The organism is Streptomyces sp. NPDC060205 (assembly GCF_042728395.1).
In the GTDB taxonomy this organism is placed as follows: Bacteria; Actinomycetota; Actinomycetes; order Streptomycetales; family Streptomycetaceae; genus Streptomyces.
This window is the reverse complement of record NZ_JBHWZP010000001.1, coordinates 1-57279: the sequence shown is the minus strand read 5'-3', so window position 1 is coordinate 57279 and position 57279 is coordinate 1. Positions and strand designations below refer to the sequence as shown.

The following is a 57279-nucleotide window of genomic DNA, read 5'->3' as shown; positions in this document are numbered from 1 at the left end:
CCGGCTTCAGCCCCGACCCCAGCATCTGCCGGGTCGGCGACGACCACTACCTGGCGACGTCCAGTTTCGAGTACGTACCCGGCGTGCCCCTGTGGCACAGCCGGGACCTGGTGCACTGGCGGCTGATCGGGCATGCGCTGGACCGGCCGTCGCAGCTGGCGCTGCCCGACACGGCCCCCGCCTCCACGGGCGTGTACGCGCCCACGCTGCGCCACCACGACGGACTGTTCTGGCTGATCACGACCGTGGTCGCCGGGGCGGGCACCATCCTGGTGACCGCCGAGGACCCGGCGGGACCCTGGTCGGATCCGGTACCGGTCGGGATTCCGGGCATCGACCCGGACCTGGCCTGGGAGGAGGACGGAACCTGCTGGTGCGTCTTCTCGGACGGCGGGATCCGAGGGGTCCGCATCGACCCGAAGTCCGGCGAACTGCTGGGCGATCCGGTGCCGATGTGGTCGGGCAGCGGACTGCAGTATCCGGAGGGGCCGCACCTCTACCGGATCGACGACTGGTGGTACCTGCTTCTGTCGGAGGGCGGCACCGAGCGCGGTCACGCCCTGTCGGTGGCCAGGTCGCGCACACTGCCGGGTCCTTTCGAAGCGCATCCGGCCAACCCCGTCCTGTCCCATCGCAGTACGAACCATCCGGTGCAGAACACCGGCCACGGCGATCTCGTACAGGCGCAGGACGGCACCTGGTGGATGGTGCTGCTGGGCACCAGGCCCCGGGGTGACACGCCGATGTACCACGGTATGGGCCGGGAGACGTTCCTGGCGCCGGTGCGGTGGGAGGACGGCTGGCCACTGCCCGGACCACTGGAACCGCGTGCGCAGGCTCCGGCGCTCACCCCGCACCCCTGGCCGCGGGAGGCGGACCGCGACGACTTCGACTCCCCCGCGCTCGCGCCGTGCTGGGTGTCTCTTCGACACAGCGACCCCGAGGCCGTGCGGCTCGACGAGCGGCCGGGCCACCTGGTCCTGCACGCCCGCGCGGACAGTCTCGACACACCGGGCGCGCTCTTCGTCGGACGGCGGCAGCGCGACCCCGACTGCACCGCGCGGACGCTCATCGAGGTCTCGGACGGCGGCCGGGGCGGGCTCGCGGTGCGCCTGGACGAGGCACACCACTACGCGGTGGAGGTCGCCGACGGCACGGTCCGCGCGGTCGCCAGGATCGGCCCACTAAGCCGGTCGATCGCCGAACGGGCCGTACCCGCGGGCCCGTTGAGGCTGCGCATCGACATCACCACCTCCGACGTCCTGCCGCCCACGGTCACCTCCCGCGACCCGGCCGCGCCTCCCCCGCCCGGTCTGCGCGCCGGCGGCCCCGACACACTCCGCCTGGGCTATGAGACGGACGGCGGCGGCTTCGAGATCCTCGCCGAACTCGACGGCCGCTACCTGACCACCGAGGTCGCCGGGGGCTTCACCGGCCGGGTCCTCGGCATGTACGCCACCGGGGGCAGCGCGGCCTTCGACTGGTTCGAGCTGCGGTCGGCCTGACCGGGGTCGTCAGGGATCGCGGAGAGCCCCGCTCGCGGTCACCTCAGCGGGCCGCCGGGGCCCTCCTCGCTGCGCCGGTTGGCGAGGTCGATCTCCGCCATGTGTTCCTCGGCCCAGGCGCGGACCATGGCCAGCGGCCCTTCCAGCGAGAGGCCCAGCGGGGTCAGCCGGTAGTGCACCCGGGGCGGCACCGTCGGTTCCACCCGGCGGTCGACCAGGCCGTCCCGGGCCATGTTCTGCAGGGTGACCGACAGCATCTTCTGTGAGACGCCGGCCATCCTGCGCTGCAGTTCGGCGAAGCGCACCTCGTCCGGCGACGCCTCCGCCAGCACCTTGACGGCCATCGACGTCCACTTGGTGCCGATCCGGTCGAGCAGCCGGCGGGTCGGGCACTGCGGCGAGAACAGGTCTCCCCGGCCTGGCTCACGACCCGGCTCGGACGAGGACGACGGGGACGACGGGGACGACGGGGACGACGAGGGCGTAGGGGTCACCTCGGGCTCACCACCTGTGGAAGGAGTGCGGTCTTGGCCCTCCCACGGTACTTACCTATCGTTTTGTTGTCACCATTGGTAACCACCCGAGGGGTCCATGTGCCCGCCACATCCAGCCGTACGTCCAGCCCGTCCAGCCCTTCCAGCCCGTCCGGTGATGCCCGGTCCGCTCATGACGGGCCCGCCGTGGAGCTCCGGCGGATCAGGGCCAACGGCGTCGACCTCAACGTGGCCCTGGCCGGCGAGGGCCCGGCCGTCCTGCTGCTCCACGGCTTCCCGCACACCTGGCAACTGTGGACCGACGTCCTGCCCGCACTGGTCGGCCGCCACCGGGTGATCGCACCGGACCTCCGGGGCTTCGGAGCGAGCGCACGCGAGGAGAGCGGGTACGACGCCGGCACGCTCGCGACCGACGCCGAAGCCGTCCTCGACGCCCTCGGGGTCACTTCGGCGGCGGTGGTCGGTATCGACGCGGGCACCCCGCCGGCCTTCCTGCTCGCCATGCGCCGCCCCGGTCTCGTCCGGCAACTCGTGCTCATGGAGTCCCTGTTGGGCACACTGCCGGGCGCCGAGAAGTTCCTCGCCCACGGAGCACCATGGTGGTTCGGCTTCCACGCGGCGCCCGGCCTCGCGGAATCCGTGCTCACCGGGCACGAGGGCGAGTACATCGACTGGTTCCTCGACGCCGGCACGCTCGGACAGGGCGTACGCCCCGCTCTCCGGGACGCCTTCGTGGCCGCGTACACCGGTACCGAGGCCCTGCGCTGCGCCTTCTCGTACTACCGCGCACTGCCCACGAGCGCCCGGCAGGTACGGGAAGCCGTCCGTGCGGCGCGGCTGACCGTCCCCACGCTGGCCATCGGCGCCCGGCCGGTGGGCAGGGCGCTGGAACAGCAGCTACGGCCTGTGGCGGATCATCTCGTCGGCCATGTCATCGAGGACTGCGGCCACATCATTCCGCTGCATCGCCCCGACGAACTTCTCGGGCTGCTGAGGCCCTTCCTGGCGGCGGGAGATGAGGGCAAGCAGGAATAACCACTCCTTGCCACTCTCAACGTATAGCGCACCGGGGGGCTTGCGGCAAGGCCCCCGTCCTGCTGCAGAATCTCGCACTCAAGGCGAGTAACCGCAGAAAAGGGTGATTCACGAAGTGCGTGCGTTTTTGCCGGTCGACGGTCCGCGCGGCGATGCCGAACCGGGAGGAGCCGATGACATGGACTCTTTGATCACGAGCGCGTTCGACCTTCCCGACCACCTCTCCCCCAAGGCCGATCCGCTGCTGATCGGCGGCGACGAGAGGCACTTCGCGGCCATCGCGGAGAGCCTCGACCAGGCGATCGCCGAACTGTCCGGCCGGCTGGACGCCGAGCGCAGAGCACCCGGCGGCATCGGCCGGGAGGCGATGGAGCGCGACGCGGAGATCCACCGGCTGACCGCCCGGCTGCGAGCCCTGCGCCGCTTCGGCCTGGACCTGTGCCTCGGGCACATCGTCGGCGCGGACGACCCCGAGCCCCTGTACATCGGACGGCTCGGCCTCACCGACGGCGACGGACGACGGCTCCTGATCGACTGGCGCTCCCCCGCGGCGGAGCCGTTCTTCGCGGCGACCCACGCCAACCCGCTGGGGCTCGCGAGCCGTCGCAGGTACCGCTGGACCCGCGGCCGGATCAGCGACTACTGGGACGAGGTGTTAACCGCCGACGGAGTCGAAGGGCATGCCGCGCTCGACGACCACTCGGCCTTCGTCGCCAGTCTGGGCAGCACCCGCTCCAGCCGGATGCGGGACGTGCTGACCACCATCCAGGCCGACCAGGACGCGATCATCCGCGCCGGATCCCGGGGCGCGCTCGTCGTCGACGGCGGTCCGGGCACCGGCAAGACGGTCGTTGCCCTGCACAGGTCCGCCTACCTCCTCTACTCCGACCCCCGTCTCGGTCACCGCCGGGGCGGAGTGCTGTTCGTCGGCCCGCACCAGCCGTATCTGGCGTACGTGGCCGATGTCCTGCCCAGCCTCGGGGAGGAGGGTGTGCAGACCTGCACGCTGCGGGACCTCGTCGCCGAGGGGGCCGGAGCGCCGGACGAGACCGACGCGGAGGTGGCCGCGCTGAAGTCGTCCGCGCACATGGTCGGCGCGGTCGAGACGGCTGTCAGGTTCTACGAGGAGCCGCCCGCCAAGGGGATGACCGTCTCGACGCCCTGGGCCGATGTCCGGCTGAGCGCCGAGGACTGGGCGGAAGCCTTCGAGACGCCGGGCCCAGGCGTCCCGCACAACGAGGCACGCGATCAGATCTGGGAGGCCCTGCTCACGATCCTGCTGGACAAGCACGACGACGACATCCCGCTCGATCTGTTCCGCAGGGCGCTGCTGCACGACGAGGAGCTGACCGGGGCCCTCGACCGCGCCTGGCCGCTGCTCGAAGCGGCCGATGTCGTCGGGGACCTGTGGTCGGTGCCCGCCTATCTGCGGATGTGTGCTCCCTGGCTCGGCCCCGACGACGTACGCAGGCTGCAGCGCGCGGAGCCGCAGGCGTGGACGGTGTCCGATCTGCCGATCCTGGACGCGGCGCGGCAGCGGCTCGGCGACCCGGAGTCGGCGCGGCGCAGGCGGCGCCACGAGGCCACCCTCGCCGCCCAGCGCGAGCGCATGGGGCAGGTCGTCGACAATCTGATTGCGGCAGCGGCCGACTCGGGCGCGGACGGTGACGACGGCGAGGGCCTGGTGACGATGCTGCGCGGCGAGGACGCCAAGGTCAGCATGGTCGACGAGTCCGAACTGCCCGCCGCCGCACCGGATCTGCTCGCCGGTCCGTTCGCGCACGTCGTCGTCGACGAGGCCCAGGAGCTGACCGACGCGCAGTGGCAGATGCTGCTGCTGCGCTGCCCGTCCCGGAGCTTCACCATCGTCGGGGACCGCGCGCAGGCCAGGCACGGGTTCACCGAGTCGTGGCGGGAGCGGCTGGAGCGGATCGGGCTCGACCGGATCGAGGTGGCCTCGCTCAGCGTCAACTACCGGACCCCGCAGGAGGTCATGGCAGAGGCCGAGCCGGTCATCAGGGCCGCGCTCCCGGACGCCAACGTGCCGACCTCCATCCGCAGCAACGGCGTTCCCGTCGTCCATGGCTCGGTCGCGGAGCGGGACGCGATCCTCGGCACCTGGCTCGCCGCGCACACGGACGGGATCGCGTGCGTGATCGGCGATCCGACGTTCCGGTCCACGCCTCGCGTCCGGTCGCTGACGCCGGAACTGTCCAAGGGGCTCGAATTCGACCTGGTCGTCCTCGTCGACCCGCAGACGTACGGGACGGGTGTCGCGGGAGCGGTCGACCGCTATGTCGCGATGACCCGGGCGACCCGGCAACTGGTCGTCCTCACCGGCGGCTGAGCCCGGCGGGGTCCGCGCGACCGCCGGGTGGCGCTCCCTGCCTGGTGATCGCGAGGACCCGCCGTCCGTCGCCTACGTTTGTCCGTGTACGCCGCATACGCTTGTCCGTCGCCATGTTCCGGCATACCGTGCCGCGGTGAAGCTCTTCTCGCTCGCCTGGACCGCGCTGCGCACGGCGGTCGCCGAGGTCCCGGACGAGGACTTCGAGCAGCCGTCCGGCTGTACGGGGTGGCTCGTCCGGGATCTGGTGTGCCACCTGGTCATCGACGCCCAGGACATCCTGATCACCCTGGTCACCCCCGCCGACACCGAACCGACCGTGGACGCGGTCACTTACTGGCAGCTCGGCGGGACCCCGGCCGGCGAGGATCCCCTGGACGCGCTGATCCCCCGGCTGGCCGCCGCGTACGGGGAACCGGAGCTGCTGAAGTTCCACTTCGACGACGTCGGTTCCGCCGCGGGCCGCGCCGCCGGACTCGCCGATCCCACCGCCCGCGTCGGTACCCGCGACGAGGTGCTGACCGTCGGCGACTACCTGTCCGTGTACGTCCTCGAAGCGACCCTGCACCACCTCGACCTGATCTCCCGGCTGACCTCGACCACCCAGCCGCCCGCCGAGACCCTGGCGGCGGCTCGCGCGTCCCTGGAGCAGATCGCCGGGGCTGCGTTCCCGGCCTCGTTCTCCGACAAGGCCGCGCTGCTGATCGGCACGGGACGGCGGACACCGACCGACGTGGAGAAGACCGCGCTGGGCGCCCTCGCCGAGCGGCTGCCGCTGGTGCTGGGCTGAGCCGGCGTCCGGTCCGGGGCGGGTACGAAGCCGGCCGGTCGGTCGGCGCCCGCCGTGACAGACCCCTGACCTTGGACCAGACCCCTGACCTGGGACCAGGCTCCTGACCTGGGCCGTTCGCCGCGCGGCCGCATCGCACCCCCGCCGGTGCGCCCCCGGCGGTGCCCTTCTAGGGTGCCGCCATGGACTCGCAGCGCTACCTCTCAGAACTGTTCTCCCTGGACGGCCGGGTCGCCCTGGTGACCGGCGGCAGCTCCGGCATCGGGCGGGGCATCGCGGAAGCGCTGGCGCGCGCCGGGGCGAGTGTGGTCGTCGTGGCGCGCAAGGAAGCGGAACTGGCCGCAACGGTCCGGGAGTTGGAGGCACTCGGTTGCCGTGCGGCCCGGGTGAGCGCTGATCTCGGTACGCGTGACGGGGTGCGCGAGGCCGCCGAGCAGGCGGTCGAGGCCTTCGGCGAGCCCGACATCCTCGTCAACTGCGCGGGGATCAACCTCCGGCCGCCGATGAGTGAGCTGAGCGACGAGGTCTGGGACACCACCATGGCCCTGAACCTGGACGCGCCCTTCCTGCTGGGCCGCCGCTTCGGCCCGGGCATGGCCGAGCGGGGCTTCGGGCGGATCATCCACGTCACCTCGCAGCAGGCACACCGCGCCTTCGTCCAGAGCGGTGCCTACGGCGTCTCGAAGGGGGCGCTGGAGTCCCTGGCCCGCTCCCAGGCGGAGGCCTGGTCGCCGTACGGGGTCACCGTCAACACACTGGTGCCGGGCTTCGTGATGACGCCGCTGAACCGGCGTCTGTCGTCCGACCCGGAGAAGGTGGCGGCCCTGGCGGCGCGCACGATGGTCGGACGCAACGGCCTCGCGGAGGACTTCGCGGGCGCGGCGGTCTTCCTGGCGAGCGCCGCCTCCGCGTACGTCACCGGTCAGTCGGTCTTCGTCGACGGCGGCTTCTCCGTGCACTGAAAAGTTTTCCACGACCGGGCCGGGACCCGTAGGGTGGCCGGTGCAGCTGGTTCGCCCCGTCCGCCAGGCGGGTGCGTCGCAAGAGGGAACCCGGTGGGAATCCGGGACTGCCCCGCAGCGGTGAGTGGGAACGACCGCCGTCACACGCACTGGGCCCGGCCGGGTCTGGGAAGCGACGGCCAGTAGGTGTCCTCCGGACGGAGGGCGTGCCCGCGAGTCCGAAGACCTGCCAACTGCCCGTGCGCGAACCATTCGTGCGCGGAGATCCCGGTGACCTCGTGGGCGGGTCGGCGTACTTGACCGAGCGGACGACCGCGCTCTGCGCGCGAGTCGGAGTCCGTCCGGTCCGTCACCCCTTCGCGCTCGCGTCCCGTCCCGGGATCCCAGGGAGATATCTCGCGAAGGAGATTTCCGTGACAGCGCAGTCCGCAGCCGCGGCGGCACGGGCCACCGTGTACGGCTACCCCCGCCAGGGACAGAACCGGGAACTGAAGAAGGCCGTCGAGGGCTACTGGAAGGGCCGGGTCGACGCCGACACCCTCCGGGCCACCGCAGCCGAGCTGCGCCGGGCCAACTGGCGGCAGCTGGCGGAGGCCGGCATCCATGAGGTTCCCACCGGTGACTTCTCGTACTACGACCACGTCCTGGACGCCGGTGTCATGGTCGGTGCGATCCCCGCACGCCACCGCGCGGCCGTCGAGGCCGACGCGCTCGACGGCTACTTCGCCATGGCGCGCGGCACCCAGGACGTGGCGCCGCTGGAGATGACCAAGTGGTTCGACACGAACTACCACTATCTGGTGCCCGAGTTGGGCCCGGACACCGTCTTCACGGCCGACTCCGGCAAGCAGGTCGCGGAGTTGAAGGAAGCCCTCGCGCTCGGGCTCACCGCACGTCCCGTCCTCGTCGGACCCGTCACCTATCTCCTGCTCGCCAAGCCCGCGCCGGGTGTCGCCGCCGACTTCGACCCGCTCACCCTCATCGACCGGCTGCTGCCCGTGTACGCCGAGATCGTCGCCGATCTGCGCGCCGCGGGGGCGGAGTGGGTCCAGCTCGACGAGCCCGCTCTGGTGCAGGACCGCACACCGGCCGAGCTGACCGCGGCCACCCGCGCCTACCGGGATCTCGGCGCTCTGACCGACCGTCCGAAGCTGCTGGTGGCGTCCTACTTCGACCGCCTCGGCGACGCCCTGCCGGTGCTGGCCAAGGCACCGGTGGAAGGTCTGGCACTGGACTTCACCGAGGCCGCCGCGGCCAACCTGGACGCGCTCGCCGCCGTGGGCGGACTGCCCGGCAAGCGTCTGATCGCCGGAGTGGTCAACGGCCGCAACATCTGGGTCAACGATCTGGAGGCATCCCTCGCCACCCTCGGCACCCTGCTCGGCCTGGCCGACCGCGTCGACGTGGCCGCCTCCTGCTCCCTCCTCCACGTCCCCCTCGACGCCACCGCCGAACGCGACATCGAGCCGCAGATCCGCCGCTGGCTCGCCTTCGCCCGGCAGAAGACCGGCGAGATCGTCACTCTCGCCAAGGGGCTCGCGGGCGGCACCGGCGCGATCGCCGCCGAACTCGCCGCCAACCGGGCCGACCTGGCCTCCCGCGCCGGGTCCGCGATCACCCGCGACCCCGCCGTACGGGCCCGGGCCGCCGCCGTCACGGACGCCGACGCCCGCCGCTCGCGGCCGTACACCGAACGGGCCGCGGCCCAGCGCGCCCATCTCGGCCTGCCGCTGCTGCCGACCACCACCATCGGCTCGTTCCCCCAGACGACGGAACTGCGCACGGCACGGGCCGACCTGCGCGCCGGGCGGATCGACAGCGCCGGGTACGAGGAGCGCATCAGGGCCGAGATCGGCGAGGTGATCTCGTTCCAGGAGAAGACCGGCCTCGATGTGCTCGTGCACGGCGAGCCCGAACGCAACGACATGGTCCAGTACTTCGCCGAACAGCTCACCGGCTACCTGGCCACCCAGCACGGCTGGGTCCAGTCCTACGGCACACGGTACGTCCGGCCGCCGATCCTGGCCGGAGACATCTCCCGCCCCGAACCCATGACGGTGCGCTGGACGACGTACGCCCAGTCGCTCACCGCCAAGCCGGTCAAGGGCATGCTGACCGGGCCCGTCACCATGCTCGCCTGGTCCTTCGTCCGTGACGACCAGCCGCTCGGCGACACCGCCCGCCAGGTCGCGCTCGCCCTGCGCGACGAGGTGAACGACCTTGAGGCGGCCGGGACCTCGGTCATCCAGGTCGACGAACCCGCCCTGCGCGAGACGCTGCCGCTGCGCGCCGCGGACCGTCCGGCGTATCTGGCGTGGGCCACCGAGGCGTTCCGCCTCAGCACCGCGGGCGTACGCCCGGACACCCAGATCCACACGCACATGTGCTACGCCGAGTTCGGTGACATCGTGCAGGCCATCGACGACCTCGACGCCGATGTCATCAGCCTGGAAGCGGCACGATCCCATATGCAGGTCGCCCGGGAACTGGCCGGACACGGCTATCCGCGCGAGGCCGGACCCGGCGTGTACGACATCCACTCACCCCGGGTGCCGAGCACGGACGAGGCAGCGGCCCTGCTGCGCAAGGGACTTGAGGCCATCCCCGCCGAGCGCCTCTGGGTCAACCCCGACTGCGGCCTGAAGACCCGCGGCTGGTCCGAGACCCGCGCGTCCCTGGAGAACCTGGTCGCCGCGGCCCGCACGGTCCGCACGGAGCTGTCCGCGTCCTGATCCACGCGGCGGACCGGGAGCACGGGCGCGGACCCCCGGCTCCCGGCCCGCCCTGACCTGGGCTATTCGGCTGTCGCCAAAATGCCGGGCTCGAACAAACCTGGAGCTGCTAGACCTGAACGTGCCGGCGCTCGCCCCGCCACGGCAGGGCGACACGGTCGGCGGACAGCAGTCCGCGCCGGTCACGGGGCGCGGACCTCACGGGGGGGGGGTGAGTCATGGACGTGGTCAGTACCGCGGAGGTGCCGCCACAGGAGAGGTTCGGCTTCTGGCGCGAGGTGAGTTCGAAGCTCTGGGTGCCCTATGAGGCACACTGCGAGCGGCGGGTGGCGGGAGCGTTCCGGGCACAGGTGGGCATCAGTCAACTCGGCTCGGTGCAGGCGACGTTGATGACCACGCTGGCGCACTCGGTGCATCGCACGCCGAAGCTCATTCGCCAGGCGGATCCCGAGGTGTTCAAGCTGGGCTGCATCGTGCGCGGCGGCGGCAGGATCACCCAGGACGGCCGGTGCACGGATTTCGGTGTCGGGGACCTGATCCTGTTCGACCCCTCCCGCCCCTACCTCGCCGGGTTCGCGCCGGACGTCCCGGGAAGCCAACAGCTGCTGCTCCTGCGCTTCCCGCGCTCCCTGCTTCCGCTGCCCCACCGGGACGTGCGGCGGCTGAGCGCGGTGCGCATCCCGGGCGGGACGGGTGTCGGCGCGCTGTCCTCGCACTTCCTGATGCAGCTGGCGCGCCGTATGAGGGAGCTCAGTCCCGCCGACACCGCCAGGCTGTCCACCCTCACCCTCGATGTGCTGACGGCCGCGCTGGCCAACGCGCTGGATGCCCGCAGCGCGGTGCCGTCCCACACCGCGCGGCGTGCGCTCATGGCCCGGATCCATGCCTTCATCCGGGAGAACCTGGGCGATGCGCGCCTGGCCCCGGACATGATCGCGGCGGCGCACCACATCTCGCTGCGCTATCTGCACAAGCTGTTCCACGAGGAGGGGCACACCGTCGCCGGCTGGGTCCGTGAGCGCCGTCTGGAGCAGTGCCGGCGCGACCTCGCCGACGCCCGGCTGGCCGCCCGGCCGATCGGCGCGATCGCCGCCGGGTGGGGGTTCGCCAGTCCCGCGCACTTCAGTCAGGTGTTCCGCGGCGCCTACGGCCTGTCCCCGCGCGAGTTCCGCCGGCAGTGCGCGGAGACGAAAGAGCTGTGCGCTCACGCGTAAGGACAGGTCCGGTCGTGGCGCGCACCCTTGGGTGAGAGTCACTACTGGAGGTGGACGTGTTCAGGAACTGCATCGCCGCTGTCGCGGTGACCATCGGAATCAGCCTCGCGGGAGCGGGCATCGCCACCGCGGCGACGTCCGGGGCGGGCGAGCGGGGCAGGCCGACCGCGGAGGTCTCGGCCGCCGCCGTATGGCGCACGATCGGCTACTACGAGACGCTCTCGGAGTGCCAGGCCTGGGGGAAGCTCTATGTCTCCCTTGGCTGGGCCAAGGCCTGGGCCTGCGACGACGTGGGCGCCTGGCGTCTGCGCGTCCTGGACTGATCGCACGGCCGGCCACCGTCAACTGCGCGCTGTGCCAAGCGAGTTCGCGGATTGTCGCACCAACAGGCGGCATTCGCCTCTATGTTCACTGCGGCACGTCGTCACGACAGCCCATGAACCTGGAGGCCCTGCCCATGCGTACCTCGTTCCGCACCGCGGTGGTCGGCGCGGTCGCCGCCGTCACCGTCCTGGCCGGGGGAACGGCCCACGCGACCCCGCCGGGACCCGGGGTGACCGGCACGCTGATCGCCCAGAAGACGGTCGGCGGCACGGACTACGTCGTCCGGGAGATCACCGTGCCGCCCGGCCAGGCCACCGGCTGGCACTACCACGACGGCCCGCTCTACGCGTACGTGAAGCAGGGCACGCTCAGTCACTTCGACTCCACGTGCGCCTCGGACGGCGTGTATCCGCAGGGCAGCACCGTCCAGGAACCGGCCGGTCCCGGCAACGTCCACATAGGCCGCAACCTGGGGAACACACCGGTCGTCCTGACCGTGCTGTACGTCCTGCCGCACGGCGCCCCCTTCTCCGAGGACGCCCCCAACCCCGGGTGCGCGTTCGAGTAGCGGCGCAGCGGGCTCAGGCCGTGGTGGCCCGGTCGCGATCCCGGTCGCGGTTCCGGTCCCGCCCGCGGTCCCGATCCCGGTCGCGGTCCCGGCTCAGGCGCTTGCGGAGCGTCTGGGCGAACTCCTCCGCCTCCGTCAGCTGCGCGCGCAGCTTCTCCACCTGCCAGACGGCGTGCTCCTCGTACTCGCGGACGCGCCGCAGCAGGGACTGCCGCTCGTACGCCGTCATCTCCTCGTCGGAGTCGAGGCGATCGGTGACGGCCAGCAGGTCGCGCATCTGCTCCAGGGAGAAGTCGAGCGGCTGCATACGGCGGATCGCCTTCAGCCGCGCGACGTCCTCCCTGGTGTAGAGGCGGAAGCCGCCCTGGGAGCAGGCGGAGGGGGAGACCAGGCCGGTCGCCTCGTAGTGGCGGATCGTGCGCAGCGCCAGTTCCGTGCGCGCGCCGACCTCGCCGATCTGCATGTGCTCGCTGCTCATCCGGGCGCCCTACCTCGTCTGTCTCGTCTGTGTCCGTCGCCCTTGCCAGGGGGCGGTAGACGTCGATCGCTACCGTGACGTCGAGGTAAAGTATGTGATCATCAGCCCGGTTCCATGTCGTTCCCACTCCGAGGGACGGAAGAAAAGTTCCCGTGGCGCCACCGTCCGGCCGTGACCGTCGGGCCGCGGGGGTCCGGCCGGCCGGCTGCGAGCCCGGCACCGCCCCTCAGCCCTTCACCGCCCCCGCCGTGAGCCCCTGGACGATGTGCCGGCTGGCGAAGGCGAACAGCACCATCGTGGGCAGGATGGTCAGGACCGCCGCCGCGGACATCGAGCCCCAGTCGATGTTGAAGCTGGAGATGAACCCGTTCAGGGCCGTCGGCACGGTCTTGTTGCTGTCGCTGTTCATCAGCGTCACCGACAGGAACAGCTCGTTCCAGCAGTTGACGAAGTTGAAGATGAACGCCGCGATGATCCCGGGCCGCATCACCGGCAGCAGCACCCGGAACAGCGCCCCGAACCGGGACAGGCCGTCGATCATCGCGGCCTCCTCCAGCGCGTCCGGGATGTTCTCGAAGAAGCCCCGGAGCATCACCGTGCAGAACGGGATGCAGACCGCGATGTAGACGAGGATGAGCCCGAGCCGGTTGTCGACCATCTTGAGGTCGGTCATCAGCAGGTACAGCGGCCCCAGCGCGATGAACGTCGGGATCATCTGGGTCACCAGGGCGGCCATCAGCAGCGCCGACTTCGTACGGAACTCGAAGCGGGCCAGTACGTACGCCGACAGCATCGAGATGACGGTGGCGATCGCGGCGGCGACGGTCGCCACGATGAGGCTGTTGGTGAGGTAGACGCCGAAGTCGGCCTTGCCGAACAGTCCGCTGTAGTTCTCCAGCGAGAAGTGCTCGGGCCAGTAGGCGATCGGGAAGGCGAAGATGTCCCCGGGCGCCTTGAGCGAGGTGATGGTGATCCAGTAGAGGGGGAAGACGGTGAAGACCAGCCACAGCCCCAGGAAGGTGAACTTGGTGGCCCGGCCCGCCGTGGACTCCTTGCCGATCACGGCTTCACCTCTCGCTTCTCGCGTGTGGCCAGGAGGAAGAAGACCGCGAACACCAGCAGCGTCGCGACGACGATGAGACCGAGCGCGGAGGCCCTGCCGTAGTCGCCCTGCTGCGTGATCTTGATCATCCACGTGGTCACGATGTGCGTCTCGTTGTTCGGTCCGCCGCCGGTCATCCCGAAGATCAGGTCGGGGAAGTTGAAGATCCAGATGACGCGCAGCAGCACGGTCAGCGCGAGGGTGACCCGGATGTACGGAATGGTGATCTGGAAGAGCGTGCGCACCTTGCCGGCGCCGTCCAGGGCCGAGGCCTCGTACAGCTCCTCGGGGATGGACTGCAGCGCGGCGAGGATCATGATCGTGAAGAAGGTGACCCCGTACCAGATGTTGGCGACCACGACGGCGAACATCGCGGTCTTCGGGTCGGCCAGCCAGGCGACCGGCTCGTCGATCACCCCGACCTTCTGGAGCAGGTCGTTGACGACGCCGAACTCGCTGTTGAACATCCAGCGGAACAGGATGCCGATGAGGAAGCCGGAGATCGCCCAGGGGAAGAAGATGAGCGCCTGGTAGAGGCCTCGGAAGCGGAACCTGCGGCGCAGCCACAGCGCGAGAGCGAAGCCGATGACCAGCTGGGGCACGATCGAGCCGAACACCCAGATGGCGGTGTTGCTCAGTACGGTGCCCCAGGCGGGGTCGGCGAAGACGTCGCGGAAGTTCTGCAGGCCTACCCACGAGGTGTCGGTCAGGTCCGTCAGGTTCCAGTGCCGGAAGGCCATCTGGCTGCCGGCGATCATCGGGTAGTACGTGAAGACCGCCACGAAGATCGCGGCCGGGGCCATGAAGAGGGTGATGAGGAACCCGCGCCGCGCGGTGAACTCGGGCTTGCGGCGGCCTGGCTGTACCTTGCGGACGGGCCGGGAGCCCCCGTTGCCGGAGGCCCCCGCCGAAGCTGTCTTCGCCGTCTGCGTCGTGGACGTCGTTTCGGACGCGGTGGGCATGACTAGTTCTCCTGCTGCCGCTTCTCGGTCCAGTACGTGTCCCAGCCGGCCAGCAGTTCCTTGGGCGTCGTCTTGCCGAGGACCATCTTCTGGATGTCGGCGTCGGCCCGCTGCTGCCACTCGGCCCACCAGGCGACACCGCGCGGCTGGCTGACGTTGAGGTAGGTGTCCGGGTTCTCCGTCATGGTGACGTAGCTGGACCACGGGCCGGTCTTGTAGAACGGGTCGTCGGCGGCCGACTTGAGGATCGGCACCAGGCTGTTCGTCTTGGTGAAGTCCGTCGACGCCTCCCCCTCGGAGAGGAACTCGACCAGCTTGACCGCTTCCTTCTTGTGCTTGCTGCCCTTGGCGACGCCCCATCCGGCGGTGGCCAGCGGCTGTACGGTCTTGCCGCTGGGGCCCGCCACCAGCGGGGCGGTGCTCCACTGGTCCTTCTTGATGGACTTGGACTCCGAGACGGTGGCGATGACCTCGGGGTCCTGCAGCAGGAAGGCCGTCGAGCCGTTCGAGAAGCCCTCGACCATCTCCGGGTAGCCCCAGGAGACGGACGACTTCGGGGACGCCTCCTTGAAGAGCTTGAGGTAGGTCTGCATCGCGTCGAGCGCCTCGGGCGCGGAGAAGATCGTCTTACCGCTCTTCAGCTTGAAGCCGTCGGCCGCGTCGATCTCGTCGGCGACGTACGCCTCGATGATGGCGGTGGCGTTGCCCTGGGCGTTGGCGCCGCCGCGGAAGGCGTACCCGTACTTGCGCTTGCCCGGGTCGTGGATGGCCGAGGCCTGCTCCAGCAGGTCGTCCCAGGTGGCCGGCGGCTTGCTGAAGCCGGCCTCCTTGATCAGGTCGGTGCGGTAGAAGACGCTCAGACCGTAGAAGCCGTACGGGACGAAGTACGTCCTGCCCTTGGCGTCCTGGGATGCCTTGACGGCGTTCTCCGTCATCGCCTCCCAGCCCTTCCAGCCGGTGAGGTCCTTCTTCATGTCGTAGATCCAGCCGTTGTTCGACCAGGGTCCGACGGTCGTGTCCCGTACTTCGAGGGTGTCGACCCCGCTGCCGGACTGGAGCATCTGCTGGATCTTCTGGTCGGCCTGCTCGGTGGGCGGCGAGATCAGGTTGACCTTGATCTTCGGGTTCTGCTTCTGGAAGTCCGCTATCAGGCCCTTGATCAGGTCCGTACGGGCGGGGTTCGTCAGGCTCTCCACCATGTTGAGGGTGACCGTGCCGTCGGCCGCGGAGCCGCTCATGCTGCTACAGCCGGTCAGGACCATCGTGGCGGCGGTGCCGAGGGCGAGAGCTGCCGTCCTTCTTCTCATCGTGCCGACCTCTTTCTGTGCTGCTGTGCCGGGGACAGGCGTTACGGAGCGCCGGGGAAAGTGCGGGGTGCTGATGTCTGGTGCGGGGTGCGGGGTGCGGGGTGCGGGGTGCTGCTGGGTGCGGAGTGCCGGGGGGGGTGTCTATGCCGCGCCCGGTTGTTCGCGGGCCGAGCGGGCCCAGCGGCCGAGGAGGGGGACGCAGTCCTCGGCGAAGTACTCGTAGTCGGCCGCGGTGTTGTAGACGTGCGCGGACAGCCGCATGTAGCCGATGCCGTCGAAGCTGGTGAAGGCCGCCTCCACGCCGAGTTCGCGGGCGGCCCGGTCGCGCAGCGCGTCGGCTTCGATGCGGGTGCCGGCCAGCCCGTCCGGCAGGCGTACCAGCCGCATGCCAGGGACCGGCATGCCCACGTCGACCGTGCCGGTGACACCGGTCAGTGAGGCGAAGGCGGCGCCGATGACGCGCTCGCCGTAGCCCGCCAGGTCGTCCATGTAGCGGCGGGCGGTGTCCCAGCCCCACGTGCTCTCGACGAAGTCCAGGGCCGACGGGGCCGCGAGATAGCCGGTGGCGTCGATCGTGCCCTGCTGGTCGAAGCGGTCGGGGTACGGGTCGGCGGCGCCCCACGAGTCGATGAGGGGGTACAGCTCCTCGCGCAGCTCGCCGCGGGCGACCAGCGTGGCGGTGCCGCGCGGCGTGCAGCCCCACTTGTGCAGGTTGCCGACCCAGAAGTCGCAGGTCAGACCCTCCAGCGGGGCCTCGATCAGACCGGGGGCGTGCGCGGCGTCCACCAGGAGCGGGATACCGCGCCGCCGGGCCTCCGCGCCGACCAGCTCCACCGGCAGCCGGCGGGCGGTGGCGGAGGTGATCTGGTCGAGGACGATCAGATCGGTGTCCTCGTCGACCGCGGCCATCACGGCCTCGTACGCCTCCTCCTCGCTCGCCCCCAGCGGCACCCTGGCGGTACGCACCTCGCCGCCCCAGCGCCTGGCGAGCCGCTCGGCGCCCATGGTGACCGCGCCGTAACCGTGGTCGGTGACGACGATCGCGCCGCCGCGGCGCCGCTGGAGCGAGGCGAACACGACGCTGATTCCTGCGCTCGCGTTCGGCACCAGGGCCACGTCGTCCGGGGCGACCCGCAGGAAGGCCGCGAGGTCGATCCGGGCGGCGGCTATCCGCTGCGGCAGGGCCGGGAACCACACCACCGGGGAGCTGTCCATCTCGGCCCGGAACTCGTTCTGCCGCTCCTGGGCCACCAGGGGGACCGCTCCGAACGAGCCATGGTTGAGGTGCTTCATGACGGGGTCCAGCGACCACGCCCGCGCCGCGGGGCGGCCGTCCGCCAGCAGCAAGGGACGCGGGGCGGTGGTGACCTCGGTCTCGCTCACATCACTCCACATCTACCGAACCCGAGTGCCCGCCGATATCGCGTCCGCAGTGCGCAGACATCTGACATCGGGTGGGACACGTATGATGACTCGGCATCCTGCACGGCATTTTTGCGCCACGCAAGAGGTGTGCAGCGATAGTCATCAGATGACTTTCGACCGATACATCGGAGACATCTGACGACTCGGAGTCGCTAGAGTGCCCGAGGGTTACGGTGCTGCCGCCGGCCCGCCACGGGAGGAATCGGATGTCCGCAGTCGACAGGGCGTTCCACGGCCTGCGCCACATGATCGCGACGGGGCGGCTCGGGCCGGGCGAACGCATTCCGCCCGAGGCCGAGCTGGGCGAGGAACTCGGTGTCTCCAGGGGCCCGTTGCGTGAGGCCGTACGGATGCTCTCGGCCCTGGGCGTGGTCGAACCACGGCACGGCTCGGGCACCTACGTGTCCCAGCTCAGGCCCGAGGACATCATCGGCAGCCTCTCGCTGACCCTCGAACTCCTTCCGCTGACCGGCCTGTTGGAGGTGTACGAGATCCGGCGGGTGCTGGAGGCGCATGTCGCGGCCAAGGCCGCGGCGCGGCGGACGCCCGAGACGGTGACGTCGCTCTTCTCCCTCATCGAGGCAATGGAGGCGACCGAGGATCCCTCCGAGGCCTCGGACCTCGACCACCGCTTCCACGCGGAGATCGCGCGGGCCGCCGAGAATCCGACGCTGGCGTCGCTGCTCGCGGTCTTTCGCGCCCGGTCGCGCAAGTACCAGATCTTCACGCTGCCCGAGGGGCCGGAGCTGCGGCGCAAGAGCGATGCGGATCATCGGGTGCTGGCCACCGCGATCGCCGACCGGGACCCCGGGGCGGCGGCGGGGGCGGCGGAGGCGCATGTCGCGCAGACGGAGCGGTGGTTGCGGGCTTTTATGCCGCCCGTGGAAGAGGTGGACGACGACGGCGTCCCGGCTTGACGGGTGACATGGCTGTCAGCGAAGGGGGTGTTGGGTGGGTTGTCGGGTGCGGGTGCGTCGTGGTTGCCCGCGCAGTTCCCCGCGCCCCTAAAGGGCCGGACTTCGGGTGCGGGTGCGTCTCGGTTGCCCGCGCAGTTCCCCGCGCCCCTTACGGGGCGCGGACCTGCTCAGACCCTCGGCTTGCCCGCCAAGCCCCTGCCCACCCTTGCCGCTGTCTCGCGTAGCCAGATGTGGGCCGCGTCGTGGGTGTGTACCGGGTGCCACCACAGGGCCTCGCGGAGGGGGACCGCCTCGTACGGGGGTGGCACCACGCGGACGGCGGCCAGGGGGGTGAGGAGGCGGGCCAGGCGTGCCTGGACCAGTGCGATGCGCCGGGTGCCCGCGACCAGCAGCGGCAGCAGCTGGAAGCTGTCGACGGAGACCTCGACGCGCGGCTCGATGCCGAGCATGCCGAGCTGGCGCACGGCCGGGGAGTCGTAGGTGCGCTGATACGTCACCCAGGGCAGCCGCGCCAGATCCGCGCGGGTGAGCCGGTCCCCGACGCCGGGGTGGTCCGCGGACACGACGAAGACCCAGCGGTCCTCGTACAGGTCGGTGGCCGGGAAGCCGCTGACGACACCGTGCGGCATGAGCAGGCCGTCAGTGGCACTGAGCAGGGTGGCCGTGTCGTCTACCACCGTGGGCGGTGTCTGGCTGAAGCGCAGCCTGATACCGGGGGCCTCCTCGTGGACGACACGGGCCAGTTCGGTGCCGAAGACGGCGACGGCGTAGTCGGACGCCATCAGCCTGAACTCGCGGCTCTCCTTGGCCGGGTCGAAGTGGGCCTGGCTGGCGAAGAGGCGTTCCAGCAGGTCGTATGCGGTGGAGGTGCGGTCCAGGAGCACCTGGCCGAGGGCGGTGAGCTCGTAGTGGGCGCCGACCCGTGCCAGCAGGTCGTCGTCGAAGTGGCGGCGCAGCCGGGCGAGGGCGGCGCTCATGGCCGGCTGGCTGAGCCCGATGCGCTCCCCGGCGCGGGTGACGTTGCGCTCCTCCAGCAGTGCGCGCAGAGCGACGACGAGGTTGAGGTCGAGACGGGCCAGATTCACGGCGTTCCCCTTGGCGTCTTCCTGGACGGATCCGCTGGCAGCACGCCTGACAGTACGGCGCTGACCAGGGAGAAATAAACGGCGTGGATGCTTGTCATCCACACAATCTATTTCCCTGATCGCGGGTGGCAGGTCCAGATTGGTCCCACCGCAATCAGGAGGACATGTCCGTGAAACCCGAAGCCGCGTCCGCACCCTTCGCCGGACGTTTCGCCCTCGCCACGCTCTCGCACCCCGACGGGCCGCCCTTCCCCGCCCTCGTCACGGCGGACGCCCAGGTGCTCGACCTGAGAAGCGCCTTCGGCGACGAGCGCCTGACCGTCCGCGCTCTCCTGGAGGACTGGGACAGGGCGCTGGAGCGGCTGTCGGCGCTGGCCGACCAGGGGGGTCCGAGGAGCGGGCCGCTCGCGGACTTCCGGGTGCACGCGCCGGTCGAGCCGCGTCAGGTGTTCCAGTCCGGCGCCAACTACCGGCAGCACGTCATCGACCTGCATGTCGCGCACCGCGATCCGGCCGACGAGCGGCCGGAGGAGGAGCGGCGCGCCGAGGCCGCCGAGATCATGGACCGCCGGGCGATAGAGGACCTGCCGTACGTCTTCATCGGGCTGCCGAGCGCGATCACGGGCCCGTACGACGAGGTCGTGCTGCCCTCGTGGGCCGAGAAACCGGACTGGGAGCTGGAGTTGGCCGCCGTGATCGGCCGGCCCGCCCATCAGGTGTCGGTCGAGGAGGCGCTGGACCATGTCGCCGGGTACACGATCGCCAACGACCTCACCGACCGGGCCACCGTCTTCCGCCGGGACATGCCGCAGATCGGTACCGACTGGCTGCGCAGCAAGAACGCGCCCGGCTTCACCCCGCTCGGACCCTGGCTCGTGCCCGCCGCGTCCGTCGCGGACCCCGGCGATCTGCGTCTGGTGCTCAGGCTGAACGGCGAGACCATGCAGGACGAGTCCACCGGGGACATGCTCTTCGACGTCGCCCGGATGGTGTCCTACGCCTCCCGGACCGCCGAACTCCTGCCCGGAGATCTGGTGTTGACCGGTTCCCCGGCGGGCAACGGCATGCATCACGGACGGCTGCTGCGCGACGGCGACGTCATGGACGGCTCCATCACCGGTCTCGGCGCCCAGCGCACCCGTTGTGTCGCGGAGGCGGCCCGGTGAACCTGGACCCGACCGACCCGGAGGGCACGATCGCGCGGGCGGCCAAGGCGTACTCCAACTGGGGCCGTTGGGGTGCGGACGACGTGCTCGGCACCCTGAACCACCTCGACGAGGCCAAGCGCCGCGAGGGTGCCGCGCTGGTGCGCAGGGGTGTCAGCTTCTCGCTCTCCCAGCGCTTCGACATGAACGGCCCGCAGAAGGGCTGGCGGCGGCGCACCAATCCCGTGCACACCATGCTGGACACCGGCACCGACGCCGCGCTCGGCAACCAGGGCTTCCCGCACGGCATCGGCGGCGCCGACGACGTGATCGCCATGCCGCTGCAGTGCTCCACGCAGTGGGACGGGCTCGGGCACATCTTCGACCACGGCAAGGCGTGGAACGGGCGCCCGGCGGAGCGGGTCGTCACCTCCGACGGCGATCTGGTGACCGGCATCGAGCACATGGCGTCGCAGGTCGCCGGACGCGGCGTGCTCCTGGACGTCGGCCGCGCGGACGGCGTGGGCGGCACGGATGGGGTGGCCGGGACGGCCGGTGCGGTCGGCGAGCTGCCCGACGGGTTCGCCGTCACCGAGGCCCACCTGGTGGCGACCGCCGAGGCCCAGGGGGTCGTGATCGGCCGCGGCGACATCGTGCTCGTACGCACCGGGCAGCTCGCCCGGGCCCGCCGCGACGGCTGGGGCGACTACGCCGGCGGTCCCGCGCCCGGCCTGTCCTTCACCACGGCCGGCTGGCTGCACGGCAGTGAGATCGCGGCGCTCGCCACCGACACCTGGGGCTTCGAGGTACGGCCCAACGAGTTCGCGCACGCCTTCCAGCCGCTGCACCAGGTGGCCATCCCGCACATCGGCCTGCTGATCGGCGAGATGTGGGACCTGGACGCACTCGCGCGGGACTGCGCGGCCGACGGCGTGTACGAGTTCTGGCTCACCGCCGCGCCGCTGCCCATCACCGGCGCGGTCGGCTCCCCCGTGAACCCGATCGCCGTCAAGTAGCCCGTCACATAGCACGTCACGTGGCAACAGGAACGAGGGAGTTCCCCATGAGCACACCCCATAAGGTCCTGGTGATCGGCGGTGGCGCGGCCGGCAGCGCAGTGACGGTCCTGCTGCGCCGCGCCGGCCTCGCGGTGGACCTGGTCGAGGCCAGGAGCGACTGGAACGCCACCGCCGGTTCCGGTATCACCCTCCAGGGCAACGCCCTGCGCGTACTGCGCGAGTTGGGCGTCTGGGACGAGGTGGAGGCGTCCGGTTTCGGTTTCGGTTCGGTCGGTATCACCGCCCCCGACGGCACCGTGCTGCATGTGCAGGAGGACCTGCGGACCGGTGGCGACGATCTGCCCGCCACCGTCGGTATGCAGCGCCCCCGCCTCCAGCGGATCCTGATCGCGGCCGTGCGCGCCAGTGGCGCCTCGGTCCGCCTGGGCACCACCGCCGAGATCCTGGACCAGGACGCGGAGGGCGTCTCCGTCCGCGTCGGCGCAAGCTCGGACGGAGGCTCCGAAGCGCGGGAGGACACCGAGGAGCGCTACGACCTGGTGATCGCCGCCGACGGCCTGGGATCCGCGACCCGCGCCGCGATCGGCATCGCCGACAAGCCCGAGCCGACCGGCATGGCCATCTGGCGGATCGCCGCCCCGCGCCCGGCCGGGCTGACCCGCACCGACCTCGCGTACGGCGGTCCTGCCTACATCGCCGGTTACTGCCCCACCGGCGACAGCACCCTGTACGCCTATGTCGTCGAGGCCAACCGCGACCGTGCCTCGATTCCGGCCGGGTCGCACGCCGACGAGATGCGGCGTCTGGCCCGCGCGTACGGCGGCTTCTGGCCGGAGATCACCGAGCACATCACCGACCCGGCGCAGGTCAACTACACCTGGTTCGACAGGCTGTTGGTCGAGGGTTCCTGGCACCGCGGCCGGGTCGTGCTGATCGGAGACGCGGCGCACTGCTGTCCGCCCACCCTTGCGCAGGGCGCCGCGCTGTCCCTGGAGGACGCGTGGGTGCTCGCCCAGATGCTCACCGGGTCCGACCCGTGGGGCGACACGCTCCTCCAGGCGTACTACGAGCGGCGGATCGCCCGGGTCCGCCCGGTCGTGGAGGCCTCCGTGCAGCTCGGGCAGTGGCAGCTGGACGGGGTCCGTGACGCCGACGTGCCCGGTCTGATGACCCGCACGATGACCATGCTCAGGGAGCTGCCGTGACCGCACACCCACACCCACACGACCAAGCCCCTGCACCCACCGTCGACGTCCACGCCCACGTCCTGATCCCGGAGATAGAGGCACTGGTCGAAGGGGCGCCGGGGCTCGCCGAGGCGCGAAGGCTGGACGCCCGCCGCAACGGTCCCGCCGCCCTCGCGGTCAGCGGGCCCATGGTGCGCGACCGCCTGCCCCGGCTGACCGACCCGGCCGTGCGGCTGGCCGCCATGGACGCCCAGGGCGTGGACGTCCAGCTGGTCAGCCCTTCCCCGTCGCACTACCACTACTGGGCGGACGAGGAGACGGCCGAGAAGGTGTACCGGACGGCCAACGAGGCCACGGCCGCGCACTGTTCGGCCGCGCCGGACCGGCTGCGCGGCCTCGGGCTCGTCCCCCTCCAGCACCCGGCCCGGACGGTCGAAGCCCTCGACCACGCCCTCGCGCAGGGCCTGGCCGGGGTGGAGATCTCCAGCCACGCGCCCGGCCGGGAGCTGTCCGACCCGGCGTACGAGCCGTTCTGGTCCCGGGCCGAGGAGAGGGGCGCGGTCGTCTTCCTGCATCCCTTCGGGTGCACGCTCGACGAGCGCCTCGACCAGTGGTACCTGTCGAACACCGTCGGCCAGCCCACCGAGAACGCGGTCGCCCTCTCCCACCTCATCTTCTCCGGCGTCCTGGACCGCCATCCCGGTCTCAAGGTGCTGGCGGCCCACGGCGGCGGCTATCTGCCCACGCACATCGGCCGCTCCGACCACGCGTGGTCGACCCGTTCCGACGCCGGTGCCTCATGCGCCCGGCCGCCCAGCAGCTATCTGCGGCGCCTGTACTTCGACTCACTCGTCCACGACCCGTACAGCCTGCGGGAGTTGGTGCGGGTCGCCGGCGCCGACCGGGTGCTGCTCGGCTCCGACTTCCCCTTCGACATGGGCACCGAGGACCCGGTCGGCGCCCTGCGCGCGGCCGAACTCCCCGATGCCGACTTCGACGCCGTCCGCGGCGGCAACGCCGAAGCTCTCCTGAGGAAGGACTGACACCATGAGCGCACGCCTGCTCACCCATCTGCGGCACGTCGACCTCGCCGTGCCGGACTACGACAAGCAGCTCGACTTCTACGCCGGCGTCTGGGGCCTGACCAAGGTCGCCGAGGACTCCGGCATCTCCTTCCTGGCCGCCGAGGGCTCCCCGGAGCAGTACGTCGTGCGGCTGCGCAGGGCCGGGGAGAAGCGCCTCGACCTCGTGTCCTACGGGGCCGCGAGCCCGGCGGACGTCGACACCCTCGCCGAACAACTTCTCGCTGGAGACGTGCAGTTGATCTCCCGGCCGGACAAGGTCGACACCCCCGGCGGTGGCTACGGCTTCCGCTTCTTCGACATCGACGGCCGCACCATCGAAGTGTCCGCGGACGTGGCGGTGCGCAGGCACCGCAGGATCGAGGAGAAGGAGGCCATCCCGGTCAAGCTGTCGCACGTGGTCCTCAACTCCCCCGACCTCGACCGCACCCGGCAGTGGTACGAGCGCCACCTCGGCTTCCAGCTCTCCGACACGCTCAGCTCGCCGCACATGGGCGAGGTCATGCACTTCATGCGGATCAGCAGCCGGCACCATTCGATGGCGCTGGCCAAGGGCCCGCACACCGCCCTGCACCACGTCTCCTTCGAGATGCGCGGCCTCGACGAGTACATGCGCGGCTCGGGCCGTGTCATGCGCGCCGGCTTCCGGAAGATCTGGGGTCCGGGACGGCACATGGCGGGCGACAACACCTTCACGTACTTCCTCGACCCGCACGGCAACACCGTCGAGTACACGACGGAGTTGGAGGAACTGGACGAGGACACCTGGCATCCGCACGTCTACGACTTCTCGCAGCCCGAGGTCACCGACCAGTGGGGCACCGCCAACCCCATGAACGAACTGGTCGCCAAGGAGTCCTTCAACGAACCCGACCGCGGTGTGTTCATCGCCCCGCCGGTCTGATCCGCCCGGCCCGCCAGGAGAGCCCGCATGCGCTTCGCCACGTACGTCCACCGCCACCGCACCCAGGTCGCCGTGCCGGCGGCGGACGGCACCCTGCACCCCCTGCCCGCCGTCCGCTCCCTGACCGACCTGCTCGGCGCGACGGACGGTCTGCCCGGACTGCTGGAGGCGGGGGCCTCGGCTCTCGGCGGGCCGCCGGGGCCGCACGTCTCCGAGGTACGGCTGCTGCCGCCGCTGCGGCCCGCGTCGGTACGGGACTTCGTCACGTTCGAGGAACACGTCGAGGGCGTACGCCGTGCCGTGGACGGTGCCTCCGGCGTGCCCGGGCAGTGGTACGCGGCGCCGACCTTCTACTTCTCCAACCCGCACGCGATCTACGGCCCGGACCAGGACGTACCCGTGCCGCCCGGGTCGGCCGCCCTGGACTTCGAACTCGAAGTGGGCGCCGTCATCGGGCGGGAGGGCCGGGACCTCACACCCGAGCGGGCCCGCGACCACATCGTCGGCTACACCGTCTTCAACGACTGGTCGGCCCGCGACCTGCAGTCGGCGGAGATGAAGGTCGGACTGGGACCCTGCAAGGGCAAGGACACCGCGACCACGCTGGGCCCGTACCTCGTCACCGCCGACGAACTGGAGCCGCACCGGGACGCCGACGGGTTCCTGCGACTGGCCCTGACGGCCGAGGTCAACGGCCGGACGGTCGGCCGGGACCTGCTGTCCCACATGAGCTGGACCTTCGAGGAGATGACCGCGTACGCCTCCCGCGGCACCCGGGTCGTACCGGGTGACGTCCTCGGCTCCGGCACCTGCGGCAACGGCGGCTGCCTGGCCGAACTGTGGGGCCTGCGCGGCGAGCAGGACCCACCGCCGCTGAAACCCGGAGACACGGTCGCCCTCACGGTCGAGGGCCTCGGCACGCTCACCAACACCGTCGTCCCGGGAGTGGAGCCCGTCCCCATTCCACCGGCGCGGCGGCGGCGCCGGTCAGACCCGCCCACGGGCGAGCCGCCCCGCGATCAGCGGAATGATGACGGCCGCGGCCACCACATGGGACACGGCCAGGACGATCTGCGTGGACAGGGCGGTGTGCGGGGCGACGGCCGGGCCCGCCAGGGACAGCGCGGTCAGGGCGACGGTGATCACCACGAAGGTGCGCGCGGGCCGCCCGGCCCAGCGGGCGAGAGCCATCGCCAGGACGACCCCGACGACCGACCAGAAGAGCACACCCCCGGCGAAGCCGCCCACCGGGATCTCGGCGGCCTCCGTGGCTCCCGGGCTGGCCGCCTCCATGGGTACGCCGGCGCCGCGGGCGACGAGGGCGAAGGCCTCGGTCACCACGGCCCCGGCGAACACCGCGAGGGCCCCGACCTGCCACAGGGGACGCGTGCCGAGGGAGTGGGCTACGGACTGGGCGACGGACTGGTTCCGGGACGCGGTGATGCTCATGGCAGAGTCTCCTGTCGGCGATTCCTGGGTGGTTGGCCTTTCATGGAGTAAGACCGGGGCCAGGCCAGGAACTGAGCGGTCACCGGACACTTTTTTCAGACCGTACCGGGGCCGGCGCCGGGCCGGGCCGCGGCCGGGTCGGGCCCCGGGCTCAGGTCCCGGTCGCCGCCGCGGCGGCCCGCCCCGCCGCCCGCCCGGAGAACAGGCACCCGCCCAGGAACGTGCCCTCAAGGGACCGGTATCCGTGGACACCGCCCCCGCCGAACCCCGAGACCTCCCCGGCCGCGTACAGACCGGGCACCGGCGTACCGGCCGCGTTCAGGACCCGGCCGGAAAGGTCCGTCTGGAGGCCGCCGAGGGTCTTGCGGGTGAGGACGTTGAGGCGAACGGCGATCAACGGGCCCGCACTTGAGTCCAGGATCTTGTGCGCCGCCGCCGTGCGGCTGAGGCTGTCCCCGGGATAGGACAGGGCGTTGCGGATGCCCATGACCTGGAGGTCCTTGGTGTACGGGTTGTCCATCTCCCGGTCGCGCGCCTCGATCTGGCGCTGCAGGTCGGCCAGGTCGATGAGTCCGTCGCCGGTCAGTTTGTTCATGCCGCGGACCAGTTCGGACAGGGTCGTGGCGACGATGAAGTCCACGCCGTTCTTCTTGAACTTCTCGATCGGCTCCGGTGTCTGCCAGATGCGCGAGAGCAGCTTCCAGACGTTCTTCTCGGTCAGGTCGGGGTTCTGCTCCGAGCCGGAGAGCGCGAACTCCTTGGCGATGATCTTCTGCGTGGTGACGAACCACGAGTAGTCGTAGCCGGAGGCGGTGATCGACTTCAGCGTGTGGAGGGTGTCGTAGCCGGGCATGTCGGGTGCGCTGAACCGCTTCCCGGTGGCGTCGAACCACATGGACGACGGGCCCGGCAGGATACGGATGCCGTGCCCCGGCCAGATGGGGTCGTAGTTCCTGAGGCCCTCGGTGTAGTGCCACATCCGGTCGGGGTTGACGATCCGGCCGCCCGCCTTCTCGGTGATCGCGAGCATCCGGCCGTCCACATGGGCCGGCACGCCGGTGATCATGTTCTTGGGCGGGGTGCCGAGGCGGGCCGGCCAGTTCTGGCGTACGAGGTCGTGGTTGGCGCCGATGCCGCCCGAGGTGACGATGACGACCGGGGCGCGCAGCTCGAACTCGCCGACCACCGTGCGGGAACTGGGCTTGCCGCGGGCGGCGTCGCTCGGCTCCAGAACGGCGCCCCGGACGCCGGTGACGGCCCCGTTGGTCGTCACGAGCCCGTCGACGCGGTGCCGGAACCTGAAGGTGACCTTCCCGTCCGCGACCGCCGCCCGCACCTTCTTCTCGAACGGTTCGACGACCGCGGGACCCGTGCCCCAGGTGACGTGGAAGCGCGGCACCGAGTTGCCGTGGCCGTCCGCGAGGCCGCCGCCGCGCTCCGCCCAGCCGACGATCGGGAACCACTGCACGCCCAGGCCCGCGAGCCAGGAGCGCTTCTCGCCGGACGCGAAGTCCACGTACGCCTCGGCCCACTTGTAGGCCCAGTAGTCCTGGCCCGTCTTGTCGGTGATGCCGCGGTCGAAGCCCGCGGTGCCCAGCCAGTCCTGCCAGGCCAGTTCCCGGGAGTCCTTGATGCCCATCAGCCGCTGTTCGTCGGAGTCGACGAAGAACAGGCCGCCGAAGGACCAGAACGCCTGGCCGCCGAGGTTGGTCGCCGGTTCCTGGTCGAGGAGCAGGACCCTGCGGCCCGCCGCGGCCAGTTCCGCCGTGGCGACCAGGCCGGCCAGTCCGCCTCCGACGACGATCGCGTCCGCGTCCGAGGCGGCGGCCGAGGCCGCGAAGGCAGGGGCTGTCGCCTGCGCGAGGGCGGTGGCGGCGAGCGCGCCGCCCGCCGCCGTCAGGGCACGGCGCCGGGTGATCGCGGCCAGGGCCGGTGAGTTCTCCATGGACTGCCTTCCGGAGGAGACTGAGGAGATGCGAGACGGGAAAGGCGATACGGGATACGGGGGATGTTCCTGGGACTGCCGCGCTGTTACCGTCGGTAGCCCACAGAAAACCAGGTCGTCACAGCGATGTGGTAGTGGCCGGACACCAACGTGCGGACGGCTTCGTTGTGGCCCGGCGACAGCGCGGACCGGCGACGGACGGACAGGGGACAGGCCGCGGAAGGATCGCGGACGGACCGCGGAGGGAGAATCGACCATGGCTGTCGTCCATGAGCGCGAACCGGTCACCGAGATCCTGCGGACGATGGCCGTCGACGACGACGTGTGCGGCGAACTCGTCCGCGCGGCCCGCGCCCACTCCCCCGAGGTCGCCCGGCTCACCGAGGCGGAGAGCCGCTCCCACGTCAGGGCCATGATCCGCGCCGCCGGTGAGTGGTTCGCCACCTTCGACGGGGTCGAGCAACAGGACTTCACGGCCGCCCTGTTACTGGGGGCCGACCGGGCGGGCCAGGGTGTCGCGATGACCGCGGTGCTGCGCGGGGTCCAGGCCGGACTGGCCCGCGCGCTGGAGATCACCGTGGAGCGCTGCCGGGCGGCGGGAGTGCCGGACGGCACGTTGCTGAGCGTCGTCCTGCGTCTCAACGAGTACGGCAACGCGATCGAACGCCATGTGATCAACGGCTACCGGGCCGCCGAGCGGGCCACCCCGCACGAGAGCGCCGAGGTCCGCACGAACGTACTGCGCAGACTGCTGGTCGGCGGAGTCGTACCGTCGCCCCTGGAGAGGGCCGGTGCCGGGATGCGGCCGGGCGGCGGACCGCACCACTGTGTCGTCGCGGACGCCGGCAACCCCGCGGCCGTACGCCTTCTCACGGACCGGCTCTCCGGCCTCGGCGCGGTGTCAGGACTGATCGAGGGACGCCTGGCAGGCCTGTGCCGACGGATGCCCGGCATCGGCGAGACGAGGGCGGCCCTGGTCGTGGTCTCACCGGCCGCTCCCCTGGAGGAGATCCGCCCGCTGTACCGGCTCTGCGTCCGCGCCGTGGACATCGGTGTACGGCAGGGGCGCCAGGGCCTGTACGAGCTGACCGACTTCGCCGCCGAGATCGCCCTCGCCGACCAGCCGCTCCTGGGCGCGCACCTGAGCGCACACCTCCTGGGCGCCCTCGACGAGTCGGACGCCTTCCACCGCCAACTCGCCGTCACCGCGCTGACGTTCCTCGACAACGGCAGACGGCTCGACCAGAGCGCGACGGCCTTGTTCACCCATCCCAACACCGTCCGCTACCGGCTCGGCCGCCTCCAGCAGATCACCGGGCACCCACTGACCGACCTCGCGTCCGGGCCGCTGGCCGAACCGCTGAGCACCCTGCACTGGTGGTGGGCCCTGACCACGTGGCTGCGACAGGACCCGGAGCCGCTGTGAACGCCGTCGTCAGCCGCCGAGTCCGGGCCTGCGGTCGCCCTTGCGGTCACGGCGGGCGAGCAGACGCTGGGCGCGGGTCAGGCCGTTCGGGAGGTTCCTGCGCAGCGCGGCCCGGGCCGCGTTGGAGCCGGGAGCCCCGTGCACCCCGCCTCCCGGATGCGCGGAGGCCGACGCCAGGTAGAGGCCCTTGACCGGCGTCTCCGGGCGCCCGGTGCCCGGGACGGGCCGGAACACCAGCTGCTGATGCAGGGCCGTGGTGCCGCCGTTGATGGCACCTCCGTGCAGATTGGCGTTCAGGGCCTGGAGGGTGGGCGGTGCCAGCACGCGCCGAGCCCGGATCAGGGAACGGAACCCGGGCGCGAAGCGCTCGACCTGCCGCTCGACCCGGTCGGCCATCAGCTCCTGCTCCTTCGTGTCCCAACTGCCGGTCAGCCCGTCGTCGCCCGCGTCGCCCTTGATGCGGTGCGGGACATGCGTGTACGCCCAGGCCGACTCCGTGCCCTCGGGCGACCGCGTGGGGTCGGCCGTCGTCATCTGCCCGAACAGCGCGAACGGCCGGTCCGGCACCTGCCCCATGGCGACCTGAGCCGCGAAGCGGGTCAGCTCGTCGACGCCGTCCGCCAGATGCACGGTTCCCGCGCCGACGGACTCGGGGGCCTGCCACGGCACGGAACCGTCGAGGGCCCAGTCGACCTTGAAGGTGGCGAAGTCCCACTGGAAGCGGCGCAGATCGGCCAGCACCTGCGGGGGCAGGTCGGCGCTGTCCACCAGGTCGCCGTACAGCGCGGGAGCGGACACGTCCGCGAGGACGGCCCGCGCGGCGGACACCGTCTCACCGCCGGCCGTGCGCACCGCCACGGCCCTGCCCTCCCGGACGACGACGCGGCTCACCCGCTCCCCGCACCGCAGGACCCCGCCGCGCTCCTGTAGCCGCCGGGTCAGCGCCCCGATGAGGGCGCCCGAACCGCCGACGGGTACGGGAAACCCGTACGTCTGGCCCAGCATCGACATCAGCCAGCCGAAGCCGCCGCTTCCCGCGGCCTCGGGGGCGAGGTCGGCGTGCAGCGCGTTGCCCGCCAGCAGCAGCCTGCCGCCCTCGCCGCGGAACTCCTCCTCGCCGAGCCGCCGTACCGGCAGCACCATCGACCGGGCCAGGCGCAGCCCGCCGGCGGTCCGCAGGCGCAGGGCGAGCCGGGCGCCCGCGCGCACCGGCGGGAAGGGGGTGAACAGCGCCTCCAGCACGTCGGGGCGCAGCCGCTCCCAGACCCGGTGCAGTTCGCGCCAGGCGTCGCCGTCGCCGTCGGCGAAGACGTCCAGGGACGCGGCGGTGTCGTCGAGGTCGCGTCCGAGCACGGCGCAGCGGCCGTCGGACAGCGGGTGGGCCAGTACGCGGGGCGCATGGCTCCACCGCAGCCCGTACCGCTCCAGGTGCAGTCCGGACAGGACCGGGGAGGCCGCGGCGAGGGGGTAGAACGAGCTGAAGAGGTCGTTCGTGAAGTCGGGGTCGACCCCGTGGTCGTGCCGGACCCCGCCCCCCGGCTCGTCCTGTTCCTCCAGGACCTCGACGCTCCAGCCCTCGTCGGCCAGGAGGTTGGCTGCGACGAGCCCGTTGGGCCCGGCTCCGATGACTACCGCGTCCGGCATGACCGCCTCCCGTCCCGCCGCCGTGCCGCACGTACGAGGCCGGTCATGCCGGCCTCGGCTCCGTACGGGCGCGCCGGGACTCGCGCGCCCCGTCGCCCTCGCACACGTCGGCCAGCCGCTTGAGCATGGCCCGGTGCCGTAGCTGGATGATCCCCTCCACGGCCGCGTTGTGCAGGGTGCCGCCGGCCCCCTGCAGCGGATGCTCGTCGATGATCACCAGCGTGTACTCGCCCCAGGGCCGCAGTTCGATGGCGACGCGGGCCGTGCCGAGCGGGCCGGCGATCGCCTCCAGCTCCAGCTCGTGCTCCTCGACGCACGCGCGGACGACCGACTCGTTGCGCAGGGTCCAGAGCCCGACCTTCACCTCGTAGCCGATCGCGGAGTGCACCTGCGGCCACTGGCCGCGCACGGGGTACGAGGACGCCGTCCCCACGACCCAGTCCGCGTACCGGGTGCCGTCGGCCAGCACGGACCACACCTCGCGCGGGCTCTTCTTGATGAGCCTGTGGCGTACGGCCACCTCTGCCTCCCTCGTGTCGCACCCGTCGATAGCGGAGTGATCGGTGCCGGGTCCCCCGGCAGCGGGAGTTCAACCGGCCGGTGACCTGCCACTGCCGGTGCCGCCGGGACTGCCGGGGCCGTCGGCCCGGCCGCCGGCGCCGAGCAGGCCCGTGGGCAGGAACGGCTCCCGGGCCGCCAGCCGGGGCAGTGCCCGGCGCGACACCCGCAGCACGACCGGTGGCAGCGCCACCCGGCCCAGCTGGGCGGCGACCAGCCAGCCGGGCACGTACACCGCGGTGCGGCGGCGCTCGACGGCCCGCGCCAGCCGGGCCGCGACGTGCTCAGCCGGATAGACGCGGCGGGCCGGGGGCGGCATGTGGCCGCGCAGTTCGCGCAGCACGGCGTGCCGGTCGGCGTCGCGGATCATGTCGGTGTCGGTCCAGTTGAGGTAGGCGATACCCACCGCGACACCCTCGTGCGCGACCTCGGCCCGCAGGGAGTGGGCGAAGGCCTCCACACCTGCCTTCGAGGCGCAGTACGCGCTCATCATCGGCGACGCGCCGATCGAGGCCAGGGAGGCGACCTGGAGGTAGTAGCCCGCCGTGTCCACCAGGTCCGGCAGGAAGGCGCGCGCGGTGATCGCGCTGCCGGTGAGGTTGACGTCAATCACCCTGCGCCAGGACGCCGCGTCCGACTCGGCGAAGGGGCCGCCCTCGGCGATGCCCGCGTTGGCGATCACTACGGAGGGCTTGCCGAGGGTCGCGCGCACGCCGCGGGCCGCGTCGGCCATCCCGGCGTCGTCGGTGATGTCGACCTCCCAGGTGGCGGCCGGGGTGGGCAGTTCGGCCGCCAGGGCCTCCAGGGCCGGTTTCTCGTGGCCCAGGAGGGCGAGGTGGGCGCCCCGGTGGGCCAGGTTCCGGGCCAGGGCGGCGCCGAGGCCGCGGGCGGCGCCGGTCACCACCGCCGTGCGGCCGCGCAGCGGGTCGTGTTTCACGGGGCTCCCTTCGTGGCGGGCTCAGGCCGTCCCCGAGCTGACGGGGGTACTTCCCGGTGACGGCCGGACCCGGATGCGGGTCGATGCCACCCGCTTCCATCCGACCACGAGTCGGTGTGCGCCGCCCGCCGTCGGGTCGTGCGCCGGGTGCGGGCCGATGGGGGCCGGCCGCGCCCACACGGCGGAGCCGCACATGTCACAGCCCCGCGCCCCTTACGGGGCCCGCCCGTGGAGCAGTCGCGGCCTGGACGGGGGCACGGCGGTATCAGGGAACTCAGGGGTCTCGTCAGAGTCATTGACGTGCATCGTGGGGGACTCTAATTTCTGATCGATCTCCCGAACCGCGTTCGAAATACCGACCCACGGCATCCGCCGGGGCCCTTCGTCACGCCCGCACCCGCTTGGAGACCACGATGAGCGCAAGACCCCAGCCGTCCCGGCGCCTCCTCCTCGGCATGGCCGCCGCCACTCCGCTGGCCGCGTCCGGCGTACTGACCCTCGGCGCCGGCACCGCCCACGCGGCGGACTCGGCGTACGTGATGTGCTACTTCACCGAGTCGACCAGCCTCGGCCTCGGGACCGACTACGGGCTGCATCTCGCCGTCAGCACCGACTCACTGAACTGGACGCCGCTCAACCAGAACAACCCCCTGGTCACCCCCACGGCGGGCGCCCTCGGTCTGCGCGACCCGTTCCTCCTGCGCAAGCAGGACGGCACCTTCGTCGTCATCGCCACCGACCTCAAGGGCACCGACTGGAGCTACAACAGCCAGTACATCCACGTCTGGGACTCCGCCGACCTGCGCACCTTCACCGGTTACCGCCGCCTCAAGCTGCACGACATGACCACGCACAGCTGGGCACCCGAGGCGTTCTGGGACGCCGGCCGGGGTCAGTACGCGGTCATCTACTCCTCGGTCAACTCAAGCGGCCACAACGTCATCATGGTGAACTACACCGGTGACTTCGTGACCGCGTCGGCTCCGCAGGTGTTCTTCGACCCCGGGTACGACGTCATCGACGGTGACGTGGCCGTCGGCGTAAACGGCTACAACTACCTCTTCTTCAAGAAGAACCAGACGCTGGTGGCGGCGCGGTCCACCTCTCTCGACCCGGGCAGCTTCACGGAGTTCAGCGCCGGCGTCGCACACGGCGGCACGGAGGCCCCGACCGTCTTCAAGTCACTGACCAGCAGCACGTGGTACCTCTGGGGTGACACCTACACACCGAACGGGGTCTTCTACGCCTGGCAGTCCGGCAGCCTGGCCTCCGGCACCTGGACCGCGCTCGACCAGAGGACCTACACCCAGCCGGTCAACTCCAAGCACTGCGGCATAGCGACGATCACCACGGCCGAGTACAACAACCTGCTCGCCAAGTGGGGCGCACCGGCCTGGAACCGGCTCAAGTCGTACAACTACCCGGACCGCTACGTCCGCCACGCCAACTACGCCGCCCGCATCGACACCTACCCCTTCGACCTGTACACCGACTCCCAGTGGAAGCTCGTCCCCGGCCTGGCGGACAGCTCCGGGGTCTCCTTCCAGTCGGTGAACTACCCGACCCGCTATCTGCGGCACTACAACTACGCGCTCCAACTCGACGTCAACGACGGCACGTCGACGTTCGCGGGCGACGCGACCTTCTCCCGTACGGCGGGTCTCGCCGACTCCTCCTGGGCGTCGTTCCGCTCGTACAACAACCCCACCCGCTACATCCGGCACGCGAACTACGTGCTGCGCATCGATCCCATCTCCACGGCCACGGAGCGGCAGGACGCGACGTTCCGCGTCGGGTACTGACCCCCGACGGCTCGCACACCGCTCGCGTACGGCCCGCCGGTGATCGCCTATCTTGGCGCGTATGCAGTCATACACGATCGGCCAGGCGGCGCGTCTGCTCGGGGTCAGCCCGGACACGGCGCGGCGCTGGGCGGACGCGGGCCGGATGGTCACGCACCGGGACGAGGGCGGACGGCGCCTCATCGACGGCAAGGACCTGGCCGCCTTCTCCGTCGAGCTCGCCAAGGGCGACGGCGAGGAGGACGCCTCGTACACCTCCGTCCGTAACGCCTTTCCCGGGATCGTCACGGCGGTGAAGCTCGGTGACGTGGCCGCCCAGGTGGAGATCCAGGCCGGACCGCACCGGCTGGTGTCGCTGCTGACACGGGAGGCGGTGGAGGAGCTGGGCCTTGAGGTCGGGGTGGAGGCCACCGCCCGGGTCAAGTCGACGAACGTACATATCGACCGGGCCTGAGAGCGGCACGAGGGCCGCGGGGTGGCCTCCAGCGGTCCAGCGGTTACGCGCCGCCCCGGCGGCCGGTCACGTGGTGACCGAGTACGAGTGGGCGCCCGTACCCGCCAGTGCGCCCGCGTCCACGATCAGGTACTCGTCACGGATCGGACGCCCGGCGAGCCAGGACTCCAGGATCTCGCGGGTGCCCGCCGCATAGCGGGCCTGCGCGGAGAGCGAGGAGCCGGAGATGTGCGGGGTCATGCCGTGGTGCGGCATGGTGCGCCAGGGGTGGTCGGCGGGGGCGGGCTGCGGGTACCAGACGTCGCCCGCGTACCCCGCGAGCCGGCCGCTGCGCAGGGCCCGGTCGACGGCGTCCCGGTCGGCGATCTTCGCCCGTGCCGTGTTGATGAGGTACGCGCCGCGCTTCATCCGGCCCAGCAGTTCGTCGCCGAAGAGCCCTTCCGTCTCCGGGTGCAGCGGCGCGTTGATCGTGACGACGTCGCAGTGCGGGACCATGTCGGCGGCCGACGGATGAAAGGTCAGGCCCAGCTCGCGTTCGACGGCCTCGGGGAGGCGGTGGCGGTCGGTGTAGTGCAGTTTCACGTCGAAGGGCGCGAGGCGGCGCAGGACGGCAAGGCCGATGCGTCCGGCGGCGACCGTGCCGACGTGCATGCCCTCCAGGTCGTAGGAGCGGGCCACGCAGTCCGCGATGTGCCAGCCGCCGTCGAGCACGACCTGATGGGACGGCAGGTAGTTGCGCACCAGGGACAGCGTCATCATCACCACGTGCTCGGCGACGCTGATGCTGTTGGAGTACGTGACCTCGGCGACCGTCACCCCGTGCGCGACCGCCGCATCCAGGTCGACGTGGTCGGAGCCGATGCCGGCCGTGATGGCGAGCTTGAGGTTCCGGGCGGCGGCGATGCGTTCCGGGGTCAGGTAGGCCGGCCAGAACGGCTGGGAGATCACCACGTCCGCGTCGGGCAGCTCCCGGTCGAAGACCGACCCGGCGCCCTCCTTGTCGGAGGTGACGACGAGGGTGTGCCCCGCCTTCTCCAGGAAGGTGCGCAGGCCCAGCTCGCCGGAGACACTGCCGAGGAGGTGACCCGGCGTGAAGTCGACGGCCTCGGGAGTGGGCGTGGTCTGCCCGCCGGGGTACCGGTCGATCGCGGGGAGGTCGTCACGGGCGTACGTGGTCGGGTATCCGTCGGTGGGGTCGTCGTACAGCACACAGAGCACCTTGGCCATGATCACGGCTCCTCAACTGCGTTGACTGCGGGTGCAGTTCACGATCCATGCAGCTGATTGCCCTGGTCAAAGCGATTCTCGCTATGTCCGTATAGCCGACGGCTATCAGTGGCCGTGACCGTCGAGGTACGTCCGCAGCAGTACGTCCAGCGCCTCCCGTACGCCGGCCCGGCGCGCCTCCGCCAGCAGAGCCCCGGCGAGTACGGACGGCGGGTCGTCGGGGCCGGTCACCAGGCCCACCCGCGGCCCGTGCGCCGGCCCGTCCAGCGGGACCACCCGCATGCCGTCCGGTACGCCGAACATGTGCAGCCAGGCGTGCGAGATCACGCTCGACCAGCGACCGCCGGGGAGGTGCGCGTAGAGGCCGGCGACGCTGTCCGACTCGATCGCCGGGGCGGCGGTGGCCCCGTCGGCGGCGAAGCACTCGTCGATGATGCGGCGGTTGCGCATACGGGAGTTGAGCAGGCACAGCGGGAGCGCGGCGGCGGCCGACCAACTCGCCGTCGCAGCGCTCCCGAGCGGTCCTGCGACCGGGGTCAGCAGCATGTACCGCTCCTCGTACAGCGGAAGCCGCCGCACCCCGCGCAAGGAGTCGTCGTCGAGGTAGGTCATGGCCGCGTCCAGCTCGAACTCGGCGAGACCGTGGGTGATGTCGGCCGAGGACAGCGACTCGATGCTCACCCGCGCCCGGGGGTGGCGGTCGCAGAACGGGGTGGTCAGGAGGGAGGCGGCGGGCAGCGCGGTGGGGACCACGCCCAGGCGCAGGGTGCCGGACAGTCCGTCGCCCAGGGCGGACAGCTCCTGGCGGAGGGCGTCGCCCTCGGCGAGGATGCGGTGCGCCCAGGCCAGCACCACCTCGCCCTCCGGGGTGAGGCCCTCGTAGCGCCGGCCGCGTCGCACGATCGGCACCTTCAGTTCGTGTTCGAGACGGCGGATCGCCGCGGACAGCGAGGGCTGGGAGACATGGCAGGACGCCGCCGCGCGGACGAAGTGGCGCTCCCGGGCGAGGGCGACCAGGTACTCCAGCTGGCGCAGTTGCACGCGTGACCTCCCAGGGGCGCCGGGCCCTCGCCCTCCGGGCCTCGGCACGGAGACATGGGCGTCGGCCGGTGCGGGTCAGTCCGTACGGCGCACGGCCCGTGCCAGGAAATGGTGGGCCGCGTCCTCGTAACAGTCCAGATCCCAGCCCGCCGTGTGCAGCGCCGGGCTCAGATTCTCCTCGGCCAGCAGGTCGTCGGGATCCAGGGCGCGGCCGTGGCGGGCGGCCCGTTCGGCGCGGCCGGAGGGGTGGAAGAGCAGGAGGACACCGTCGGGCGCGGTCACCCGGGCCCATTCGTGCAGGGCGCTCGTGGGATCGGGGACGTGGTCGACGAGGCCCGCGCTGAAGATGCCGTCCAACGACCGGGCGGGCAGTGGGAGTCGACACGCGTCGGCCAGCAGAAGCCCGGTGCGTCCCTTCCCGGCGGCTGCGGTGAGCATCGCCGGGGTGAGGTCCGCGCCGAGCACGACTCCCTCGGCGCCGACCTCGGCGCGCAGGGCGGGCAGGGCACGGCCGCTGCCGCAGCCCACGTCCAGTGCGCGCTGTCCGGGGCGCAGCCGCATGCGCGCGACGGCCGCGGTGTAGCGGGGGCCGTCGACGGCGAAGCGCTCCTCCCACGCGGCTGCCCGGGGGGTGAAGAAGGCGCGGGTCGTGGTCGCCGTCGCCCGGGACGCGGCCAGGGTGGCGAAGCGTTCGAAGACGGTGTCCCGGTGCGGGGCCAGTGCCGCCAGTTCGGCGGGAGCGGCGTCCTGGAGGTCGGGGGCGGTGGCCGCCTCTCCTGGGAAGGCCGTCGCGAAGGCGTCGACCGCCTCCTTGTCCACCTCCAGGTGGAACTGCGTCCCCCAGGCCGAGCGGCCGATCCGGAAGGCCTGGACGGGGTAGCGGTCGCAGGACGCGAGCAGGGTCGCGCCGGGCGGGAGGTCCATGGTGTCGTCGTGCCGGTGCAGCACGCGCAGGCGCTCGGGCACTTCGGCGAACAGCGGATCGGCGGTCGCGGCCGGAGCCGTCCGCACCTCGCCCCAGCCGATCTGCCGGCTCGCGCCGGGCCGGGCCGTGCCGCCCGCCGCCACGGCCAGCAGCTGCGCGCCGAGACACACGCCGAGCACGGGCACTTCCGCGTCCAGCGCGGCCCGCAGCAGGGACAGCTCGGCCGCGCGGGTCAAAAAGGCCGGGGAGTCGTCGTACGCGGCCATGGGGCCACCCATGACGACCAGCGCGGCCAGTCCCGCGGGTGACCCGGGTACCGGGTCCCCGGCCCAGGTCCGGCACACGCGCACCGGCAGTCCCGCCGCGGCGAGCGCGGTGCCGAGGGCGTACGGGCCCTCGTGGGGCAGGTGCTGGACGACCAGGACGCCCGTAGGTTCGACCCAGCTCACTGGAGATAGCCGCCGTCCACGCGGATCGCGCTGATGCCGCTGATGTGCCGGGCGCCGCAGCGGTCCTGAGGCAGCACCAGCTGCGGTCCCGGGCCGTCGAGCGGGCTGTCGTCGACGGTGGCCGCGAGCAGGACGGGGGCGCGGCCGAAGTCGGGGTCGATCTCCGCCCAGGACAGCAGCGCGTGGTGGCCGTCCCGGCCGGACACCGCGATCAGGAAACGCAGGCGTTCCTTGCGGCGCGCGGGGTCGAAGCCGGGGCCCGCCGCCATGAGCACGTCGTGCAGCAGGGGTCCGGTGAACCGGTGCCGCTGGATGCCGCTGGTCGCGCACTCGAAGCTGACCTCGGTCTCGTGCTGCGGCCAGGCGAGCAGGTCGGACACCGTCAGCCGGGCCGGCCGGGTCAGATCACCGCTGAGGGCGAGCTCCGCCACCGGGCCGGCGGCCGTACCGGCGGCTGCGAGGGACTGACTCACGGGGTACCACCTCCCGGATGACCGTACCCGGACGCACACCCCGTGCAAACGCACATGCCATCCCACCCGATCCCTGGTCCCGCTGGTGCAAAGCGACAAGAGACTTTGACCTTGCATCTGCGGCAGTATCATCTACGCGTGCACACCTACTGTTCCCGGGCAGGCCCGACGCTCTGACGTGCGGGCCGGTGGGACCCGGTGGGAGCCGGCCAGGGGCAAAAGCCGGGGCGCAGCCCCGCTCTTGAGGGGCGCGGGGAACCGCGCGAACGGTCCGCCAGGACCACAGATGGCAGAAGGTCCGCCAGGACCACAGATGATGGGGTCCGTGAGGACCAGAGGGAGTGGACCCGTAATGACCAGCACCGCGCGCCGGACCCGCAGGACCCGCAGGACCCGTCGGACCCTTCAGGTGGCCGGCGCGGGCGCCGCAGCCCTGCTGGCGCTGAGCGCCTGCTCGTCGTCCGACGACGACGCGTCCGACTCCTCGTCGGCGAAGTCGGACGCGTCAGCGTCCTCCTCCGCGGACAAGCTGTCCGGCACGGTGACCGTGTTCGCCGCCGCCTCCCTCAAGGAGAGCTTCACGACGCTGGGCAAGCAGTTCGAGAAGGAGCACCCGGGCACGAAGGTCACCTTCAGCTTCGGCGGCAGCGACTCGCTGGCCGCGAGCATCACGGGCGGCGCTCCGGCGGACGTGTTCGCGTCCGCCAGCCCCAAGACGATGAAGATCGTCACCGACGCCGGGGACGCGTCGGGGACGCCCGCCACCTTCGTGCGCAACGAGCTGGAGATCGCCACCCTGCCGGGCAACCCCGACAAGATCGCCTCCCTGAAGGACCTCACCAAGTCGGACCTGAAGGTCGTGCTGTGCGACAAGGAGGTGCCCTGTGGCGCCGCCGCCGAGAAGGCCCTGGACGCCAGCAAGCTGAAGCTCACCCCCGTCTCGTACGAGCAGGACGTCAAGGCCGCGCTGACGAAGGTCGAGCTGAAGGAGGCCGACGCGGCGGTCGTCTACAAGACCGATGTGCACGCGGCGGGTGACAAGGTGGAGGGCGTGGAGTTCCCCGAGTCCGACGACGCCATCAACGACTACCCGATCGTCCCCCTCAAGGACGCGCAGAACACCGCGGGCGCCGAGGCGTTCATCGCGCTGGTGCAGTCCGCCGAGGGCCAGAAGGTCCTGACCGAGGCCGGGTTCCTCAAGCCGTGACGTCCCCTGTCGACAAGTCCGGTGCCGCGGCCGACACCCTCCGGGGCGGGCCGCGGCGCCGGCGCGTCCGGACGGGCGAGGGCACCGGCGGCCGGGGCGTGCCCCTGCCGCTGCTGGTGCCCGCGCTGATCGGCCTGGCGTTCCTGATCGTCCCGCTGATCGCCCTGCTCGTACGCGCCCCCTGGCGGAGCCTGCCGGACCTGCTGACCAGCGCCGAGGTGTGGCAGGCGCTCCGGCTGTCCCTGGTCTGCGCCACGGCGGCGACCGCGGTGAGCCTGGTCATCGGCGTGCCGCTGGCCTGGCTGCTGGCCCGTGTCGAGTTCCCCGGCCGCGGTCTCGTACGGGCCCTGGTCACGCTGCCGCTCGTGCTGCCGCCGGTCGTCGGCGGTGTGGCCCTGCTGATGGCGCTCGGCCGCAACGGCATCGTCGGCAAGTGGCTGGACTCCTCGTTCGGGATCACGCTCCCCTTCACCACCACCGGGGTCGTCATCGCCGAGGCGTTCGTCGCGATGCCGTTCCTCGTGATCAGTGTCGAGGGCACGCTCCGCGCCGCCGACCCGCGCTACGAGGAGGCCGCCGCCACGCTCGGCGCCTCCCGCTTCACCGCGTTCCGCCGGGTCACACTCCCGTTGATCGCGCCCGGTATCGCGGCGGGCGCTGTCCTGGCGTGGGCGCGGGCGCTCGGCGAGTTCGGCGCGACGATCACCTTCGCGGGCAACTTCCCGGGCCGTACGCAGACCATGCCGCTGTCCGTGTATCTGGCCCTGCAGAGCGACCCGGAGGCCGCCATCGCCCTCAGTCTGGTCCTGCTGGCCGTGTCCGTCGCGGTGCTGGCGGGCCTGCGCGACCGTTGGATGACAGCAGGATGACCGAACCCCGTTACGCCTCCGACGCCGCCGACGCCACCCCGGACGTACGCGCCGACACCTCCGACACGGGCCTCGGGGCGGGCCTCGACGCGCATCTCGTCGTCGAGCGCGGCACCTTCCGTCTCGATGTGGCGCTGCGCGTCGCACCCGGCGAGGTCGTCGCCCTGCTCGGCCCGAACGGCGCCGGCAAGACCACCGCACTGCGGGCCCTGGCCGGCCTGACCCCGCTCACCGGCGGCCGGCTGCGGCTGGACGGCACGGCGCTGGAGCGTACGCCGCCGGAGTCCCGCCCGGTCGGCGTCGTCTTCCAGGACTATCTGCTCTTCCCCCACCTGACCGCTCTGGACAACGTGGCCTTCGGACCGCGCTGCCAGGGCGCGAGCAAGGCCGAGGCACGTGCGCAGGCCGCCGAGTGGCTCGGCCGGCTGGGACTCGCCGAGCATGTCGGCGCCAAACCGCGCCGGCTCTCCGGTGGACAGGCCCAGCGGGTCGCGCTGGCCCGCGCGCTCGCCACCCGCCCCCGGCTGCTCCTGCTCGACGAGCCGCTGGCCGCGCTGGACGCCCGGACCCGGCTGGAGGTACGGGCCCAGCTGCGCCGTCACCTCGCCGAGTTCGAGGCGGTCGCCGTGCTCGTCACGCACGATCCGCTGGACGCCATGGTGCTGGCCGACCGGCTGGTCGTGGTGGAGGACGGCCGGGTAGTCCAGGAGGGCGCCCCGTCCGACATCGCCCGCCGTCCCCGTACGGACTACATCGCCCAGCTGGTCGGTCTGAACCTCTACCGGGGCGAGGCCGACGGGCACGCGGTCCAGCTCGACGCGGGTCCGTCCATCACCACCACGGAGGCCCTGCGCGGCCCGGTCTTCGTGGCGTTCCCGCCCAGCTCGGTCACCCTCCACCGCGACCGCCCGTCCGGGGTCAGCGCCCGCAACCTGTGGGCCTGCGAGGTCGCGGGGCTTGAGACCCACGGCGACCAGATCCGCGCCGACCTCACCGGCGAACTGCCGCTCGCCGCGGACCTGACCACGGCCGCCGCCGCCGAACTCGACCTGCATCCGGGTGCGGCGGTCTGGGCCGCCGTGAAGGCCACGCAGACCCACGCGTATCCGGTCTGAACGGCCTGCGCGGGCCGCTCCCCGGCATCGGGTGGGGCGCGCGGGCGACCTCCCGCATCGGATGGGGTGTGCGGGCCGCTCGGCGCGGCCGGTCCACGGGGGAGCCTGAACCGTCACGCGGTCAGGCCCGATTACGGTGGCCCCAGCACCACCCATAGGCGACAAACCACCCCTTCCCCTGTGAGGCGTTCCGTCACGAGCCTGAGCATCCGCAACCAGATCCCCGGCACCGTCACCTCCGTCACGACGGGTGAGGCGATGGCGACGGTCAAGGTCCGCCTCGACGGCGGCCAGGTCCTCACCGCGGCCGTCACACTGGAGTCCGTCAAGGACCTCGGCATCACCGAGGGCTCCGCCGTCCGCGCACTGGTGAAGGCCACGGAGGTCGCGGTGGCCACCGGCCCGGTGGAGGGCCTGTCCATCCGCAACCAGCTGCCCGGCACGGTCACCGACGTCACCACCGGCGGCGCCATGGCCTCCGTGCGGATCACGGTCGACGGCGGCGAACTGACCGCGGCGATCACCACGGACGCCGTCACCGACCTGGGTCTGGCGACCGGCTCCTCCGTGGTCGCGCTGATGAAGTCGACGGAGGTCTCGCTCGCGACGGTGTGAGAGCCCGCTCGGGCGATCCGCAGGACCGGCACCCGCGTCATGATCGCGTCACGAGCGCGGGAGTTCACGTCAAGCATCCGTCAGGGAGGCGGCCCGGACCCCGGCCGGCGGGCAAAGCTTCGCTGGAGCGCCCGGCCGATCCGGCCGCACGGCGCACATCGCCTTCTGCGAGGAGCAGCTTGATGTCTGCGATCGACCACTGCGAGGACCCCGAGCCCTCCGAACGCGTCCCGGCCGGACTTCTCTTCGTGCCCGTCCGGTCGGGGCCCGCGGGCTGCACGGCCCGTTTCTTCCGCACTCCCCTGGGCGGCCGTACGGCCGTCGGATTCACCTCGGCGGCGCGGGCGGCCGCCACGCTGGGCGCGGAGCAGGCCTGCATCAGGCTCTCCGAACCGGCGCTGCGCGCGCTCGCCGCACCCCTGGGCGTCACCGCCCTCACGGTCGACCCGCAGCTCTCCGCTCCCCCGGTAGAGGCCGCACCCTCCCCCGCCGACGCCGGTGCCGACACCCGCGGGCCGAGGCGCTCGTGGCACGGCCGGCGCCCGCTGCACACCCGTGCGCTGCGCGTGACCGGCGCCGCCGCCGTCGTCTCGTACCTGAACCTGCTGATCGGCTGAGGAGGCGCCCGCCATGACCGTTTCCCTCAACTCGTCCCTCCCGCCCTCCCTGCCCGCCGACCCCGGCGCCCTGTCCCGGCTACTCGGCGACAGCCGCGACAGCGTCGACAGCGGCGACAGCGAGACCGACGCACTGTCCGTCTGGCCGCGTTCCGCGCGCCCCGAGGCCGGCGGGGACGTCTCCGTGGGCGGCGTCTCCCTCACCGAGGCCGCCGACCGCTTCGGCACTCCCGTGTACGTCCTCGACGAACAGGAGGTCCGGGAGCGCTGCCGTACCTACCGCGCGGCGTTCCCGGACGCCGACGTCGTGTACGCGGCCAAGGCGTTCCTGTGCCGTGCGATGGCGCACTGGGTGCGGGAGGAGGGGCTGGGCCTGGACGTCTGCTCCGCCGGAGAACTGGCGCTCGCCGTCACCACGGGCTTCCCACCGGGGAAGATCGTGCTGCACGGCAACGCCAAGAGCCCCGACGACCTGCGCACCGCGCTGCGGCTCGGCGTCGGGACCATCGTCGTGGACAGCGCCTCGGAGATCGCCCGACTGGCCGCGATCACTCCCGCCGACGCCCGTCAGCAGGTCATGGTGCGAGTGGTGCCGGGGATCGCAGCCGGCGGGCACGCCAAGGTACGCACCGGTACGGACGACCAGAAGTTCGGCCTGTCCCTCACGGACGGGTCGGCGCAGCACGCGGTGGCGCGGATACTCGACCAGCCGCACCTGGAACTGGTCGGCCTGCACTGCCACATCGGCTCGCAGATCGACTCGGTGAAGCCCTATGTGTCCGCCGTACGGCGGCTGATCGGGCTGCTGGCCCGGATCCGGGACCAGCACGGCGTCGTCCTGCCCCGGCTGAACATCGGCGGCGGGCACGCCGTCGCCTACCGGCCCGGCGAGGCGAGCCTCGACGTGGGCGTCCTCGCCGACCGCGTGCTCGCCGAGCTGGCGGACGGCTGCGCCCGGACCCGGCTGCCCGTACCGCGGCTGACGCTGGAACCGGGCCGGGCGATCGCCGGACCCGCCGGGGTCGCGGTCTACCACGTCCTCGCGGTCAAGCGCACCGGCGAGCACACCTTCGTCGCCGTGGACGGCGGCATGAGCGACAACCCGAGACCCGCGCTGTACGGGGTCCGGTACGCGCCCCGCCTGATCGGACGCCACTCGTCGGCACCGTCCCGCGCGGTCACGGTCGTGGGCCGCCACTGCGAAGCGGGTGACGTCCTCGCGGACGACGTGCAGCTCCCGGGTGACGTACGCCCGGGCGACCTCCTCGCCGTCCCGGCGGCCGGCGCCTACCACCTGTCCATGGCGTCCGGCTACAACATGGTCGGCCGGCCCCCGGTCGTAGCGGTGTCGCGCGGCATCGCACGCGTACTGGTGCGCCGCGAGTCACTGGACGACATGACCCACCGCGACGTGGGCCTGTAGCGCCCGGGGACGCCCGCGGCACCTCTAGGCACGCCTCGGGTTGTGCGCGGCTTCAGCCCCCGGGCAGCGGCCTCGACGAGCCCGCACGAACGCAACAGCGCCCACCCACACCCCCAGCGAGCCCGCACGAACGCAACAGCGCCCACCCACGCCCCCAAGGGGCGCGGGGAACTGCGCGCCCAGCCACAACCGGCCTGTAGCCGATGAACAAGCGTCCCCCCACCCCCTAAGGGGCGCGGGGAACGGCGCACGCATGGCCCCGTGCGGACTCGTCAGATCGTGGTCGCAGTGGGCCAGCCCCAGAATCTCGGCCCGTCCACCCAGGTGCACCCCGACCAGTGGGCGTTCCACGGGATCCAGGGTGTCGCTCCCCCTCAGGTCGACGCCGCCCGGTCCGGGCACACGCGTCGCCGGTCACAGCAAGGCAGGACGGGCGACGGGCGGCGGGCGGCGGGAGCGGTCAGCGGGCCCGGGGTGCCCCCCGTCGCCGCTGCGCCGGCGGGGGCGACGGCGGCGAGAAGGTGTCGTCGCCCTCGTCCTCGTCCAGCGGCGGCAGCTCGATGGTGTACTGCGGCTGGAGGAACAGACCGTGGTGCTGGGGCACGGCGGACGAGGCCGGCGCGTCCTGAACGGGACGTGCAGGGTCGCGATGCGAAGAGGCAGGCATCCAAAACCATCCGGAGTCGGGAGTCGCGCGGATCAGAGGCGGAGCTGTCGACCGATGAGCATCGGTACCTGCTACCTCGCGCGCTACTGCCCATTAGATCCTATCGGCGCCCCGAGAACGAAAGGGCGCGGTGTGCGAAGTCATATGGAGGGGTGATCCGCGCCTCCGGGGGACCGCTCACGGCGGAGGCCGCGGGTCGCCGAAGGCGCCCGCGGGCCACCCGCCTAAGTGCCCTGCGCAGCAGCGTTTCAGCAGGTCAGGGCCTTTTTCTGGTCGATCTGCGCGCGGCGGGGCGGACGGGCCGACGCGAGCACCGGTCCACTGCGGGCCGCCGCCGCATCGGCGGGGAACCCGGCGGTTTCGCATCGGGTCGCGCGCCGCCCCGTCCGCCCCCCAAGTCGGTGCGAAGGCCCCCGATTCGGCCGGACCGGCACCGCTATAGGCTGCGTCCGTGAAGCGGATCTTGGTGGTGGGTGTCACGGGCGCGGGCAAGTCCACGCTCGCCCGGGCGGTGGGCGAGCGCCTGGACGTGCCCTATCACGAGATGGACGCGCTGTATTTCACGGGCCCCGGCTGGGCCGAGAACGACACCCTGGCCGAGGACGTCGCACACCTGACGGCCGAACCCCGCTGGATCGTCGACTCGCTCGGTTATCCCGAGGTGCGGGATCTCCTCTGGGACCGGGCGGACACCGTCCTGTGGCTCGACTACGGGAAGCGCGTGGTCATGCCCCGGGTCCTTCGCCGTTCCGTCAGGCGGAGCGTCACCCGCGAGAGTCTGTTCGGCGGCAACAGGGAGACCTGGGCGGGCTGGCTGAGCAAGGAGCATCCGGCCTGGTGGGCCTGGTCCCAACACGCGGGCCGGCGCGAGGAGATCGAACGCCGGACGCGCGATCCGCGTTTCGCGCCCCTGAACACGCTGCGGTTCTCCCACCCCCGCGACACCGCGGCGTGGCTGGCGTCCGTGTGACCTGACCCGATGGCGTCCGTGTGACGCGACCAGACCGGAGCGGCACCATCGCTTCCCGATCCGGTCTCGCCACGCCTTCGCGACAGCATCGAAAAAGCACCGGCCGATTGAAACCGTTCAATCGTCGTCGCCCCGGAAACATCTGGCCTCTCTGAAGCAACGACCACATCCGACGCCCCGTCAAGAATGTGTTGCACGCTCATTGACCCTCGCCCCGCAGGCCCCTACGTTCACCCGCAGTGAATCGATTCATCCTTACTGCCTGAGGAGCCGTAGTGATCAGCAGGAGGAACATTCTGGCGGGCACGGCGGCGGCGATGGCCGTCACGGCGACCGCCGCCGGCACCGGATCCGCCCTGGCCGCCCCCGCGTCCGCACCGGCCGGGGCGGGCGCCCGTCGCAGCGCTCTGCGCGTCACCGCGCCGACCGTCGAGTACGTGCGACACCCCCTCGGCATCGACGCCCAACACCCCCGGCTGAGCTGGCCGCTGGCCTCGGACGAGCCGGGCGCGCGCCAGAGCGGTTACCGGATACGCGTGGCCTCCAGCGCCGCACGGTTGTCGGAGCCGGATGTCTGGGACAGCGGAAAGGTCGCGTCCGAGGAGTCCGTCCTCGTCCCGTACGCGGGCCCGCGGCTCAAGCCGCGCACCCGGTACTTCTGGTCCGTGCGCGTGTGGGACGCGGACGGCGGCGCCTCGGACTGGAGCGAGCCGGCGTGGTGGGAGACCGGCCTCCTCGACTCCGCGCAGTGGACCGCGAAGTGGGTCTCCGCTCCCCCGGTCCTCACCGACGCGCCGACGCTCGAAGGCAGCTCCTGGATCTGGTTCCCCGAGGGCGATCCCGCCAACAGCGCCCCGGCGGTCACCCGTTGGTTCCGCCGCACCCTCGATCTCCCCGACGCGGTCACGGCGGCGACGCTGGCCATCAGCGCGGACAACGTGTACACCGTCTCCGTCAACGGCACCGAGGTGGCCCGCACCGACCTGGAGACGGACCACGACGGCTGGCGCCGCCCCGCCGTGGTCGAAGTCCTCCCCCAGTTGCGCACGGGGAAGAACGTCCTAGCGGTGTCGGCTACCAACGCGTCCGAGGGGCCCGCCGGGCTGGTCGCGACGCTGACCCTGCACACCGCGTCCGGCGAGCAGCGGATCGTCACGGACGACGCCTGGAGATCGACCGACAAGGAGCCCGCCGCCGGCTGGCGCGGCACCGACTTCGACGACAGTGCCTGGCCCGTGGCGAAGGAGGCGGCGGCGTGGGGCGCCGGACCGTGGGGGAAGGTCGTCCCCGCGTCGTACGCGGCCAACCAGCTGCGGCACGAGTTCACGCTCCCGCGCAAGAAGGTGGCACGCGCCCGGCTGTACGCCACGGCCCTCGGCGTCTACGAGGCCCACCTCAACGGCCGCCGCGTCGGCCGCGACCAGCTGGCGCCCGGCTGGACCGACTACCGCGAACGCGTCCACTACCAGACCTACGACGTCACCTCGCTCGTACGGTCCGGCGCCAACGCCCTCGGCGCGTATGTGGCACCGGGCTGGTACGCGGGCAACGTCGGTATGTTCGGGCCGCACCAGTACGGCGAACGCCCCGCGCTGCTGGCCCAGTTGGAGGTCGAGTACACCGACGGGACACGCGAGAGCGTCATCTCGGACAGTGACTGGCGGGCCGCGGCCGGGCCGATCGTCTCCGCCGACCTGCTGAGCGGCGAGACGTACGACGCGCGCAGGGAGACCGCGGGCTGGACCTCGCCCGGCTTCGACGACGGGGCCTGGCTCGACGCGGTGCGCACCGCCGCGGACGCCGCCCCGCCCCGGATCGAGGCCCAGGTGGACGGCGCGGTCCGGGTGGCCAAGGAACTCGCGGTCCGGAAGGTGACCCAGCCCAAGCCGGGTGTGTTCGTCTTCGACCTGGGCCAGAACATGGTCGGTTCGGTACGGCTGCGGGTCTCGGGCGCGGCCGGCACGACCGTCCGCCTGAGGCATGCCGAGGTGCTCAACCCGGACGGCACCCTCTACACGGCGAACCTGCGGACCGCCGCGGCGACCGACACGTACACGCTCAAGGGTGGTGGGCGGGAGACGTACGAGCCGCGGTTCACCTTCCACGGGTTCCGGTATGTCGAGGTGACCGGGTATCCGGGCACTCCGGCGGCGGGTGACCTCACGGGGCGGGTGATGCACACGTCGGCGCCCTTCACGTTCGACTTCGAGACCGATGTCCCGATGCTCAACACCCTGCACAGCAACATCACCTGGGGGCAGCGGGGCAACTTCCTCTCCGTCCCGACGGACACCCCCGCGCGTGACGAACGCCTGGGCTGGACCGGTGACATCAACGTCTTCGCGCCGACGGCCGCGTACACGATGGAGTCCGCGCGGTTCCTGACCAAGTGGCTCGTGGACCTGCGCGACGGGCAGACCGCGGAGGGCGCCTTCACGGACGTGGCCCCCATGGTGGGCACGGTCGGCAACGGGGTGGCGGGCTGGGGCGACGCGGGCGTCACGGTCCCCTGGTCGCTGTACCAGGCGTACGGCGACCGGCAGGTGCTGGAGGACGCGTGGTCCTCCGTACAGGCCTGGCTGAAGTACCTGGAGAAGAACAGCAGCGGGCTGCTGCGGCCGGCCGCCGGCTACGGGGACTGGCTGAACGTCGAGGACGAGACACCCAAGGACGTCATCGCCACCGCCTACTTCGCCCACAGCGCCGACCTCGCGGCCCGGATCGCGAAGGAACTCGGCAAGGACCCCGCCCCCTACACCGACCTGTTCGGGCGCGTAAGGGCTGCGTTCCAGAAGGCCTATGTCACCGCCGAGGGCCGGGTGAAGGGTGACACGCAGACCGCGTACGTGCTCGCCCTGTCCATGGACCTGCTGCCGGACGGGCTGCGGACGGCGGCGGCCGACCGGCTCGTCGCGCTGATCGAGGCGAGGGACTGGCATCTGTCGACGGGCTTCCTCGGTACGCCCCGGCTGCTGCCCGTGCTCACCGACACCGGGCACACCGATGTCGCCCACCGGCTGCTCGCACAGCGTTCCTATCCCAGCTGGGGCTACCAGATCGACAAGGGCTCCACCACGATGTGGGAGCACTGGGACTCCATCCGGCCCGACGGCAGCTTCGAGGACCCGGGCATGAACTCCTTCAACCACTACGCCTACGGCTCGGTGGGCGAGTGGATGTACACGAACATCGCCGGGATCGCGGCGGGCCGGCCCGGCTACCGCGAGGTCGTCGTCCGGCCGCGGCCGGGCGGCGGTGTCACCTCGGCCCGCGCCACGTTCACCTCGGTCCGCGGCCCCGTCTCCACCCAGTGGCGGCTGCGCTCCGGCAGGTTCGCCCTGACCTGCTCCGTGCCGCCCAACACCACCGCCGAGGTGTGGATCCCCGCGGACGCTCCCGACGAGGTCACCCACACCACCGCGGCCTTCCTGCGCAGTGAGGACGGCTGCGCGGTGTACCGGGTCGGTTCCGGCACCCACCGCTTCAGCGCGTAGCCCGGCCGTCACGCGGCGGTGTCCAACACACCTTGGACGCCGCCGCGTTGGCGGGGCTCCGCGGAAGCGCGGTGGCCTGCCCATAAGGTGCTCGCATGTCTGCCTCGTTGAGTTACGCCAGATCCCGCGCCGCGCTGCGCGCATCGGCGCGTATTTCCGTCGAGCTGCTGCTGGTTCTGGTGATGACCGCGGTGGCTCTCTGGCTTCTCGGCCAGATGTGGTCCGTGGTCTGGCCACTCATAGTGGGTCTTCTGCTGACCACGCTGACCTGGCCCGCGGCCCGCTTCCTGCGCCGGCGCGGGTGGCCTCCCGCCCTGGCGGCCTCCTTGGTGACCGTGCTGTTCCTGGTGCTCGCCGCCGCGGTGGTCGCGCTGATCGCGGTTCCGGTCGCCTCCCAGTCGGGGGAGTTGACCGACCGGATCGTGGACGGCGTGCACAAGGTCCGTGACTGGGCCGCCGGACCGCCGCTGAACGTCGAGGACGCCCAGATCTCGGGTGCCGTGGACAGTGCGGTCGAGCGTTTCCAGAAGAGCGCCGGGAGTGTGGTCGGCACGGTCGTCTCGGGCGTGAGCGCCGTGGTCGACGGTCTGGTCACCGCCGTCCTCGCACTGTTCCTGATGTTCTTCTTCCTCAAGGACGGCCCGCGGTTCCTGCCGTGGCTCGCCCGTCAGCTGCCCGGCCGGCTCGCCGTCGACGTCCCGACCGTGGCCTCGCGCACCTGGGACACCCTGGGATCGTTCGTACGGTCACAGGCGGCGGTCGGTCTGCTCGACGCCGTCTTCATCGGGATCGGCCTGTGGGTCGTGGGCGTGCCGCTGGTGCTCCCGCTGGCGGTGCTGACCTTCGTCTCGGCGTTCGTGCCGATCGTGGGCGCCCTGTTCGCCGGCTTCGTCGCGGTGCTCATCGCGCTGGTGTCGAACGGTCTGACGGACGCGCTGATCGTGCTGGCGATCATCCTCGCGGTCCAGCAGTTGGAGGGAAACGTCTTCCAGCCCATGATCCAGAGCCGTGGGCTCGGACTGCACGCGGCGGTGATCCTGCTGGCGGTGACGCTGGGCGGCAGTCTGGCGGGCGTGGTGGGCAGCCTGCTCGCCGTCCCGGTCGCCGCGATGATCGCCGTGTTCTGGAACTACCTGCGCGAGCAGCTCAGTGAGCCAACGGAGGAACCGGGCACCCAGGAACCGCAGACCGACGGCGCCGTCCCCTCCTGAGGGGGCCCGGACCCTCGGCCCGGCCGGTCCCTGTGGCGGGCGCGGGCCGACCGCCTACGGGTTCAGTACGACCTTGCCGGCGACGGTGCCGGATTCGGCCAGGCGCAGAGCCTCGGCGGCCTGGGCGAGCGGGAGTTGTGCGGCTATCTGGGCCGTGACCTCCCCGCGCCGGTACGCCGCGAAGACCTGGGTGAGGTCGGCGCGCAGCCGGGCCCGGAACCGGTTCCTGGCCAGGGCCCGGCCGGCCCAGACGTTGAAGAAGTAGGCACGGCGGCGGTTGGGCAGCGCGTTCCACAGCCACACCCGGCCGAGCAGTTTGAGCACGGGCCACTGCTTGGAGCCCTCGGCGTCCCGGGTGGACGCGCTGCCGTAGGAGACGAGCGTCCCGCCGGGCGCGAGGAGGCGCCAGGAGTCGACGACGCCCCGGCCGCCGACGTGGTCGAAGACCGCGTCCACTCCGCCGGGGGCGAGTTCCCGGACGCGCGCGGCGACGTCCTCCGTGCGGTAGTCGACGGGCACGACGCCCTTGGCGAGGAGCGCCTCGTGGTGGCGCGCGGACGCCGTGCCGATCACCTTCACGCCCGCGGCCAGGGCGAGCTGGACGAGGACCGAGCCGACACCGCCGTTGGCCCCGTGCACCAGGACGGTCCGTCCGGCGCGGACGCGTGCCTTGCGGTGGAGCATCTGCCAGGCGGTGATGCCGTTGACCACCAGGGTCTCCGCCTGCGCCGCGCCGATGCCATCGGGCACCTCCACCACGTCGGCCGCGTCGACGAGCACATGGGTGGACCAGCCGCCGACCTTCAGCAGGGCCGCCACGCGGGTGCCGGTCAGGCCCGGCTCGACGCCCTCGCCCGTGGCCAGCACCGTTCCGACGAGGTCGTAACCGGGCACGAAGGGGAACGGCGGCTGGTCGTAGTAGCGGCCCCGGCGCATCTGCTGTTCGGCGAAGGAGACCCCGGTCGCCTCCATCCGGATCAGGACCTGGCCGGGACCCGCGACGGGGACCGCTCCGCGCCTGATCTGAAGTCCTTCCGGCGCCACCTTGCCCGGCAGGACGACCTCGACGAGTCCTTCAGCGTTCATGACGACCTCCATGGCATCGCACGCGACTGCGCCGCACTCGACTGACTGCTTCTTGCGTTCGTTAGAAGTTGTAACGCAATAAGAGCGATAGAGTCAATAACGTTGGTGATAGCCTCTAACTAAATACGATGCGCAGACACAGGTGGAGACACAGACACGGCCGCAGGCAGGACACGGAAGGCGGTAGGCCATGACGGACACGGGCACCGAGACCCCGCGCGAGCGCTACCGCGCCCAGGTGCGCGCGGAGATCAAGGCGCACGCCTGGGAACAGCTCGCCGCGGCGGGAGCCTCCGCGCTCTCCCTCAACGCGATCGCCAAGCGGATGGGCATGAGCGGACCCGCGCTCTACCGGTACTTCGCCAACCGCGACGAACTGATCACCGAGCTGATCCGGGACGCTTACCGCAGCCTCGCCGACACCTTCCGCGCGACCGCCGCCGCCGGCCCCGACGCGTCCGCGCTGGCGCACGCCCTGCGCGACTGGGCCCTTCAGGACCCGCACCGCTACTTCCTCGTCTACGGCACACCCGTGCCCGGCTACCACGCGCCCGACGACATCACCGACATCGTGCGCGAGATCATGGCGACCCTGCTCGACGCCTGCGCCGCGCTGCCCTCGGACTCCCCCGCGACACCGTTCGGTTCGCACCTCCAGGAGCACCGGCGGTGGGCGGGCGACCATCCCGCCGAGCCCGCGGCCCTGCACCGGGCGCTGACCTTCTGGACCCGGCTGCACGGCGTGCTGTCCCTGGAACTGGCGGGTCACTTCACCGGGATGGGGTTCGACCCCGCGCTGTTCTTCGCGGCCGAGCTGGAGGAGCTGACCGAGGCGTCGGCACGCTGACCCCCGAAGGTCTGCCCGTTCGGGCAGGCGCGTGTGCCTCCGCGCCTCGTGATTCCCGCGGGGCTGCCCGTTAGCCTCGTGCGCGTGAGCATCATGACCACAGTGAACGCCGCGGAACTCCGCGCGGCGCAGGGGGAGTTCGCCGGTGATTGACGGCCGGTCGGACGGCACGGGGGCGGCCGGCTCCCGCACAGCGCAGGCCGGCGGGGGCGAAGCCGAGGACACACTCGGGGAAGCGGCCGATCCGGCGGCCGGAGCAGTGACCGCGGCACCGGTCGAGGAGCCGGCCGGGGAGCCGTCCGGGGGGTCCAGGGAACAACGCCCGAAGCGCGCCCGCCGCGGCCCGGGCCCGTTCACCCTGCTCGTCCTGCCGGGGCTGGTCGCCCTGATGGGGGTGGCCGGCTTCCTGGCCTACAACGGCGGTCTCGACGACGCCTGGCCCCAGGGTTCCGACCCCGACCCGACGGCCACGACCCGCGTGGACGCCTCGTACATCCCCTGGCTCCGCAAGGCGGTCGCGGACTGCAAGGTCGTCAAGCCGTCGGTGCTCGCCGCCCAGATCGACCGGCTCTCCGGCTGGAACAACGACACGGGGGCGCTGTCGGGCGAGAAGGGCATCGCCGCGTTCACGGACGCCCAGTGGAAGAAGTGGGGCAAGGACGACGACGGCAACGGCCGCTCCTCGCCCCGCGATCCGGCGGACGCGATGATGGCGCTCGGCCGGCAGGACTGCTCCCTCGCCGAGAAGGTGACCGACCTCAGGACCGAGGGAACCGTCACCGGGGACCTGGTGAACCTCACCCTCGCCGCGTACGCGTCGGGTACGGACGCCGTGGTGAAGGCGGGTCGCGTACCCGCCGACGCGGAGGCCTACATCGACGAGGTGAAGTCGCTGTCCTCGCGCTACGAGTCGGTCGACCGGGAGAGTTCCGGCGGCGGCGCCGTGAACCAGGTGCCGGGCGCCGTCCTGGCCGCGCCGGTCGGCAACCTCACCGTCACCTCGCCCTACGGCTCGCGCGAACACCCGCTGACCGGGGTGACGAAACTGCACACCGGGGTCGACTTCGCCTCGCCCCAGGGGGCGCAGGTCTCCGCCGCGTCCAAGGGCCAGGTCGTGTTCGCGGCGATGACCAAGGCGTACGGCAACCGCGTGGTGATCGACCACGGCACCATCGGCGGCAAGCGGCTGGAGACGACGTACAGCCATCTGCTGGCCCTCCAGGTGTCGGCCGGCCAGGCGGTGGACGCCGGGACGCCGGTCGGGCTGGTCGGCTCGACCGGTCTGTCCACCGGTCCTCATCTGCACTTCGAGGTGGTTCTCGACGGGTACTACACCGATCCCCTGCCGTGGCTCAGGCCCAGTACCTGAGCCGGGCGGTTCCGGCGCGGTGACCCGACGGTCCGCCCGCCGCCTCCCGCCCGCCGTCGTTCGCCCTTCGTCCTGAGTACGCGTACTCAGGACGAAGCCGGGCCTCCGCCGGACCATGAGGGCAGGATCGCGTTCCACGTCCTGGGGGAGGACTTCATGAACACGCGTGCCGTCGCCCGTCTGACCTTCGCCAATCCCACGTCGGCGGTCTACCTGACCGTCGTGGGCGGCTCCATCGTGGTCGCTTCCGCCGTCACGAGGTTCGCCGAGGATCCCGGGCTGATCTGGGTGTGGCCGGCGCTGTTCACCGCGCCCGCCTCCGGACTGGTGACGGTCGCGGACCTCTGGCTGGACCCGGTCCTCGACACCAGGGCGTCGGTCGCGTTCAACACGGCCGGGATGGTCGCGTGCGGTCTGCTGCAGTCGTTCACCCTCGGCCTGCTCCAGCAGTCCGTGCGCACCCGTCTGCGGGGCAGGTTCCGCCCGCACCGCGCCTGAACGGGGCCCGGGAGGCGGTGGCCGCGGTACCTCACTCGCCGGCCGGGCGCCCGCCGAACCGCCAGTCGTGGATCTCGACGTCCCGGTACAGCCCGCCCCGGGCGTACGGCTCGTCCGCCATCATGGCCTCGGCGGCCTCCCGGTCCGGCAGTTCGGCCAGCAGGGCGGTGCCCATCCAGTCGGTGCCGTCCTGGGAGAGCAACGGCCCGTAGGCGATGAGGTGTTCACGGTGGGCGCGGTCGAGATGACGGTGGTGGGCCGCCTCCAGGGCGTCGCGGGCCGCGGTCGCGCCCGGCACTCCGTGCGCGATGACCAGGAAGCGCCGGTGTCCGGCCGTCCCGCTCCCGAACTGCCACATCGTGCGGCCGAGGGTGTTCCTCCAGCGGCGGATCAGGACGTCCTCGTAGACACCGGCCCTGTAGTTGGGCTCGTCGAACGCGAACCCGTGCGCGGCGGCCGCGTCGGGGAGGTCGACGATGTGCATGCTGCCGGTCACCGTCTCACCGTCGGCGCCGAGCGTGGGACCGCGTGCGATCATCCCGTCGGCGTACCCGTCCATGAACGCCCAGTGCGCCTCGTTCAGCTCCCACCGCAGCGGCATGGATCCCGGCCGGTCACGGCAGTAGAAGAAGTACTCCATCCCGCCCCCGCACCTTCCCCTTCGCAGGCTCACCCGTTCGGACGCGCCGGGCGGCAACGGATCGTACCAACGCCCGTTCCGAGCGGCACGGAATTACGGCGGCCGGCGGCCGGCAGGGGCGGACGGCGGCGGACATCCACGCGTCCGCACCCGCCGTCCGCACTGGCCGTCCGCACCCGCCGTTCGACCCCTCGTTGCATGTTCATGCGAAGTGATGCATAATCTTCCTATGTCTAAGGTCCTCACCTCCCTTCCCGCCGGCGAGCGCGTCGGTATCGCCTTCTCCGGCGGACTCGACACCTCGGTCGCGGTCGCGTGGATGCGCGACAAGGGCGCCGTTCCGTGCACCTACACCGCCGACATCGGCCAGTACGACGAGCCCGACATCGCCTCGGTGCCCGGCCGCGCCAAGGCCTACGGTGCCGAACTCGCGCGTCTCGTCGACTGCCGTGCCGCGCTGGTCGAGGAGGGACTCGCCGCGCTCACCTGCGGGGCGTTCCACATCCGCTCGGGCGGGCGTGCCTACTTCAACACCACGCCGCTGGGCCGTGCCGTCACCGGCACCCTGCTGGTGCGGGCGATGCTGGAGGACGACGTCCAGATCTGGGGCGACGGCTCGACGTTCAAGGGCAACGACATCGAGCGGTTCTACCGGTACGGGCTGCTCGCCAACCCGCATCTGCGGATCTACAAGCCCTGGCTGGACGCGGACTTCGTGACCGAGCTCGGCGGCCGCAAGGAGATGTCGGAGTGGTTGGTCGCGCACGACCTGCCGTACCGCGACAGCACGGAGAAGGCGTACTCCACCGACGCCAACATCTGGGGTGCCACCCACGAGGCCAAGACCCTGGAGCACCTGGACACGGGCGTCGAGACCGTCGAGCCGATCATGGGCGTCCGGTTCTGGGACCCCGAGGTCGAGATCGCCACCGAGGACGTGACGATCGGCTTCGACCAGGGCCGCCCGGTCACGATCAACGGCAAGGAGTTCGCCTCCGCCGTCGATCTGGTGATGGAGGCCAACGCCATCGGCGGCCGGCACGGCATGGGCATGTCGGACCAGATCGAGAACCGGATCATCGAGGCCAAGAGCCGCGGTATCTACGAGGCGCCGGGCATGGCCCTGCTGCACGCCGCGTACGAGCGTCTGGTCAACGCGATCCACAACGAGGACACGATCGCCCAGTACTACAACGAGGGACGGCGTCTCGGCCGGCTCATGTACGAGGGCCGCTGGCTGGACCCGCAGGCCCTGATGGTGCGTGAGTCGCTGCAGCGCTGGGTCGGCGCCGCCGTCACCGGCGAGGTCACCCTGCGGCTGCGGCGCGGCGAGGACTACTCGATCCTCGACACCCGCGGCCCGGCGTTCAGCTACCACCCGGACAAGCTGTCCATGGAGCGCACCGAGGACTCGGCGTTCGGCCCGGTGGACCGGATCGGCCAGCTCACCATGCGCAACCTCGACATCGCCGACTCGCGCGCCAAGCTGGAGCAGTACGCCGGGCTCGGTCTGATCGGCACCGGCAGCCCCTCCATCGGTGCCGCCCAGGCGGCCTCGACCGGGCTGATCGGCAGCATGCCGGAGATGCCGCAGGGCGGTGCCGAGGCCATCGCCTCCCGCGGCGAGGTCTCCGAGGACGACGAGCTGCTGGACCGCGCGGCGATGGAGTTCGGCACGGACTGATGTCCGGCCGCAGCACAACGAACGACTGAGGGGTGGGCCCGGCGCTGTTGGCG

At 71.7% G+C, this 57279-nt stretch carries 50 protein-coding genes, 1 pseudogene and 1 riboswitch (1 of these 52 only partly in view); of the genes and pseudogenes, 32 read left to right on the top strand and 19 right to left on the bottom strand.

Going from position 1 to position 57279, the window contains the following annotated elements:
• Nucleotides 1-1505, top strand: partial view of a glycoside hydrolase family 43 protein gene (locus ACFWGJ_RS00255; RefSeq protein WP_387319946.1) — the 3' portion only. Its footprint begins 28 nt before the window's first position; 1505 of the gene's 1533 nt are visible here — the last part of the coding sequence; the start codon falls outside the window, past its left edge; its stop codon occupies nucleotides 1503-1505.
• A 38-nt stretch (nucleotides 1506-1543) separates the two neighbouring features.
• On the opposite strand, the gene ACFWGJ_RS00250 is transcribed toward ACFWGJ_RS00255, so the two are convergent.
• Nucleotides 1544-1912: a winged helix-turn-helix transcriptional regulator gene (locus tag ACFWGJ_RS00250; protein ID WP_387319983.1), complete on the bottom strand. Its 369-nt coding sequence runs from the start codon at nucleotides 1910-1912 to the stop codon at nucleotides 1544-1546.
• Between the two features lie 273 nt (nucleotides 1913-2185).
• On the opposite strand from ACFWGJ_RS00250, the gene ACFWGJ_RS00245 reads away from it, so the two are divergent.
• From ACFWGJ_RS00245 to ACFWGJ_RS00210, 8 genes are all read left to right on the top strand, one after another.
• The gene (locus ACFWGJ_RS00245) at nucleotides 2186-3034 is read left to right on the top strand and encodes an alpha/beta fold hydrolase (protein ID WP_387319982.1); all 849 of its coding nucleotides are present in this window, start codon (nucleotides 2186-2188) and stop codon (nucleotides 3032-3034) included.
• A 178-nt stretch (nucleotides 3035-3212) separates the two neighbouring features.
• Nucleotides 3213-5381 (top strand): RNA polymerase recycling motor ATPase HelR, encoded by a 2169-nt coding sequence (gene helR, locus ACFWGJ_RS00240; protein ID WP_387319945.1) that lies wholly within the window; start codon nucleotides 3213-3215, stop codon nucleotides 5379-5381.
• Nucleotides 5382-5517: 136 nt separating this feature from the next.
• Nucleotides 5518-6171, top strand: a complete 654-nt coding sequence (locus ACFWGJ_RS00235; protein WP_387319944.1) for a maleylpyruvate isomerase N-terminal domain-containing protein — start codon at nucleotides 5518-5520, stop codon at nucleotides 6169-6171.
• A 182-nt stretch (nucleotides 6172-6353) separates the two neighbouring features.
• The gene (locus ACFWGJ_RS00230; RefSeq protein ID WP_387319943.1) at nucleotides 6354-7133 is read left to right on the top strand and encodes an SDR family NAD(P)-dependent oxidoreductase; all 780 of its coding nucleotides are present in this window, start codon (nucleotides 6354-6356) and stop codon (nucleotides 7131-7133) included.
• Between the two features lie 30 nt (nucleotides 7134-7163).
• A riboswitch (cobalamin riboswitch) is annotated at nucleotides 7164-7382 on the top strand.
• Between the two features lie 164 nt (nucleotides 7383-7546).
• Nucleotides 7547-9865 carry a 5-methyltetrahydropteroyltriglutamate--homocysteine S-methyltransferase gene (gene metE, locus ACFWGJ_RS00225; RefSeq protein WP_387319942.1) on the top strand — a complete coding sequence of 773 codons (2319 nt, stop codon included), beginning with the start codon at nucleotides 7547-7549 and terminating at the stop codon, nucleotides 9863-9865.
• Between the two features lie 218 nt (nucleotides 9866-10083).
• Complete coding sequence (locus ACFWGJ_RS00220; protein WP_387319941.1) at nucleotides 10084-11079, top strand: helix-turn-helix domain-containing protein; 996 nt, start codon at nucleotides 10084-10086, stop codon at nucleotides 11077-11079.
• 56 nt (nucleotides 11080-11135) lie between these two features.
• Nucleotides 11136-11402: a hypothetical protein gene (locus tag ACFWGJ_RS00215; RefSeq protein WP_387319940.1), complete on the top strand. Its 267-nt coding sequence runs from the start codon at nucleotides 11136-11138 to the stop codon at nucleotides 11400-11402.
• 134 nt (nucleotides 11403-11536) lie between these two features.
• Entirely contained in the window at nucleotides 11537-11971 is a 435-nt protein-coding gene (locus ACFWGJ_RS00210) for a cupin domain-containing protein (protein ID WP_387319981.1), read from the top strand.
• Nucleotides 11972-11984: 13 nt separating this feature from the next.
• On the opposite strand, the gene ACFWGJ_RS00205 is transcribed toward ACFWGJ_RS00210, so the two are convergent.
• The 5 genes from ACFWGJ_RS00205 to ACFWGJ_RS00185 all read right to left on the bottom strand — a co-directional run bounded on the left by ACFWGJ_RS00205 (nucleotide 11985) and on the right by ACFWGJ_RS00185 (nucleotide 17203).
• Complete coding sequence (locus ACFWGJ_RS00205; RefSeq protein WP_387319939.1) at nucleotides 11985-12449, bottom strand: MerR family transcriptional regulator; 465 nt, start codon at nucleotides 12447-12449, stop codon at nucleotides 11985-11987.
• A 226-nt stretch (nucleotides 12450-12675) separates the two neighbouring features.
• On the bottom strand, nucleotides 12676-13512 hold the full coding sequence (locus ACFWGJ_RS00200) for a carbohydrate ABC transporter permease (protein ID WP_189768570.1): 837 nt from the start codon (nucleotides 13510-13512) through the stop codon (nucleotides 12676-12678).
• Nucleotides 13509-14354: a carbohydrate ABC transporter permease gene (locus tag ACFWGJ_RS00195; RefSeq protein WP_387319980.1), complete on the bottom strand. Its 846-nt coding sequence runs from the start codon at nucleotides 14352-14354 to the stop codon at nucleotides 13509-13511. Before ACFWGJ_RS00195 ends, ACFWGJ_RS00200 begins: the two co-directional genes overlap by 4 nt.
• 161 nt (nucleotides 14355-14515) lie before the next feature.
• Nucleotides 14516-15820 carry an ABC transporter substrate-binding protein gene (locus ACFWGJ_RS00190; RefSeq protein WP_387319938.1) on the bottom strand — a complete coding sequence of 435 codons (1305 nt, stop codon included), beginning with the start codon at nucleotides 15818-15820 and terminating at the stop codon, nucleotides 14516-14518.
• A 141-nt stretch (nucleotides 15821-15961) separates the two neighbouring features.
• Nucleotides 15962-17203, bottom strand: a complete 1242-nt coding sequence (locus tag ACFWGJ_RS00185; RefSeq protein WP_387319937.1) for an aminotransferase class V-fold PLP-dependent enzyme — start codon at nucleotides 17201-17203, stop codon at nucleotides 15962-15964.
• A gap of 248 nt (nucleotides 17204-17451) precedes the next feature.
• Here ACFWGJ_RS00185 and ACFWGJ_RS00180 point away from each other — a divergent pair, with 248 nt between their 5' ends.
• Nucleotides 17452-18162 carry a FadR/GntR family transcriptional regulator gene (locus ACFWGJ_RS00180; RefSeq protein WP_387319936.1) on the top strand — a complete coding sequence of 237 codons (711 nt, stop codon included), beginning with the start codon at nucleotides 17452-17454 and terminating at the stop codon, nucleotides 18160-18162.
• 167 nt (nucleotides 18163-18329) lie between these two features.
• Here ACFWGJ_RS00180 and ACFWGJ_RS00175 read toward each other — a convergent pair whose 3' ends face one another.
• On the bottom strand, nucleotides 18330-19247 hold the full coding sequence (locus ACFWGJ_RS00175; RefSeq protein WP_387319935.1) for a LysR family transcriptional regulator: 918 nt from the start codon (nucleotides 19245-19247) through the stop codon (nucleotides 18330-18332).
• A gap of 164 nt (nucleotides 19248-19411) precedes the next feature.
• On the opposite strand from ACFWGJ_RS00175, the gene ACFWGJ_RS00170 reads away from it, so the two are divergent.
• The 6 genes and pseudogenes from ACFWGJ_RS00170 to ACFWGJ_RS00145 all read left to right on the top strand — a co-directional run.
• Complete coding sequence (locus ACFWGJ_RS00170) at nucleotides 19412-20413, top strand: fumarylacetoacetate hydrolase family protein (RefSeq protein WP_387319934.1); 1002 nt, start codon at nucleotides 19412-19414, stop codon at nucleotides 20411-20413.
• On the top strand, nucleotides 20410-21408 hold the full coding sequence (locus ACFWGJ_RS00165) for a cyclase family protein (protein WP_387319933.1): 999 nt from the start codon (nucleotides 20410-20412) through the stop codon (nucleotides 21406-21408). Before ACFWGJ_RS00170 ends, ACFWGJ_RS00165 begins: the two co-directional genes overlap by 4 nt.
• Nucleotides 21409-21455: 47 nt before the next feature.
• Nucleotides 21456-22616: an FAD-dependent oxidoreductase gene (locus ACFWGJ_RS00160; RefSeq protein ID WP_387319932.1), complete on the top strand. Its 1161-nt coding sequence runs from the start codon at nucleotides 21456-21458 to the stop codon at nucleotides 22614-22616.
• A complete protein-coding gene (locus ACFWGJ_RS00155; RefSeq protein ID WP_387319931.1) occupies nucleotides 22613-23641 on the top strand; it encodes an amidohydrolase family protein in 1029 nt (342 codons plus the stop codon). The genes ACFWGJ_RS00160 and ACFWGJ_RS00155 overlap by 4 nt, the downstream gene beginning before the upstream one ends.
• Nucleotides 23642-23645: 4 nt before the next feature.
• Entirely contained in the window at nucleotides 23646-24584 is a 939-nt protein-coding gene (locus tag ACFWGJ_RS00150) for a VOC family protein (RefSeq protein ID WP_387319930.1), read from the top strand.
• A gap of 27 nt (nucleotides 24585-24611) precedes the next feature.
• Nucleotides 24612-25580, top strand: a pseudogene (locus ACFWGJ_RS00145) (fumarylacetoacetate hydrolase family protein); the annotation flags it as partial.
• On the opposite strand, the gene ACFWGJ_RS00140 reads toward ACFWGJ_RS00145, so the two are convergent.
• Nucleotides 25572-26033 (bottom strand): DUF6069 family protein, encoded by a 462-nt coding sequence (locus tag ACFWGJ_RS00140; RefSeq protein ID WP_387319979.1) that lies wholly within the window; start codon nucleotides 26031-26033, stop codon nucleotides 25572-25574. The pseudogene ACFWGJ_RS00145 and the gene ACFWGJ_RS00140 overlap by 9 nt on opposite strands.
• A 151-nt stretch (nucleotides 26034-26184) precedes the next feature.
• On the bottom strand, nucleotides 26185-27978 hold the full coding sequence (locus tag ACFWGJ_RS00135; RefSeq protein WP_387319929.1) for an FAD-binding dehydrogenase: 1794 nt from the start codon (nucleotides 27976-27978) through the stop codon (nucleotides 26185-26187).
• Between the two features lie 256 nt (nucleotides 27979-28234).
• Between ACFWGJ_RS00135 and ACFWGJ_RS00130 the strand changes: the two genes are divergently transcribed.
• Nucleotides 28235-29404, top strand: coding sequence for a PucR family transcriptional regulator (locus tag ACFWGJ_RS00130; protein ID WP_387319928.1), 1170 nt, complete (start codon nucleotides 28235-28237; stop codon nucleotides 29402-29404).
• A 9-nt stretch (nucleotides 29405-29413) separates the two neighbouring features.
• Here the strand turns inward: ACFWGJ_RS00130 and ACFWGJ_RS00125 are convergent, their stop codons facing one another.
• From ACFWGJ_RS00125 to ACFWGJ_RS00115, 3 genes are all read right to left on the bottom strand, one after another.
• Nucleotides 29414-31048: a phytoene desaturase family protein gene (locus tag ACFWGJ_RS00125; RefSeq protein ID WP_387319927.1), complete on the bottom strand. Its 1635-nt coding sequence runs from the start codon at nucleotides 31046-31048 to the stop codon at nucleotides 29414-29416.
• Between the two features lie 43 nt (nucleotides 31049-31091).
• Nucleotides 31092-31568, bottom strand: a complete 477-nt coding sequence (locus tag ACFWGJ_RS00120; RefSeq protein ID WP_387319926.1) for an SRPBCC family protein — start codon at nucleotides 31566-31568, stop codon at nucleotides 31092-31094.
• A 69-nt stretch (nucleotides 31569-31637) separates the two neighbouring features.
• Nucleotides 31638-32543 carry an SDR family oxidoreductase gene (locus ACFWGJ_RS00115; RefSeq protein ID WP_387319925.1) on the bottom strand — a complete coding sequence of 302 codons (906 nt, stop codon included), beginning with the start codon at nucleotides 32541-32543 and terminating at the stop codon, nucleotides 31638-31640.
• A gap of 413 nt (nucleotides 32544-32956) precedes the next feature.
• Between ACFWGJ_RS00115 and ACFWGJ_RS00110 the strand changes: the two genes are divergently transcribed.
• A complete protein-coding gene (locus ACFWGJ_RS00110) occupies nucleotides 32957-34345 on the top strand; it encodes a glycoside hydrolase family 43 protein (RefSeq protein ID WP_387319924.1) in 1389 nt (462 codons plus the stop codon).
• A gap of 61 nt (nucleotides 34346-34406) precedes the next feature.
• The gene (locus tag ACFWGJ_RS00105; protein WP_387319923.1) at nucleotides 34407-34799 is read left to right on the top strand and encodes a molybdopterin-binding protein; all 393 of its coding nucleotides are present in this window, start codon (nucleotides 34407-34409) and stop codon (nucleotides 34797-34799) included.
• 66 nt (nucleotides 34800-34865) lie between these two features.
• Here ACFWGJ_RS00105 and ACFWGJ_RS00100 read toward each other — a convergent pair whose 3' ends face one another.
• The 4 genes from ACFWGJ_RS00100 to ACFWGJ_RS00085 form a co-directional block, all read right to left on the bottom strand.
• On the bottom strand, nucleotides 34866-36026 hold the full coding sequence (locus ACFWGJ_RS00100; protein ID WP_387319922.1) for an NAD-dependent formate dehydrogenase: 1161 nt from the start codon (nucleotides 36024-36026) through the stop codon (nucleotides 34866-34868).
• A 105-nt stretch (nucleotides 36027-36131) separates the two neighbouring features.
• Nucleotides 36132-37067: a LysR substrate-binding domain-containing protein gene (locus tag ACFWGJ_RS00095; RefSeq protein ID WP_387319921.1), complete on the bottom strand. Its 936-nt coding sequence runs from the start codon at nucleotides 37065-37067 to the stop codon at nucleotides 36132-36134.
• A 75-nt stretch (nucleotides 37068-37142) separates the two neighbouring features.
• Nucleotides 37143-38441 carry a methyltransferase domain-containing protein gene (locus tag ACFWGJ_RS00090; RefSeq protein ID WP_387319920.1) on the bottom strand — a complete coding sequence of 433 codons (1299 nt, stop codon included), beginning with the start codon at nucleotides 38439-38441 and terminating at the stop codon, nucleotides 37143-37145.
• Nucleotides 38438-38914, bottom strand: a complete 477-nt coding sequence (locus ACFWGJ_RS00085; RefSeq protein ID WP_387319919.1) for a molybdopterin-dependent oxidoreductase — start codon at nucleotides 38912-38914, stop codon at nucleotides 38438-38440. Before ACFWGJ_RS00085 ends, ACFWGJ_RS00090 begins: the two co-directional genes overlap by 4 nt.
• Nucleotides 38915-39266: 352 nt before the next feature.
• Here ACFWGJ_RS00085 and modA point away from each other — a divergent pair, with 352 nt between their 5' ends.
• The 6 genes from modA to lysA all read left to right on the top strand — a co-directional run bounded on the left by modA (nucleotide 39267) and on the right by lysA (nucleotide 44760).
• Entirely contained in the window at nucleotides 39267-40121 is an 855-nt protein-coding gene (gene modA, locus ACFWGJ_RS00080) for a molybdate ABC transporter substrate-binding protein (protein WP_387319918.1), read from the top strand.
• The gene (gene modB, locus ACFWGJ_RS00075; RefSeq protein ID WP_387319917.1) at nucleotides 40118-40990 is read left to right on the top strand and encodes a molybdate ABC transporter permease subunit; all 873 of its coding nucleotides are present in this window, start codon (nucleotides 40118-40120) and stop codon (nucleotides 40988-40990) included. Before modA ends, modB begins: the two co-directional genes overlap by 4 nt.
• Nucleotides 40987-42105, top strand: a complete 1119-nt coding sequence (locus ACFWGJ_RS00070) for an ABC transporter ATP-binding protein (protein WP_387319916.1) — start codon at nucleotides 40987-40989, stop codon at nucleotides 42103-42105. The genes modB and ACFWGJ_RS00070 overlap by 4 nt, the downstream gene beginning before the upstream one ends.
• Before the next feature lie 180 nt (nucleotides 42106-42285).
• Nucleotides 42286-42720: a molybdopterin-binding protein gene (locus tag ACFWGJ_RS00065; RefSeq protein WP_387319915.1), complete on the top strand. Its 435-nt coding sequence runs from the start codon at nucleotides 42286-42288 to the stop codon at nucleotides 42718-42720.
• A gap of 182 nt (nucleotides 42721-42902) precedes the next feature.
• Entirely contained in the window at nucleotides 42903-43337 is a 435-nt protein-coding gene (locus ACFWGJ_RS00060; protein WP_387319914.1) for an SAV_915 family protein, read from the top strand.
• Between the two features lie 13 nt (nucleotides 43338-43350).
• A complete protein-coding gene (lysA, locus tag ACFWGJ_RS00055) occupies nucleotides 43351-44760 on the top strand; it encodes a diaminopimelate decarboxylase (protein WP_387319913.1) in 1410 nt (469 codons plus the stop codon).
• A gap of 460 nt (nucleotides 44761-45220) precedes the next feature.
• Here lysA and ACFWGJ_RS00050 read toward each other — a convergent pair whose 3' ends face one another.
• Nucleotides 45221-45364 (bottom strand): hypothetical protein, encoded by a 144-nt coding sequence (locus ACFWGJ_RS00050; RefSeq protein ID WP_225890861.1) that lies wholly within the window; start codon nucleotides 45362-45364, stop codon nucleotides 45221-45223.
• Nucleotides 45365-45878: 514 nt separating this feature from the next.
• On the opposite strand from ACFWGJ_RS00050, the gene ACFWGJ_RS00045 reads away from it, so the two are divergent.
• The 3 genes from ACFWGJ_RS00045 to ACFWGJ_RS00035 all read left to right on the top strand — a co-directional run bounded on the left by ACFWGJ_RS00045 (nucleotide 45879) and on the right by ACFWGJ_RS00035 (nucleotide 51102).
• A complete protein-coding gene (locus ACFWGJ_RS00045) occupies nucleotides 45879-46397 on the top strand; it encodes an adenylate kinase (protein ID WP_387319912.1) in 519 nt (172 codons plus the stop codon).
• 275 nt (nucleotides 46398-46672) lie between these two features.
• Complete coding sequence (locus ACFWGJ_RS00040) at nucleotides 46673-49891, top strand: alpha-L-rhamnosidase (protein ID WP_387319911.1); 3219 nt, start codon at nucleotides 46673-46675, stop codon at nucleotides 49889-49891.
• Between the two features lie 95 nt (nucleotides 49892-49986).
• Nucleotides 49987-51102: an AI-2E family transporter gene (locus tag ACFWGJ_RS00035; RefSeq protein WP_387319910.1), complete on the top strand. Its 1116-nt coding sequence runs from the start codon at nucleotides 49987-49989 to the stop codon at nucleotides 51100-51102.
• Nucleotides 51103-51156: 54 nt separating this feature from the next.
• Here the strand turns inward: ACFWGJ_RS00035 and ACFWGJ_RS00030 are convergent, their stop codons facing one another.
• Entirely contained in the window at nucleotides 51157-52188 is a 1032-nt protein-coding gene (locus ACFWGJ_RS00030; RefSeq protein WP_387319909.1) for a medium chain dehydrogenase/reductase family protein, read from the bottom strand.
• 190 nt (nucleotides 52189-52378) lie between these two features.
• On the opposite strand from ACFWGJ_RS00030, the gene ACFWGJ_RS00025 reads away from it, so the two are divergent.
• The 3 genes from ACFWGJ_RS00025 to ACFWGJ_RS00015 all read left to right on the top strand — a co-directional run bounded on the left by ACFWGJ_RS00025 (nucleotide 52379) and on the right by ACFWGJ_RS00015 (nucleotide 54902).
• Entirely contained in the window at nucleotides 52379-53035 is a 657-nt protein-coding gene (locus ACFWGJ_RS00025; protein WP_387319908.1) for a TetR/AcrR family transcriptional regulator, read from the top strand.
• A 259-nt stretch (nucleotides 53036-53294) separates the two neighbouring features.
• Complete coding sequence (locus tag ACFWGJ_RS00020) at nucleotides 53295-54404, top strand: M23 family metallopeptidase (RefSeq protein WP_387319978.1); 1110 nt, start codon at nucleotides 53295-53297, stop codon at nucleotides 54402-54404.
• Between the two features lie 156 nt (nucleotides 54405-54560).
• A complete protein-coding gene (locus ACFWGJ_RS00015; protein ID WP_387319907.1) occupies nucleotides 54561-54902 on the top strand; it encodes an SCO4225 family membrane protein in 342 nt (113 codons plus the stop codon).
• Nucleotides 54903-54933: 31 nt separating this feature from the next.
• Here the strand turns inward: ACFWGJ_RS00015 and ACFWGJ_RS00010 are convergent, their stop codons facing one another.
• Nucleotides 54934-55542: a YciI family protein gene (locus ACFWGJ_RS00010; protein WP_387319906.1), complete on the bottom strand. Its 609-nt coding sequence runs from the start codon at nucleotides 55540-55542 to the stop codon at nucleotides 54934-54936.
• Nucleotides 55543-55771: 229 nt separating this feature from the next.
• Here ACFWGJ_RS00010 and argG point away from each other — a divergent pair, with 229 nt between their 5' ends.
• Nucleotides 55772-57226, top strand: coding sequence for an argininosuccinate synthase (argG, locus tag ACFWGJ_RS00005; RefSeq protein ID WP_387319905.1), 1455 nt, complete (start codon nucleotides 55772-55774; stop codon nucleotides 57224-57226).
• The last annotated feature ends 53 nt before the right edge of the window (nucleotides 57227-57279 follow it).

Coding starts and splice junctions, on each gene's coding strand:
- ACFWGJ_RS00130 (WP_387319928.1), top strand. CDS start 28,235: ATGGCTGTCGTCCATGAGCGCGAACCGGTCACCGAGATCCTGCGGACG.
- ACFWGJ_RS00125 (WP_387319927.1), bottom strand. CDS start 31,048: ATGCCGGACGCGGTAGTCATCGGAGCCGGGCCCAACGGGCTCGTCGCA.
- ACFWGJ_RS00230 (WP_387319943.1), top strand. CDS start 6,354: ATGGACTCGCAGCGCTACCTCTCAGAACTGTTCTCCCTGGACGGCCGG.
- ACFWGJ_RS00210 (WP_387319981.1), top strand. CDS start 11,537: ATGCGTACCTCGTTCCGCACCGCGGTGGTCGGCGCGGTCGCCGCCGTC.
- ACFWGJ_RS00180 (WP_387319936.1), top strand. CDS start 17,452: ATGTCCGCAGTCGACAGGGCGTTCCACGGCCTGCGCCACATGATCGCG.
- ACFWGJ_RS00010 (WP_387319906.1), bottom strand. CDS start 55,542: ATGGAGTACTTCTTCTACTGCCGTGACCGGCCGGGATCCATGCCGCTG.
- modA (WP_387319918.1), top strand. CDS start 39,267: ATGACCAGCACCGCGCGCCGGACCCGCAGGACCCGCAGGACCCGTCGG.
- ACFWGJ_RS00140 (WP_387319979.1), bottom strand. CDS start 26,033: ATGAGCATCACCGCGTCCCGGAACCAGTCCGTCGCCCAGTCCGTAGCC.
- ACFWGJ_RS00160 (WP_387319932.1), top strand. CDS start 21,456: ATGAGCACACCCCATAAGGTCCTGGTGATCGGCGGTGGCGCGGCCGGC.
- ACFWGJ_RS00205 (WP_387319939.1), bottom strand. CDS start 12,449: ATGAGCAGCGAGCACATGCAGATCGGCGAGGTCGGCGCGCGCACGGAA.
- ACFWGJ_RS00035 (WP_387319910.1), top strand. CDS start 49,987: ATGTCTGCCTCGTTGAGTTACGCCAGATCCCGCGCCGCGCTGCGCGCA.
- ACFWGJ_RS00195 (WP_387319980.1), bottom strand. CDS start 14,354: ATGGCCCCGGCCGCGATCTTCGTGGCGGTCTTCACGTACTACCCGATG.
- ACFWGJ_RS00070 (WP_387319916.1), top strand. CDS start 40,987: ATGACCGAACCCCGTTACGCCTCCGACGCCGCCGACGCCACCCCGGAC.
- ACFWGJ_RS00150 (WP_387319930.1), top strand. CDS start 23,646: ATGAGCGCACGCCTGCTCACCCATCTGCGGCACGTCGACCTCGCCGTG.
- helR (WP_387319945.1), top strand. CDS start 3,213: ATGGACTCTTTGATCACGAGCGCGTTCGACCTTCCCGACCACCTCTCC.
- ACFWGJ_RS00170 (WP_387319934.1), top strand. CDS start 19,412: ATGTCCGTGAAACCCGAAGCCGCGTCCGCACCCTTCGCCGGACGTTTC.
- argG (WP_387319905.1), top strand. CDS start 55,772: ATGTCTAAGGTCCTCACCTCCCTTCCCGCCGGCGAGCGCGTCGGTATC.
- ACFWGJ_RS00190 (WP_387319938.1), bottom strand. CDS start 15,820: ATGAGAAGAAGGACGGCAGCTCTCGCCCTCGGCACCGCCGCCACGATG.
- ACFWGJ_RS00060 (WP_387319914.1), top strand. CDS start 42,903: ATGTCTGCGATCGACCACTGCGAGGACCCCGAGCCCTCCGAACGCGTC.
- ACFWGJ_RS00105 (WP_387319923.1), top strand. CDS start 34,407: ATGCAGTCATACACGATCGGCCAGGCGGCGCGTCTGCTCGGGGTCAGC.
- ACFWGJ_RS00025 (WP_387319908.1), top strand. CDS start 52,379: ATGACGGACACGGGCACCGAGACCCCGCGCGAGCGCTACCGCGCCCAG.
- ACFWGJ_RS00135 (WP_387319929.1), bottom strand. CDS start 27,978: ATGGAGAACTCACCGGCCCTGGCCGCGATCACCCGGCGCCGTGCCCTG.
- ACFWGJ_RS00100 (WP_387319922.1), bottom strand. CDS start 36,026: ATGGCCAAGGTGCTCTGTGTGCTGTACGACGACCCCACCGACGGATAC.
- ACFWGJ_RS00030 (WP_387319909.1), bottom strand. CDS start 52,188: ATGAACGCTGAAGGACTCGTCGAGGTCGTCCTGCCGGGCAAGGTGGCG.
- ACFWGJ_RS00220 (WP_387319941.1), top strand. CDS start 10,084: ATGGACGTGGTCAGTACCGCGGAGGTGCCGCCACAGGAGAGGTTCGGC.
- ACFWGJ_RS00110 (WP_387319924.1), top strand. CDS start 32,957: ATGAGCGCAAGACCCCAGCCGTCCCGGCGCCTCCTCCTCGGCATGGCC.
- ACFWGJ_RS00015 (WP_387319907.1), top strand. CDS start 54,561: ATGAACACGCGTGCCGTCGCCCGTCTGACCTTCGCCAATCCCACGTCG.
- lysA (WP_387319913.1), top strand. CDS start 43,351: ATGACCGTTTCCCTCAACTCGTCCCTCCCGCCCTCCCTGCCCGCCGAC.